The organism is Streptomyces cacaoi (assembly GCF_006539165.1).
GTDB classification, from domain to species: domain Bacteria; phylum Actinomycetota; class Actinomycetes; order Streptomycetales; family Streptomycetaceae; genus Streptomyces; species Streptomyces cacaoi.
This window is the reverse complement of record NZ_BJMM01000020.1, coordinates 56,764-114,434: the sequence shown is the minus strand read 5'-3', so window position 1 is coordinate 114,434 and position 57,671 is coordinate 56,764. Positions and strand designations below refer to the sequence as shown.

The window sequence follows — 57,671 nt, the reverse complement described above, 5'->3', positions numbered from 1 at the left end:
ATCAGCCGCAGCGCCGCCCGGCGCGCCGGACCGCTCAACACCGGGCCACTCTTGGGCACCTGGAGCACGTCGAGGGCCTGGTCGGGCAGCCGGACCCGCTCCCCGCGGCGGACCGCGCGCGCCGTCGCGTCGAGGACGGTCGCGGCGGCCAGCAGCAGCTCACGCACCCGGTCGCGTTCCGGGCCGACGAGCGGGGCGCCGCCCACCACCGGATCGGCGAGCGAGGCGAGGACCGGCCGGAAACGCTCGGCCATCGCACGGTAGCCGTGCAACTGGCGCGGCCTACGACGGGCCTGACGCGGTGTGACGGCGGCGGCGCTGCGGGCCTGGATCAGCGGCTCCGGGTCGAACGGCGCCATCGGGTCGTGCCGCAGCCGGCGCGCGTAGTCGGCGACGCCGGCGAGCGCGTCGGCGAGGGTGTCGCGCCGCTCGCCCCACGGCCGCACCGGGAACAGCACGATCAGCCCGGCCTGTACGACGCCGCCGGCGGCGATGAGCACGGCGTGGCTCACCGCGCCCAGGATGCTCGTCGGCAGGGTGACGGTGATCAGCATCACGGCGATGTTGAAGGCCGCGACCACACCCGACGTCGGGCCCATGCCCCAGGCCATCCCGGCCAGGAACGCCCACAGCGCGAGCAGCAGCACGAACGCCGGGGGCCAGGCCACCAGGAGATAGCCGAGGAAGGTGGAGACCGCCAGGCCGCCCGCGGCGGACAGCGCCAGGACGGGGCGGGGCCGCCAGCTGCGCTGGAAGGTGGCGACGCCGGAGGCGAACGCGCCGAAGGCGCTGGAGACCGCCAGTTGCGGTGAGCCGACCGCGAGCGCCAGGAAGACGACGATGCCGACGCCGCAGGCGCCGCGGACGGCGATCAGCGGGGTGAGGGACGTGCGTTCCACGCTCAGGCCGGAGCGTGAGGTCTCCGCCAGGGCGTGGGCCCAGGAGCGGGTGGAGGCCGTCACGGTGCGGAGCGGGGAGCTGAGCATGGTTCGAGCTTACGGGGCCCGGAGGGTGGGGTTCCGGGCCCCGTTCTCGCGGCGTACGGCTGCCGCCGTCGCGGTTGCCCGGGGCCTTGTGCCGAGCCCCCCCGGCCCCTGGCCGCTTCCGGTGCGCTTCCCCGTCGTGTCCTCGGGCTGACGTCTCGCCATCCCGGTTCGGCCGTGCGGTGTTCCGGCCGTACGAGGTGGTTACCCGCCGTCAGCCGGCCCTCCCGCCGCCGTGGTTGCTCGCGCAGTTCCCCGCGCCCCCTGACGGGGCCGCCCCTCCCCGCCGTCAGCCGGCCCTCCCGCCATCGTGGTCGCTCGCGCAGTTCCCCGCGCCCCTCACCGGGGCTGGGGGGCTACAGGTGGTGGCGTTGGTGGGAGCGGTTGTGGTTGTAGTGGGTGCGGGCCTCGCGGGCTGCGGGGCGGGTGGCGGTTTCGGCGACGACGACGTCCCACCAGGCTTCGGGGCCGGGCGCGGGCACGGCGGGGTCCGGGTCGGTCTCCACGTACACGCAGCCGGGCCGGCCGCTCGCGCGGGCGGCGGCGAACGCGGCGCGGAGTTCGTCGACGGTGCCGGCGCGCCACACCTCCAGGCCGAGTGAGGCGGCGTTGGCGGCGAGGTCGACGGGCAGCGGGGCGCCGGTGTAGCCGCCGTCGGCGTCCCGGAACCGGTAGGCGGTGCCGAAGCGTTCGGCGCCGGTCTGTTCGGAGAGCGCGCCGATGGAGGCGTAGCCGTGGTTCTGCACGAGGACGACGGTGAGCCGGGAGCCCTCCTGGACGGCGGTGACGATCTCGCCGGGCATCATCAGGTACGTCCCGTCGCCGACCAGCGCCCACACATGGCGGTCCGGGTCCGCCAGCCCCACGCCGATGGCGGCCGGGATCTCGTACCCCATGCAGGAGTAGCCGTACTCCAGGTGGTACTGGCGCGGGCTGCGGGCCCGCCACAGCTTGTGCAGATCGCCGGGGAGCGAGCCGGCGGCGTTGACGACGACGTCCTCGTCGTCGACGACCGCGTCGAGCGCGCCGAGCACCTGCGTCTGGGAGGGCCGGGCCCCGGCGTCGAACGGGTCCGGCGCGAACGCCTCGGCGACAGTGCGCTCCCAGCGCTTCTTGCCCTCGGTGTACGCGGCCTCGTGCCCGGCGGGGACGCGGTGCCCGCGCAGTGCCCGGGTGAGGGCTTCGAGGCCGGCGCGGGCGTCGGCGACGAGGCAGGTGGCGCCCATCTTGTGGCCGTCGAAGGCCGCGATGTTGAGGTTGGCGAACCGTACGCCGTCCGCGGCGAAGAGGGTGCCGGAGGCGGTGGTGAAGTCGGTCCAGCGGGTGCCGACGCCCAGCACGAGATCGGCCTCGCGGGCGAGCGCGTCGGCGACGGCGGTACCGGTGTGGCCGATCCCGCCGACGTCGGCGGGGTGGTCGTGCCGCAGCGAGCCCTTGCCCGCCTGGGTGGAGGCGACGGGGATGCCGGTGGCGTCGGCGAGGGTGCGCAGCGCGTCCTCGGCCTCGCTGTGGTGGACGCCGCCGCCGGCCACCAGCAGGGGGCGCCGGGCGGCCCGGACGGCCGCCGCGACCTCGTCGAGCACGTCCGGGTCGGGTGCGGGCCGGGGCACGCGCCAGACGCGCTCGGCGAAGAACTCCCGCGGCCATGCGTACGCCTCGGCCTGCACGTCCTGCGGGAGGGCGAGGGTGACGGCGCCGGTGCCGGCGGGGTCGGCGAGCACCCGCATCGCCTGGAGCGCGGCGGGGATCAGCGCCTCGGGCCGGGTGACGCGGTCGAAGTACCGGGAGACGGGCCGCAGCGCGTCGTTGACGGACAGGTCACCGGCGTACGGGACCTCCAGCTGCTGGAGGACGGGGTCGGGGATGCGGGAGGCGAAGGTGTCGCCGGGCAGCAGCAGCACGGGCAGCCGGTTGACGGTGGCGAGGGCGGCGCCGGTGACCAGGTTGGTGGCGCCGGGACCGATGGAGGTGGTGACGGCCTGCGCCGACAGCCTGTTGTGCTGCCGGGCGAAGCCGACGGCGGCGTGCACCATGGCCTGCTCGTTGCGGCCCTGGTGGAACGGCAGCGGCGCGCCGGGGCCCTGCCCGCTCTCCACCAGCGCCTGGCCGACCCCGGCGACGTTGCCGTGGCCGAAGATGCCCCAGCAGGAGGCGATCAACCGGCGCCGTACGCCGTCGCGTTCGGTGTACTGGGCGGCGAGGAAGCGCACGAGCGCCTGCGCGGTGGTGAGTTCGACGGTGCTCACTGCCGGCCCTCCCCCGCTGCCGATGCGTGCGCTCGCGGGCCGCCCGTCCCGGCGTCCCCGGCCGGAGCGGTCCGCCGCGGCACCCCGGCGTCGTAGAACGGGAGCCGGGGGTCGACCGCCGTGCCGTCCCAGGTGCCGCGGATCCACGCGTGGTCCGGGTGGTCGCGGATGAGCCATGCCCGGTCGGCGCCCGGGCCGGCCATCACGTTCAGGTAGTACATGTCGTGCCCCGGCGCCGCCATCGAGGGCCCGTGCCAGCCGTCGGGGATGAGGACGGCGTCGCCGCCGCGCACCTCGGCGAGCACGTCGGTGCCGCGGCCGTTCCCGCTCGGCGTCACCCGCTGGTAGCCGAGCCCCGGCGTCTCGGCCCCGTCGGGGCCGCGGTGCGGGGCGATCTCGTAGTAGTAGATCTCCTCCAGCTCGCTCTCCTGCCCTTCCCTCGACTCGTCGTGCTTGTGCGGCGGGTACGAGGACCAGTTGCCGCCCGGGGTGAGCACCTCGACGGCGATGAGCCGGTCGGCCTCGAAGACGTGCGCGGCGGCGAAGTTGTTGACCTGCCGTGAGCACTGCCCGGCCCCGCGCAGTTCGACGGGCACGTCCCCGGCGGGCCCGTACCGCGCGGGCAGCCGCCGTGCGCACCGCGCCCCGGCGAGCGCGAACCGACCGCCGGATGCGCTGCGCACCTCGACGGCGGCGTCCCGCGGCGCGTACACGAAGTCGCTCACCGAGGCGAACACGCTCTCCCTGCCGTGCAACGCGAAGTGGGTGCCGTCCACGGTGACCGTGCAGGCCCCGGCGAGCGGCAGCACGATCCACTCGCTGTCGCCCGCGTCGAACCGGTGCGCGCCGCCCGGCTCCAGCGGCAGCACCCGCAGCGAGGAGTGGCCCCAGCCCGCCGACTCGGGACGGATGTCGAGCGTGTACGGGCCGGAGGGTGGTGCCGCGCTCCGGCCGGAAAGGTGGAAGCGGTGGTCACTGCCGGTCGTCATGGCGTCAGGCCCCTCTCCTCGTTTTCCCTGTTCTTCCTCGTTGCCCCTCGTTGTTCCTCGTTGTCCCTCGTTGTTCCTCGTCGGCCCTCGTTGTTCCTCGTCGGCCCTCGTTGTTCCTCGTCGGCCCTCGTTCACCTCGTGTCACGTCGCGTGCCCCGAGTCCTCTCGCGTCCTCCGCACCACGGCCGTCCGCCCCGGTGCCGCCCGTGCTGCGTCCCGCCGCCGCGCTGCGTCCCGTGAGCCCGCGCACGCGGAACGCGCGTCCGCACGGCGGCGTCACGGGTTCTTGAGCAGGGTGACGGCCGTGTCCACCGCCGCCGCCACGTCCCCGTCCGGCGGATACAGCAGCGACCGCCCGACGACGAGCCCCCGCACGGTGGGGAGCCGCAGTGCCGTACGCCATCTCCCGTACGTACCCTCCTGATCGCCGTCCACGTCTCCGCCCAGCAGGACGACCGGCAGCGTGGAGGTCTCGTACGCCCAGGCCGTGTCGTCCGGGTCGGCGGTGACCGGCAGCTTCAGCCAGGTGTAGGCCGAGGTGCCGCCGAGGCCGGAGGCGATGGCCACCGAGCGGGCGACGGCCGGGCCGCTCAGATCGTTGCGTACGGTGCCGCCGGCCCGCCGGGCGAGGAACGGCTCGACGAAGACCGGCAGCCGGCGCGCCGCCATGTCGTCGATCGTGCGGGCCGCGGCGTGCAGGGTGCGGACCGAGCCGGGGTCGTCGTAGTCGATGCGCAGCAGGAGCTTCCCGGCGTCGAAGCGGAGCCGGTCGAGGTCCTCGGCGCGGTGGCCGGTGAACCGGTCGTCCAGCTCGAAACAGGCCCCGGCGAGCCCGCCCCGGTTCATGGAGCCCAGCACGATCTTCTCCTCCAGCGCGCCGAGCAGCAGCAGATCCTCCAGCACATCGGCGCCGGCCAGCACTCCGTCGACGCCGGGCCGGGACAGGGCGAGCAGCAGGCGTTCGAGGAGCCGTGCCCGGTGGGCCATGGCCAGCGCGTCCCCGCCGGCGGAGAGCGCGCCGCGCGCCGGATGGTCGGCCGCGACGATCATCAGCCGGCCGCTGTCGTCCAGCAGCCGGCGCCGGGTGCGCCGCGCCGCCGCCTCGGCGACGGCCTCGGGGTGCCGGGCCCGCACCTGGGCGAGCTGGGAGATGCGGGTGACGGTGCTGTGGCTCAACGGGGGCTCTCCTTCGGGGGGTTCGCGCCGTCGGGCGCGGGTTCAGCCGGCCAGCAGGGCCTCGACCTCCCGAGCCCGGGGCATGGCGGACGAGCAGGCCAGCCGGGAGGCGACCAGTGCCCCGGCGGCGTTGGCGTAGCGCATCAGGTACTCCAGGTCCCAGCCGGCCAGCAGCCCGTGGCAGAGCGCCCCGCCGAACGCGTCGCCCGCCCCGAGCCCGTTGACGACCTCCACCGGGTGCGGTGGAACCTCGGCGGCCGTGCCGTCCCGGCGCACCGCGAGCACTCCGTCGGGCCCCTGTTTGACGACGGCCAGTTCGGGCCCGGCGGCGAGCAACGCCTCGGCGCACGCCCGGGGTTCGCGCTCACCGGTGGCGACCTCGCACTCGGCGAGGTTGCCGACGGCGACCGTGGCGTGGGCGAGCGCCTCGCGGTAGACGGGCCGGGCGGCGGCCATGGCCTCGGCCGCGGTACGGCCCCCGGCGGCGTCGGCGCCCCAGAACATGGGCCGCCAGTCGAGATCGAAGACGGTGGCGACCGCCCGGCCGGGGACCGCCGCCCCCGTATCGCCGTCGCTGTCACCGCCGTCACCGCCGTCGTCCCGACCGCCGTCGCCGTCACCGCCGTGTGCCGCGTCGCGGTGGGCGAGCGCCGCGAGTGTGGCGGCGCGGCTCGGCTCGGCGCACAGCCCGGTGCCGGTCACCCAGAAGATGCGCGCGGCGGCGATCCCCGCGGTGTCCAGCTCGCCGGGGTGGATCTCCAGATCGGGCGCCTTGGGCTGCCGGTAGAAGTACAGCGGGAAGTCGTCGGGCGGGAAGATCTCGCAGAAGGTGACGGGCGTCGGATACCGCGCGACGGGACGCACCCAGCGGTCGTCCACCGCGAATCCGCGCAGCGCCTCGTGGCAGTAGATGCCGAACGGGTCGTCACCGGTGCGGCTGATGACGGCCGTCGACCGGCCGAGCCGCGCACCCGCGACCGCCACATTGGTGGCGGAGCCGCCGAGGAACTTCCCGAAGCTCTCCACGTGCTGGAGCGGAACGCCGGTCTGGAGCGGATAGATGTCGACGCCGATGCGGCCCATGGTGACCACGTCGTGGCCGGCGCCCGGCCCTCCTCCGCCGTCGACGGCCGCGCCGCCGGACGTCCGTCGCGCCCCGGCAGGCCGTTCGCCGTTCCGTGCCGCGCGCCCGGGTGTCGCCTCCCGGTGCTGCTCGGTCATGCCGCGCCCCTTCCGGCTCGTCCCACACCGGACGGGCCCCCGCACCACCCCGGTCCGTACCGGCCCGCCCCGGCCGGCCCTCATCGTCGGACCGGCCGCACACCCCTGTCAATGATTTGTCCTTACATATTGACCTCCGACGCGGGAGCGGTGCACCGGCGGAGCGGACCCGACACCGGCGGAGCGGACCCCGACGGCGCACGGGCGCACACCCGGGGTGCCGCCAACACCCGTGCCCCGCACCGGACTTCGGTGCCGCCGGAACGGACAACAGGGCGACAGGTTGTCCTGACAAACCCTTGACCGCGGTACCGCCCACGGGTTTGGCTCACCCCATGACTCGCGGCAGCCCCTCATCCGCCCCCGCCCTCGACCGCATCCGCGTCGGCTCCGCGCCCGACTCCTGGGGCGTCTGGTTCCCCGACGACCCGGCCCAGGTGCCCTGGCAACGCTTCCTCGACGAGGTGTCCCGGGCCGGCTACTCGTGGATCGAGCTGGGCCCCTACGGCTACCTCCCGACCGACCCGGCCCGCCTCACCGACGAGGTCACGGCCCGCGGCCTGCGGGTCTCGGCCGGCACCGTCTTCACCTCGCTGCACCGCGGCCCCGCCGTCTGGGACGAGACCTGGGAACACGTCTCCCGCGTCGCCGAACTGACCCGCGCGGTGGGCGGGGAGCACCTGGTGGTCATCCCCTCCTTCTGGCGCGACGACCGGACGGCCGCCCTCATCGAACCGCCCGAACTCACCGCCGAGCAGTGGCGCCATCTCGCCTCGGGGACGGAACGGCTGGGCCGCGAGGTACGCGAACGCCACGGGCTGCGCATCGCCGTCCACCCGCACGCCGACACCCATATCGACACCGAGGAACACGTCACCCGCTTCCTGGACGCGACCGACCCCGACGTCGTCGACCTGTGCCTGGACACCGGCCACTACGCCTACTGCGGGGGCGACAGCGTCCGGCTCATCGAGACCTACGGCGAACGCCTCGGCTATCTGCACCTCAAACAGGTCGACCCGGAGATCCTCGACGGCGTCGTCCGCGACGGCACACCGTTCGGGCCCGCCGTACGCCAGGGCGTGATGTGCGAACCCCCGCACGGCGTACCGGAGTTGGGTCCGGTGCTCACCGCGGCGCAGGGCCTGGGCATCGACCTCTTCGCCATCGTCGAACAGGACATGTACCCCTGCCCGCCCGACCAGCCGTTCCCCATCGCCGAGCGCACCCGCCGCTTCCTGCGCTCCTGCGGCGCCTGACGCCCGGCCCGCCCCGGACGGCGAACTCCCCTCCGGGGCGGGAAAGTTCGCCAAAACGTCACAGTTGTCACCGTTGTGCCGATCTGTCGTCACAGCAGCCCGACAGGCCCTCCCACTTTCCCCCTCCGTGCCGTTCACACCACAGGCTGACCCGTTCCCCAGCCGAACCCTCGGAGGTACGAGAGATGGCCGACCGGCAACTCTGGTCGTACAAGGAGATCGCCGCGCACATCCGCGTCCAGCCGGACACGGTGCGCTCCTACCGCAAGCACGGTCTGCTCCCCGCACCCGACCTCGTCGAGGGACGCAGACCCTTCTGGTACGCGGACACCATCCGCGACTGGGTGACCCGCCGCCCCGGCTACCGCCCCACCCCCGACTGACCATCCGACCCCCTCCACCCCCTCCGCCCCGCCCACCGCCCCCACCGGCAGGCGGGGCGTTCCGCTCCCTTCACCCCACCCACGCCACCTCACGCACGTCATTCACCCCACCCACTCGGACCCCCAACCTGACCGCACCCCTGCCCTGCACCCGGCCGCAACCCTGCCCTGCATCCGGCCGCACCCTCCGACCTGCACTCCGGCCGCCCCTCCGGCCTGGCTGCGTTGCCCGACCACAGCCGCCCGCCTTGCCCAGGCCGCCTTTCCGGCCGTGCCCCACACCTGCACCCCGGGCCACCTTCCCGACCTGGCCACCGTGCCCGACCGCAGCCGCTCACCTGCACCCCGGGCCACCTCCCCCGGCCGAGCCACCTCCGCCGGACCGGCCACCAGCTCCGCCGGAGCCGCCCACCTCACCCGGGCCACCACCATCCCCGCCCAGGCCAGCACCCAGGCCACCGTCTCCGCCTGGGCCGCCCGGGCCACCAGCCCCACCCGAGCCCTCCGCCCCGCCGGGCCCGTCCCCCGGACCACCGCGCGCAGCGCCACGTACCACCCGCCCGGCGACGGAGGCGAGGACGGCCAGCACCACCGAGGCACCGACGCCCAGCAGCAGCCCCGGCCAGGTGCCGGCCAGCACGGTGCCGCCGCCGTAGCCGATACCGACGCCGTAACCGGCCCACAGCAGTTCGGCGATCCCCGCACCCAGCAGAAACCGGCGCACCGGATAGCCGACGGCTCCGGCCGCCGCTCCACCGGTGATCCGCCCGGCGGGGAGAAACCGGACAGCCACCACGAAAGGCACCCCGTGCCGCCGGATCCGCTCGGCCGTCCACCCCAGCGCCGCCCGTCTGCGCGCACCGGTCGCGGCCCAGGCCCGCAGTGGACGTCCGGCCCACCGCCCCAGCAGGTGGATGACGGCGTCCCCGGCGACGGCGCTGCCCGCGACGACCAGCAGCACCAGCGGCAGCGAGAGCCGCCCCGAGGCGGCGAGCGCCCCGGCAGCGGCGATGAGGGCCGAGTTGGGCACAGCGGGCGGCAGCGTGGTGACCGCGAGCAGCGTGTAGAGCCACACCGCACCCTCGGCACCACCGAACCCGCCGAAGCCGTCCATCCCGGCCTCCGTCCATCCCTGCCGACCTCCGCACGCACGGCGGACTCCGCACGCACGGCGGACCTCCCTGCACCCGGGGGGACCTCCGCAAGACCGCGAACGGACCGCGGACCAGCCCCCTCCGAGCAGGGTGACGCCATACCTCTGGGGGGTATACGCTGAACCCGCACGGGGCCGTCACCGGCACCTGGTCATCACCCGTGCGGCAACGACCGAGAGCGAGGAGTCGCCATGAGCACCGTCACGACGCAGTACAAGGTCTCCGGCATGAGCTGCGGACACTGCGAGAACGCGATCTCGGAGGAGATCTCGAAGATCGAGGGCGTCTCCGCCGTGAAGGCCGTGGCCGCCACCGGAGAGGTCACCATCACCTCCTCCGGCCCGCTGGACGACGCCGCCGTACGCGAGGCCGTGGACGAGGCCGGCTACGACGTGGTCGACGCCGCCTGACACCCGCCGCCCCGCACCCCTTCAGTATCGCGCCGGGCCCGCTCTACCGCATTCCGGGCATCCGCGCACAGCGAACGGTCCGCCCGGGCGACGCCCGCCGCACCAGGCGCGCGAAGCCCGGGGCCCGGCGCTCGGGAAGCCCCGAGGCTCAAGGTTCCCCGCCCGCGTCCGGCGGGTTCCGCCCCCCTCGTCCAACGGGCAGGAAAAAGCGCCCCGTCGGCCAGGTCCCCCCACGGGCCCGTCGACGGGGCGCTTTCCGTTTCCCGGTCATGGATTCCCCCCACGGGATCCTGGCCGGGCGCTTTCTGGCTGCACGTACAGCGGGAGGGCCGCTCAAAGCTCCCCGGGCACGTTCACCCCTTCTTCACCGTTCGCGTCCCCCAAGACGCCTCCGGTGACGGGCGTCGGAATCCGCCGGGAGGCCGACGCCACCCGGTTAGACACCCGACCCCCGCAGATGGTTACCCCCCAATTTCTGTGACCTACGTCTCCCTGGCAACTGCTCGCGCGTAAACATTTGGCACACATGCGGAAGGCTCCGATCCGCCTGGGATCGGAGCCTTCACCGTGCTCGCGCTCGGGCGCCCCGGCGCCCGCGTCGGCCCGTCTGCCGGGACCGGTGTCAGCGGGCCTCGACCGGGACGTAGTCCCGCTCGACGATGCCCGTGTAGACCTGCCGCGGACGGCCGATCCGGGAGTTGGGCTCCTTGATCATCTCGTGCCACTGGGCGATCCAGCCGGGCAGCCGGCCCAGCGCGAACAGCACGGTGAACATGCTGGTCGGGAAGCCCATGGCCCGGTAGATCAGGCCGGTGTAGAAGTCCACGTTCGGGTAGAGCTTGCGCTCGACGAAGTAGTCGTCGGAGAGCGCGTGCTCCTCCAGCCGCAGGGCGATGTCCAGCAGCTCGTCGCTCTTGCCCAGCGCGGAGAGGACATCGTGCGCCGCCGCCTTGATGATCTTCGCCCGGGGGTCGAAGTTCTTGTAGACGCGGTGTCCGAAGCCCATGAGCTTGACGCCGTCTTCCTTGTTCTTCACCTTGCGGATGAAGGTGTCGACGTCGCCACCGTCGGCCTGGATGGACTGGAGCATCTCCAACACGCTCTGGTTGGCCCCGCCGTGCAGCGGGCCCCACAGGGCGTTGATGCCGGCGGAGATCGAGGCGAACATGTTCGCCTGCGAGGAGCCGACCAGGCGCACCGTCGACGTCGAGCAGTTCTGCTCGTGGTCGGCGTGCAGGATCAGCAGCTTGTCCAGGGCGTTGACCACGGTCGGGTCGAGGTCGTACTCCTGCGCCGGCACCGAGAAGGTCATCCGCAGGAAGTTCTCGACGTAGCCGAGATCGTTGCTCGGGTAGACCACCGGGTGCCCGACGGCCTTCTTGTAGGCGTACGCGGCGATCGTCGGCAGCTTGGCCAGCAGCCTTATGGTCGACAGGTGCCGCTGCTCCTCGTCGAACGGGTTGTGGCTGTCCTGGTAGAAGGTGGACAGCGCGCTGACGACCGACGACAGCATGGCCATCGGGTGCGCGTCGCGCGGGAAGCCGTCGTAGAAGCGTTTGACGTCCTCGTGCAGCAGCGTGTGCTGCGTGATCTCGTTCTTGAACGAGGTCAGCTCGTCGACGGTGGGCAGCTCGCCGTTGATCAGCAGGTAGGCGGTCTCCAGGAAGGTCCCGCGCTCGGCCAGCTGCTCGATCGGGTAGCCGCGGTAGCGCAGGATGCCCTGCTCACCGTCGAGGTACGTGATGGCGGACTTGTACGCGGCGGTGTTGCCGTATCCCGAGTCCAGGGTCACCAGACCGGTCTGGGCACGCAGCTTGCTGATGTCGACACCACGGTCGCCCACCGTGCTGTCGACGACCGGGTAGCTGTATTCGCCGTCCCCGTACCGCAGTACTACGGAGTTCTCGCTGTCGCGGTGTTCGCTCACGTCATCCCTCACCGACGTAGTGCCTCTTCTTCGAGGTGCCCTGACTCTTTCCACTCTCCCCCATCAGGTGCTGTGCGGTGCACTGGGGGTCAGCCGAAGGGCTCCATGGTGGCACGGAGTGCCGCCCTGCTAGATATCCTGCACCCTCCAAGCCGTTATGGTCACCCCCCGGGAGCGTGCCCGCCTGTCGGGAGAGCCGCCGTCCGGGCCTGCGGGATCACCCGGCGGCCACAGCGGCCTCCGCGGGGACGGCGGTGCCGGAGCCGCTGCGCAGCGCCCCGCTCAGCCGGTGGTCCAGCGCCGTCCACCGGCGGCCGGCCGAGACGGTGCGCACCGCCTGGCCCAGCGCCCGCCGCGAACCCACCAGCACGACCAGCTTCTTGGCCCGGGTGACCGCGGTGTAGAGCAGATTGCGCTGGAGCATCATCCAGGCCCCGGTCGTCACCGGGATCACCACCGCCGGGTACTCGCTGCCCTGTGAGCGGTGGATGGTCACCGCATAGGCGTGCGCCAGCTCGTCCAGTTCGGTGAAGTCGTAGCCGATCTCCTCGTCCTCCTCGGTACGGACCGTGAGCCGCTGTTCGTCCTGATCGAGCGCCGTGACGATGCCGCCCGTGCCGTTGAAGACGCCGTTCTCCCCCTTTTCGTAGTTGTTCCTGATCTGCGTGACCTTGTCCCCGACGCGGAAGACCCGTCCGCCGAAGCGGCGCTCGGGCAGATCCGGCCGGGCCGGGGTGATCACCTGTTGGAGAAGGCCGTTGAGGGTGCCCGCGCCCGCCGGGCCGCGGTGCATCGGCGCCAGCACCTGGACGTCCCGCCGGGGATCCAGACCGAACTTGGCCGGGACCCGGCGCGCGGCGACGTCGACCGTCAGCCGCCCGGCCTCCTCCGTGTCCTCCTCGACGAAGAGGAAGAAGTCCCGCAGGCCCTGGGTCAGCGGGTACTCGCCGGCGTTGATGCGGTGCGCGTTGGTGACCACACCGGACTGCTGGGCCTGGCGGAAGACCCGGCGCAGCCGTACCGCCGGGACGGGGCCGCCCTCCGCCAGCAGATCGCGCAGCACCTCGCCCGCGCCCACCGAGGGCAGCTGGTCGACATCGCCCACCAGCAGCAGGTGCGCTCCCGGCGGCACGGCCTTGACCAGCTTGTTCGCGAGCAGCAGATCGAGCATGGACGCCTCGTCCACCACGATCAGATCGGCCTGGAGCGGGCGCTCCCGGTCGTAGGCCGCGTCCCCGCCGGGCTTCAGCTCCAGCAGCCGGTGCACCGTGGACGCCTCGGCGCCGGTCAGCTCCGAGAGCCGCTTGGCCGCCCGCCCGGTGGGTGCGGCCAGCAGCACCCGGGCGCGCTTGGCGCGGGCCAGCTCCACCACCGAGCGCACCGTGAAGGACTTGCCGCAGCCGGGGCCGCCCGTGAGCACCGCGACCTTGCGGGTGAGCGCGAGGCGCACCGCCTCCCGCTGTTCCGGGGCGAGTTCGGCGCCCGTGCGCGCGGCCAGCCAGCCCAGTGCGCGCTCCCAGTCGACGTCCTGGAAGGCGGCGAGGCGGTCCTCGCCGGTGCGCAGCAGCCGCAGCACCTGGGCCGAGAGGGACACCTCGGCGCGCTGGAACGGCACCAGATAGACGGCGTTGACAGTGCGTTCCGCGTCCTCCGGATCGGGCACCGGCTCCCGCTCGACGCCCTCCTCCTCGTCCGCCAGCTCTCCCAGGCAGTCGATGACCAGGCCGGTGTCCACCCCCAGCAGCTTGACCGCCTCGGAGATGAGGCGTTCCTCGGGCAGATAGCAGTTCCCCTGGTCGGCCGACTGCGAAAGCGTGTACTGGAGGCCGGACTTGACGCGCTCCGGGCTGTCGTGCGGGATGCCGACGGAGCGGGCGATGCGGTCGGCCGTGAGGAAGCCGATGCCCCAGACGTCGGCCGCGAGGCGGTAGGGGTTGTTGCGCACCATCGAGATGGAGGCGTCCCCGTACTGCTTGTAGATGCGGACCGCGATCGAGGTGGAGACGCCGACGCCCTGGAGGAAGACCATGACCTCCTTGATCGCCTTCTGTTCCTCCCAGGCGGCGGCGATCAGTTTGGTGCGCTTCGGGCCCAGCCCGGGCACCTCGGCCAGCCGCTGCGCATCGGCCTCGATGATCTCCAGGGTCTCGACGCCGAAGTGGGTCACGATGCGGTCCGCGATGCGCGGGCCGATGCCCTTGACCAGCCCGGAGCCCAGATAGCGGCGGATGCCCTGGATCGTGGCGGGCAGCACCGTGACGTAGTTGTCCACATGGAACTGGCGGCCGTACTGCGGGTGGGAGCCCCAGCGGCCCTCCATCCGCAGCGACTCGCCGGCCTGCGCACCGAGCAGGGCGCCGACGACGGTGAGCAGTTCGCCGCCCCTGCCGGTGTCGACCCGGGCCACGGTGTAGCCGTTCTCCTCGTTGGCGTAGGTGATGCGCTCCAGGACACCTTCGAGCACGGCGGGCTTGGACGTCATGGCACCGACGGTAGCCCCGTCCGGAAAATCTCGCCGAGCCTGTGGATAACTACCCTCCGTGTAAGTGGAGTTGTTTATTCCCCCCTGGGTCACGATCTGGCATCGGACCCTTGCGCCACCGCGGTCCCATCACATTCCATGTGCGATGTAATCGATTCCACGGGCACCCGGCAGACGTCTCGAACGGCCCTGCGCCCCGCGGCGGTTCACCCTCCGGCACCTCGGTTCCCTCCCGTACCGACGGCTCGCCGGCCGGCACGACCCACCCGATCACTCCGCTTTTCCGCACTTCTCTCCGCTCTTTCCCTCGTTTTGGACCCTCCGCCCTCTTTCGACCGCTCCACACCTCCCGCCCCTTCCCTCCCTCCCACCCCAGGACCCGGCACGGCAATGGCAGGCATCAAGGACGTCGCGGCGCACGCGGGCGTCTCCGTGGCCACGGTTTCCCGCGTGCTCAACGGGCACAGCGGGGTGCGGGAGGACACCAGGGCGCGGGTGCTGGCCGCGGTCTCGGCGCTGCGCTACCGGCCCAACGCACTGGCCCGGTCGCTGCGCACCGACCAGACACGCACCCTCGGGCTGGTGATCAGCGATGTGCTCAACCCGTTCTTCACCGAGCTGGCCCGCGCGGTGGAGGACGCCGCACGCAGCCGCGGCTACAGCGTGATCATCGGCAACGCGGACGAGCAGGTCGCCCTCCAGGACCACCATGTGCGCACACTGCTGGACCGGCGCATCGACGGGCTGCTCGTCTCGCCCGCCGAGGGGGACTCGGTGGCGCTGCGGGAGGCGGCCGTCTCCGGGATACCGATGGTCTTCGTCGACCGCTGGATCGAGGGGCTCGACGTGCCCCTGATCCGCGCCGACGGGCGAGGGGCCGTACGGGAACTCGTCGCTCATCTGTATGCGCTGGGGCACCGCCGGATCGCCATCATCACCGGTCCCGTCGCCAGCACCACCAGCAACGAACGGGTACGCGCCTTCCGTTCGGCCCTGTGCGAGTTCGGGCTGCCCCTGCCCGAGCACTACATCGGCCAGGGCGACTTCCAGACGGCCAGCGGACGGCAGGCGGCCGAGGCGTTCTTCACCCTGCCCGAGCCGCCCGAGGCGGTGTTCGCCACCGACAACCTCATGGCGCTCGGTGTGATGGACCAGCTGCGGACGCTCGGGCTGCGGGTGCCCGAGGACGTGGCCCTGGCGGCCTTCGACGACATCCCCTGGTTCCTGCACACCGACCCGCCGATCACCGCGATCGCCCAGCCCACCCAGGAGCTGGGGCACCGCGCGGTCGCCGCACTGACCGACCTGGTGGAGTGGGGCTCCCCCCGGACGCCCTCCGGTGAGGGGTGCGCCGGCTCCGTCACTCTCTCCGCCCACCTCATAGCGCGCCGCTCCTGCGGCGAAGACGAAAGGACGCGTCGTTGACCACACCGGACCCGCCCCCGGCACGGGAGCTGCTGCGCACGGAGGGCATACGCAAGACCTTCCCGGGCGTGGTCGCCCTGGACGGTGTCGACTTCGATCTGCGCGCGGGCGAAGTGCACGTACTGCTGGGCGAGAACGGCGCCGGCAAGAGCACGCTCATCAAGGTGCTCTCCGGCACCCACCGTCCCGACGCGGGACGGGTGCTGTGCGACGGCAAGGCCGTGCGGATCGGCGACGCGGAGGCCGCGGAGAAGCTCGGCATCGCCACGATCCACCAGGAATTCAATCTGGTGCCGCATTTGTCCATCGCCGAGAACCTCTTTCTGGGGCGCCAGCCGCGCCGCTTCGGCATCGTCGACCGCAAGCGCATGGAGGCCGACGCGCAGGCGCTGCTCAAGCGCGTCGGCGTCACCGCGCCCCCGCGCACACCCGTGCGTGAACTCGGCATCGCCGGACGTCAGATGGTGGAGATCGCCAAGGCGCTCAGCCTCCGCGCCCGGGTGCTCATCATGGACGAGCCGACAGCTGTGCTCACTTCCGAAGAGGTCAACCGGCTCTTCGGGATCGTGCGCGGGCTGCGCTCGGAAGGCGTCGGCATCGTGCTGATCACCCACCATCTGGAGGAGATTCCGGCCATCGGCGACCGGGTCACCGTGCTGCGCGACGGCCGCAGCGTGGGCCAGGTGCCGGCCAACACCCCCCAGGACGACCTCGTCACGCTGATGGTGGGCCGCAGCATCGAGCAGCAGTACCCGCGCAAGGCCGGCAGCGGCACCCCCGCGGCGGCGGACCAGCCGCTGCTGCGGGTGACGGGGCTGCGCCGGCAGGGCGTCTTCCAGGACATCAGCTTCGAGGTGCACGCCGGCGAAGTCGTCGGCGTCGCGGGCCTGGTGGGCGCCGGCCGTACCGAGGTCGTCCGTGCCGTCTTCGGCGCCGACCCGTACGACGCGGGCCGCGTCGAGGTCGCCGGCAAGAAGCTGCCGCGCGGCGACGTGTGGGCCTCGCACGCCGCCGGGCTCGGCCTCGTCCCGGAGGACCGCAAGGGGCAGGGCCTGCTCCCGGACGCCTCCGTCACCGACAACCTGGGCCTCGTCACCCTGCGCGAGTCCAGCACGGGCGGGCTGGTGGACCGCTCGGGACTGCGCAAGGAGGCGTCCCGGATCGCCGAACGGCTGGGGGTGCGCATGGCGGGCATGGAGCAGCACGTGCGCACGCTCTCCGGCGGCAACCAGCAGAAAGTCGTGATCGGCAAGTGGCTGCTCGCCAAGAGCCGCGTGCTGATCCTCGACGAACCCACCCGCGGCATCGACGTGGGCGCCAAGGTCGAGATCTACCAGCTCATCAACGAGCTGACGGCCTCGGGCCACGCGGTGCTGATGATCTCCAGCGACCTCCCCGAGGTGCTGGGCATGAGCGACCGGGTCCTGGTGATGTCCCAGGGCCGGATCGCGGGCGAACTGACCGCGCGGGACGCGACGCAGGACGCCGTCATGGCGCTGGCCGTCGGTACCTCCGCGCCAGGAACGAGCGAGATGGAGGACTCTCCCCGTGGCCATTGACACGCAGCCGGGTCACCGCCTGGACAAGCGCCCCGGCGGCAACCGGCCGCCACAGATGGCGAGCCGCTTCCTCAAGGAGAACGGCGCGCTGGGCGCGCTGATCGCCATGGTGGTGCTGCTCGCGTTCATGTCCGGTGACTTCCTCACCACGCAGAACCTGCTGAACGTCGGTGTCCAGGCCGCCGTCACCGCGATCCTCGCCTTCGGTGTCACGTTCGCCATCGTCTCCGGCGGTATCGACCTGTCCGTCGGTTCCGTCGCCGCGTTCTCCGGCATCATGCTGGGCTGGCTGGGCACCCAGGGCGTGCCCATCTGGCTCGCGTTCGTCCTGGCCATCGCCACCGGTACCGCCTGCGGTCTGGTCAACGGCCTGCTGATCTCCTACGGCAAACTCCCGCCGTTCATCGCGACGCTGGCGATGCTCTCGGCCGCCCGCGGCCTCGCGCTCGTCCTCTCCGACGGCACCCCGATCACCCTGCCCGAGTCCGTCTCCTGGATCGGCGAGACGATCGGCGACTGGCTGCCCGTGCCGGTGATCGTGATGATAGTGATGTGCGTGATCACCGCCCTGGTGCTGATCAAGACCTACAGCGGCCGTGCCATGTACGCGATCGGCGGCAACGAAGAGGCCGCACATCTGTCGGGCATCCGGGTGCGCCGACAGAAGCTGGTCATCTACGCGCTGGTGGGCGCGTTCGCCGCCGTCGCCGGCATCGTGCTGGCCTCCCGGCTCGCCTCGGCCCAGCCGCAGGCGGCCGATGGTTACGAACTGGATGCGATCGCGGCCGTCGTGATCGGCGGCGCCAGCCTCGCCGGAGGCGTCGGAAAGGCTTCCGGAACGCTCGTCGGCGCCCTCATCCTCGCTGTTCTGCGCAATGGCCTCAACCTTCTTGATGTTTCCGCTTTCTGGCAGCAGGTGGTCATTGGGGCAGTCATTGCGCTTGCGGTGCTTCTCGATACACTGCGTCGCCGCGCATGATCTTTGCGCGACGGGGGAGCACGCGTAGTTCATTCATCTGCCGACTGCAAGGAATGCAGCAATGAGCAAGAGAAAGAGCACGTCCGCGGTGGTTCTGGCCACAGCTGTGGTACTGACCGCGTCCGCCTGCGGGACCGGGTCGGGTTCCGGCGACGGGAAGAAGAAGATCAAGCTCGGCTTCGCGATATCCGCGCTGAACCAGCCCTTCATGGTTCAGATGAAGGACGGAGCCGAGGCCGAGGCCAAGCGGCAGGGCGCCGACCTGACGGTGCAGGACGCCCAGGAGGACGCCTCCACGCAGGCCAACCAGGTCCAGAACTTCACGTCGAAGAACGTGAAGGCGCTCATCATCAACCCGGTCGACTCGGATGCGGCGGGCCCGTCCGTCAAGGCCGCCAACAACGCCAACATCCCGGTGATCGCCGCCGACCGCGGCGTGAACAAGGCCGACATCGAGACCACGGTCGCCTCCGACAACGTCGAGGGCGGCAAGCTGGCCGCCAAGAGCCTCGCCGACCAGCTCGGCGGCAAGGGCGAGATCCTCGTCCTGCGCGGTCAGGTCGGCACGTCCTCGTCCCGTGAGCGCGCCAAGGGCTTCAACGAGGGCATCAAGAAGTACCCGGGCATCAAGATCGTCGCCAAGCAGCCGGCGGACTTCCTGCGCGCCAAGGGCCTGGACGTCACGACCAACGTCATGCAGTCCCACCCGAACATCGACGGGATCTTCGCCGAGAACGACGAGATGGCGCTGGGTGCCGCCAAGGCCCTGGGCTCCAAGGCCGGCGGCGACGTCAAGATCGTCGGCTTCGACGGCACCCCGGAGACGCTGAAGGCCGTCAAGAAGGGCTCCATCAGCTCCACCGTGGCCCAGCAGCCCGACGAGCTGGGCAAGATGGCCGTCCGCAACGCCATCCGCATCGTCGAGGACTCGACCGTGGACCCGAAGATCAAGGTTCCGGTCAAGGTCGTCACCAAGAAGAACGTCGACCGCTATTCCTGATCGCTCCCGGAGCCGAACACTTCGCACGGCCCGGGGCAGTTGAGGGCAAGGACACTCGACCGGCGTCGCCCTCGTCCCGGCCGGCCGCTGTGGAACCGGCGGCCCGGCTCGCACTTCCCTGGAGAACACGGCATGAAGAAATCCGGAATACTCAACCGCCATCTCTCCGGAGCGCTGGCCCGGTTGGGGCACACCGACCTCGTCATGGTGTGCGATGCCGGACTTCCCATCCCGGAAGGCCCGCTCGTCGTCGATCTCGCCTTCCGGGCAGGTGTGCCGTCCTTCGCCGAGGTCCTCGAAGGGATCCTCGACGAACTGGAAGTGGAAGGCGCTGTCGCGGCCACCGAGGTACGTGAGGCGAACCCCGCGGCGAGCGCGCTGCTCGACCGCCTCTTCCCGGCCTCCGCGCCACCGGCACCCGGCGGGCCCGGCCTTGAGCTCGTACCGCACGAGGAGCTGAAGACCAGGACCCGGCAGGCCCGGCTGGTGGTACGCACGGGAGAGGCCCGTCCGTTCGCCAATGTGCTGCTGCGCTGCGGCGTGCCGTTCTGACGGCGACACCCCCTCGTTCGCCGTCGGAACGGCCACAGCCCGCGCGCAGCACCGGCGGGCGGCCGCCTGCCGACTGCCGACAGCCGGCAGGCGGCCGACGAACAGCTGACGGACAACTGACGGGCAGCCGGCGAGACAACCGGCGGACAACCGCGAAGGGCCCGGTCGGCCGACCGGGCCCTTCGTCTCTCCCCCTCGGTCTCCCGCTTTCCCCCTCCCCTCGGGAGATCCCGTACCGGCCCTCGACGTACACCCGGGGCTGGGCTGCCCCGAAGGCACGGACCGGTACCGGTACGACCCGCAGCGCCCGAAAAGGGTTGCACCCGGCTGATTACCGGAAAGAGTGAATCCCGCCCGGTGGTCCCTTTCGCCCGTGCCGCCGCGCCGCCGCCGACCCGTCCACGGCCCGCAACCGACCGGCGCTGTCGGCGCGTTCGGCACGTCCGGCACACGTCAGCGCCCGGCCGCCTCCCGCAGGACGGCCACGAAGCGGTCGGCGGTCTCCGCCAGCACCTGCCTGCCGTCCCGCTCCCACAGCACCGGATTGAAGATCTCCACCTCCACGGGGCCCGAATGGCCCGCCCCCGCCGTCCAGGCGCAGAAGGCGGCCAGATCGACGGAGCCGTCACCGAGCTGCCCCCGCCCCAGCAGTACACCCACCGGCAGCGGTGTGACCCAGTCCGCCAGCTGGAACGCCGCGATGCGGCCCTGCGCGCCCGCGTGCGCGATCTGCTCCGGCACCCGCTCGTCCCACCACAGATGGTAGGTGTCGACGACCACCCCGACCCGGTCCGCCGGGAACCGCTCGGCCAGCTCCAGCGCCTGGCCCAGCGTGGAGACCACGCACCGGTCCGAGGCGAACATCGGATGCAGGGGCTCGATCGCCAGCCGCACCCCGCGCTCCCGTGCGTACGGGGCGAGTTCGGCGAGCGCGTCCGCCACCCGCTCCCGCGCCCCGGCCAGGTCACGCGAACCGGCCGGCAGCCCGCCCGACACCAGCACGAGCGTGTCCGTGCCCAGCGCCGCGGCCTCGTCCAGCGCCGCCCGGTTGTCGTCCAGCGCCCGCCGCCGCTCGGCCGGTTCGGCCGCGGTGAAGAAACCGCCCCGGCACAGCGAGGTGACCGCCAGCCCGTGCTCCCGCGCGAGCGCCCCCGCCGCCTCCGGCCCGAACTCCCGCACCGGCTCCCGCCACAGGCCCACACCGCCCACGCCGAGATGCGCACAGCCCTCGAAGAGTTCCGGCAACGACAGCTGGCGGACGGTTTCCTGGTTGACGGACAGCCGCGCCAGCGCCCGCGCCCGGTCGCCGGAACCGCCGTCGTGACCGGATACGGCCGCCGCCGCACCGCTGCCGCGTCCGCTCGCCGCGTCGCTCATGGGCTCGCTCACCGGGTCACTCCCTGTACGGCCAGGAGCTGCCGCATCCGTGCGGCGGCTCGTTCGGGGTCGGGGAACAGACCGATGCCGTCGGCCAGTTCGTAGGCGCGGGCGAGGTGCGGCAGCGAACGGGCCGACTGGAGGCCGCCCACCATCGTGAAGTGGTCCTGGTGCCCCGCCAGCCAGGCGAGCAGCACGACGCCCGTCTTGTAGTAGCGCGTCGGCGGCGCGAACAGATGCCGGGCCAGCGGGACGGTGGGATCGAGCGTCGCCCGGAACGCGGCCCTCCCCCGGGCGCCTCCCTCGTCCAGCTGCCGGACCGCCCGTGCCGCCACGGGCGCCAGCGGGTCGAAGACGCCCAACAGCGCGTCGCTGTGGCCCTGTTCGTCCCCCGCGACCAGCTCCGGGTAATGGAAGTCGTCGCCGGTGTAGCAGCGCACGCCCGGAGGCAGCCGGCGGCGCAGCGCGACCTCGCGGTCCGCGTCCAGCAGCGAGACCTTCACCCCGTCGACCTTCTCCGGCTGCGCCGCGATGATCGCGAGGAAGGTGTCCGTCGCCTCGTCGAGATCGGTGCTGCCCCAGTAGCCCTCCAGCGCCGGGTCGAACATCGGGCCGAGCCAGTGCAGGATGACGGGGCGTGCCGCCTGCCGCAGCAGTGCCCCGTAGATCTCCGCGTACTCCTCCGGGCCCCGGGCGGCAGCGGCCAGCGCGCGGGAGGCCATCAGGATCGCCTGCGCGCCGGTCTCCTCGGTGAGCGCGAGCTGCTCCTCGTACGCCGCCCGGATGCGGTCCCTCAGCTGTGCCGGGCTCCGCCCGTCGGCCACGCTCAGCTGATCCGTGCCCACACCGCACGCGATCCGGCCGCCCACCGCGCGGGCCTCGGCGGCGGAACGCCGGATCAGCTCCGCCGCGCGCTCCCACTCCAGGCCCATGCCGCGCTGCGCGGTGTCCATCGCCTCGGCGACGCCCAGCCCGTGCGCCCACAGATGACGGCGGAAAGCCAGCGTGGCGTCCCAGTCGACAGCTGAGGGCCCGTCCGGCGAGGTGTCGGCGAGCGGATCCGCGACGACGTGCGCGGCGGCGAAGACGGTACGCGAGACGAGCGGAGCCCCGACGCCCTCCCGCGTCGGCTCCTCCCCTCCCCCGGCGGCCGCGCCCGCCGACCCCGGCACATAGGTGTACAGCTGTCCGTCCGCCCCCGGGAGCCGGATCACAGCGACAGCTCCGGCACATCCATGCGGCGGCCCTCCGCACTGGAAACCAGCCCCAGCTGCGCGAGTTGCACACCGCGCGCCCCCGCGAGCAGGTCCCAGCTGTACGGCTCGTCCCGTACGACATGCCGCAGGAACAGCTCCCACTGCGCCTTGAACCCGTTCACCCGCTCGTCGCCGTCGTTGTCCGGCACCTCCTGCCACTGCTCCCGGAACCGCTCGGTCGCCGGCAGGTCCGGATTCCACACCGGGCGGGGCGTGCCCGCGCGATGCTGGTAGCGGCAGCCGCGCAGCCCCGCAACCGCCGACCCCTCCGTGCCGTCCACCTGGAACTCCACCAGCTCGTCCCGGTGCACCCGCACCGCCCACGAGGAGTTGATCTGCGCGACGACGCCGCCCTCCAGCGTGAAGATGCCGTACGCCGCGTCGTCAGCTGTGGCCGTGTAGGCGCGCCCCTGCTCGTCGCACCGCTGCGGAAGGTGCGTGGCCGCATACGCCTGCACGGAGGTGACCCGGCCGAACAGCTCGTGCAGCACGTACTCCCAGTGCGGGAACATGTCGCTGACGATGCCGCCGCCGTCCTCCGCACGGTAGTTCCACGAGGGACGCTGCGCGCTCTGCCAGTCGCCCTCGAACACCCAGTAGCCGAACTCCCCGCGCACGGACAGGATGCGGCCGAAGAAGCCCCCCTCGACCAGCCGCCGCAGCTTGCGCAGGCCCGGCAGGAACAGCTTGTCCTGCACGACACCGTGCTTGACGCCCGCCCGCTCCGCCGCCCTCGCCAGCTCCAGCGCCCCGTCCACGGAGGTGGCGGCCGGCTTCTCGGTGTAGACGTGCTTGCCGGCCGCGATCGCCTTCCGCAGCGCCTCCTCGCGGGCCGAGGTGACCTGCGCGTCGAAGTAGATGTCCACGGACGGGTCGGCGAGCACCGCGTCCAGGTCCGTGCTGACCGCCCGCCGGTCCAGGCCGTGTGCCTCGGCCAGTTCCTTGAGCGCCTGCTCCCTGCGGCCCACGAGCACGGGCTCGGGCCACAGGCGTTCCCCGTCGCCGAGGTCCAGCCCGCCCTCCTCGCGCAGCGCGAGGATCGAGCGCACCAGGTGCTGCCGGTGCCCCATCCGCCCCGTCACGCCGTTCATCGCGATACGGACCGTTCTGCGGGTCGCATCTGCTTCGTGTGTCACGTCTGCGTCGTCTCCCTGGTCGCTCGGCCTGTGCCCTGCCGCTCCACGCATCGGCGGACCACCCGTAGAAAGCGCTTTCTTCCGGGCACGCTAGCCCTCAAGCCGGGGCCCCAACAAGAGACTTGGCGAGCTCGCTCCGTACACAGCTGTGGCGTGCACAGCGCCGACGGTTTTTCCCCACAGCTGTGCGAGGGGGCCGTGCGCTCGGCTCCGGACGCGGTCGCATGCGCAGCTGTATGGCCTCTGCGGGCGCTGTCCAGGGCTCCGCTCGGAACGCGTGTCCGTCGCCATCCGGCCTCGGGGCGTTGCCCGCGACCGGCGCTGTGGCCACAGCTGTGGCTGTGCCCGTGGCCGGAGAAATCCCCGGGCGCGGTGCGCGGCGCGGACGCGGCGGCATACGGTGCTGGGGCAACGGCGTGCGGGGGCGCGGGGCGGCGTACGGCTCGCGGGACCGACGGGCTCCGGGTACACGGGCACACGGCTTCCCGGCCGGGCGACACCCGTGGACCGTGAGGCCCGGGGGCCCGGAAGCCCGGCAGACGGTCCCGTCCGCCCGTGCGGATCCGCACGGACGGGTACAGCACCCGGGCAGATCAGGCCCGGCACACGGGCAGGCCGTGGGACGGCACAGCAGAGCACGGAGGAAGCGATGGCAGTGACCCTGGCCGATGTGGCCGCCCGCGCGGGGGTCTCGGCGGCGACCGTCTCCCGCGTGCTGAGCGGCAACTACCCCGTCGCCGGCGCGACCCGCAGCCGGGTCCTGCGCGCCGTGGACGAACTGGAGTACGTCGTCAACGGCCCCGCCAGCGCCCTGGCCGCCGCCAGCTCCGATCTGGTAGGGATCCTCGTCAACGACATCGCCGACCCGTTCTTCGGCATCATCGCCGGGGCCGTGCAGAGCGAGATGGGCGGCGCCGAGGGCCCGGCGGGCGCGCGGAAACTCGCCGTCGTCTGCAACACCGGCGGCTCACCCGAACAGGAACTGACCTACCTCACGCTCCTCCAGCGCCAGCGCGCCGCGGCCCTCGTACTGACCGGTGGCGCCGTCGAGAACAGCGAGCACAGCGCCGCACTGGCGGCCCGGCTGCGCCGTCTCGCCGCCTCCGGCACCCGCGTCGTCCTGTGCGGCCGTCCCCCGCTGCCACCCGCTCCGGAGGACGAGGAGGCGTCCCTGATGCTCCCGGCAGGCCGGGACCCGGACGAGTCCCCCGCAGCCCCCGGCCCGTCGGCAACGGCCCGTCCCGGCACACGGATACGCCCCGCGCCCGGGACGCGGGAGACCCCCGTGCGGGGCCCGCGGCCCACCACAGCTGCCGAAGCGAGCGCCGCGGCCGGACAGACGGCAGATGACGCCCACGGAACAGCACTCCCCCGACAAGAGGCGGAAAACTGCGGACAGATGGCAGCCACGTCAGCCCCCGGCCACGCCGCGGAAACCTCCGCGCGGACAGCAGTGCACGCACCTGCGACAGCAGAGGGGCGACAACAGCCGCCGGCCGACGATCAGGCACCAGGCGACGATCAGGCATCAGCTGACGGCCCGGCCCACGTTGGCGGTCCGGCCTCTGCTGGCGATCCGGGCTCAGCTGAAAACTCGGTCACAGCCGATGCCGGGCGCGCGTCAGCGCCGGGGCCAGGCTCGCCAGGAGCCGCAACAGCGACCGCACGAGCAGCAGAGGCAGAACCTCCCACAGATGCGCCGGAAAACGCGGCGGAGCACGCATGGGCAGCCGAGGCCGCCGGAGACGTGGCAGCTGAGCCCGGGCGGACCACAGCAGGTCCCGACCGCGCGGCACCACGCGGACCGGCCACCTCCGCGCCCGGACGAGCCACAGCAGCACGACGGCCATCGGCAACGGCCGGACAGGCGGCGGGAGCTGACGGCGCACGGCGGCGGGGCCTCTGGCTGCCGCCGGACGGAGCCGACGCGGGCCCCGGTGTGCTCACCGTCGCCTTCGACAACCGCGGCGGCGCCCACCGGCTCACCGCGCATCTGCTGGACCTCGGCCACCGCGCCATCGGCTACGTCGCCGGCCCCGCGGACCGCACCACCACCCGGCACCGCCTGGAGGGCCACCGCACGGCCCTCGCCGCGTACGACCCGGCCCTGGCCGCGGACGCCGAACGGCTCACCGTGCACGGCGGCGCCTACGACCGCTCCTCCGGCTACGACGGCGCACTCGAACTCCTGCGCAGGGCCCCGGAGGTGACCGCCATGGTGGCCGCCAACGACACCGTGGCCCTCGGCATCTGCGCCGCCCTGCGCGACCGCGGCCTGCGCATCCCGCAGGACATCTCCGTCGCGGGCTTCGACGACCTTCCCTTCAGCGCAGACGCCGCTCCCCCGCTCACCACCGTCCGCCTCCCCCTGCACGAGGCGGGGGCCCGCGCCGGCCGCCTCGCCCTGGGCCGTGAGGTCCCGCCGCCGGGCGGAGTCGCCACCGTCCGCGCCGACCTCATGGTCCGGCCCTCCATCGCCCCACCGCGCACCGGCCGTTGAAAGCCCAGGCGTCGAGCCGACAGCCCCGCCGAGGCCGCCCGAGGCCACCGGCAGGTCGTCCCTGACAGTGCCCTGCGGTCCCGAGCGACGCCCCTGGGCGCCCTGCCGCCCCGGTCGTGCTCCGCACGCACGTCCGTACCCGAGGGCATGGGCAGGGAACGGGAGCGGCGGACGCACCGGCCGGTCCTTGTCGCCGGTGCCGACTTCTGGTCGGCTGAGCGCATGCGACTCGCCTTCTCCACGCTCGGCGTCCCCGCCATGCCGCTGCCCGAAGTGCTCAGCCTCGCCGCCGAAAGCGGCTTCCACGGCGTGGAACTGCGGGCCCACCCCGAGGAGCCGGTGCACCCGGAGCTGGACGGACCGGGCCGGGCACGCGTGGTCCGGCAGTTCCACGACGCCGGGCTGGACGTCCTCGCCGTGGCCGGATACCCGAAGGTGGCCGCACCGGGGGACGACGAGCCCGTCCGCACCGCCCTGCGGGACCTCGTCCACCTGGCGCACGACCTCCGGGCCCCCTACGTCCGGGTGTTCCCCGGAGGCCCGGACACGGCGGACGCCGGGCAGGCGGCCCGGGCCGAGAGCGACGCCACCGCCGTGCGCCGACTGGCCGAAGTCGCGCCCCTGGCAGCCGATTCGGGCGTCCGCATCCTGCTGGAGACACACGACTCGCACCGCACCGGCGCCGCCGTCGCCCGCATCCTGCGCGAGGTCGGCCACCCCGCGTGCGGCGCGCTCTGGGACGTGCTGCACACCTGGCGCGGCGGGGAAGAGCCCGAGGAGACACACCGGCAACTGGCCCCGCACCTCGGCTATGTCCAGGTCAAGGACGTGGCCTCGCGTGAGGACCTCACACCGCTGCCGCCCGGCGCGGGCGTCCTGCCGCTGGCCGAGGTCGTCGAGCTGCTCACCCGCGCCGAGGACGCCCCGCCGGAGCAGAGCGACCCGCCCGGGCCCGTGCCCGGCGAGGCCCCCGTGGGCGACCGCGTACCCGACTGGCTGTGCTGGGAGTACGAGAAGCGCTGGTATCCGGACATCCCGGAACTGCCCACCCTCCTGCCCCGGGTGAGCCACCATCTGCTGGACCTGCTCTCCCGGTCCGCATGACGCACGACCGGGCACGCAGCCGGGGGCACGGCCGGATGCACAGCCGGACGCGCAGCAGGGTGCACAGCCGGGACATGCCTCGGCCCGACCCGGTCTGGACTGACCGGATCGGGCCGGGGCGCTCGCACTCAGGCCCAACGGGCTCGGTCCTGACCGGAACGGGTCACGGACGGAGCGTCTGCGACCGGCTCTGCGGACGGTCGAGCTTCTTGTCGTAGGCCGGCACACGCGTGGCCTTCGCGCCCTTGTCGTCGCCCACACCGGCCCACTTCAGCAGCGCCTCGGTGGCCTGCGCACGCTCGTCGTCGCGCAGCTTGGAGATGTTGGCGCCGTGGTTCTGCTCCGGCGCGGTGTAGACCGCGGTCTCCTCGGTGCGCTTGCCCGGACGGAAGCGTTCCGCGCCCCACGGGTCGTTCTCGCCGTAGACGAAGAGCATCTGCGACGCGTGGTGCCGCACCCAGCGGTCGATGTCGCGCATGGCCTTGTCGTTCTTGTTGAACTTCATCGGGATGTCCCGCGGCACGTAGGTACGCGGCACATTGAGGCCCGGGTACTTGCGCACGTCGTCGAGCAGGGGCTCCTCGTAGTCCGGCGAACCCACCTGCGTCCCGGCCTGGTAGTAGTACGGGGTGTAGGAGGACATGCCCTGATCGGTGCCGGCGTCCCAACCGCCGATCTTGTCGGCCCACTTGTAGAGGGCGTCCGTGCCGGCGTCGGGGGAGGGCACCTGGCCGCACTCGTCCTCCAGGTGGTACTGCCAGAAGCCCCAGACGAGGTCCTGCGCCACCAGTTCGAACGCCTTGTCCGCATTGCCGGCCAGCTTGAACGTGTAGTCGTTCTCCTTGGCCCACTTCTTCAGCCGCGGGACCATCTCGCCACGCCGCTCGAAGATCTCGTGCTGCGCGGCGTTGAGCCTGTCGCGGCACTGCTTCGAACCGACGTTCTTGAAGAAGTCGTAGTACGCCGAATCCTCGTCGTTGCGCACATCGTTCGGCGCGACGTACGCGACGGTGCCGTCCATGTCGTTCGGGTAGAAACGGCGGAAGTAGGTGGCCGTCATACCACCCTTGCTGGCGCCGGTGGCGATCCAGTTCTTGCCGTAGATCTTCTTCAGCGCCTGGAAGATGCGGTGCTGGTCACTGGCGGCCTGCCAGATGGTGAGCTTCGACCAGTCGGCCGGATCGGGCCGCGACGGAGTGAAGTAGCGGTACTCCATGGAGACCTGGTTGCCGTCCGTCAGCCGTGTCGGCTCGCTGCGGCTCGGCTCCGTGGAGAGTCCGTACCCGGAGGTGTAGAAGACGGTGGGCCGGTTCTCCCCCTTGTGCAGAAGGGAGATGCGCTGCTTGAAGGTGCCCTTCTTCGGGTGCCGGTGGTCCACCGGCTGCTCGTAGTTGAGTACGAAGAAGCGGTATCCGTCGACCGGCTTCTCCTCGACCAGGCTCATCCCCGGTATCGCGAGGATGCGGTCCTTGATGTCGGTCGCGGGCGCTGTGGCCGCCCCTGCCGACGCGCTGCCGAAGCCGACGGCGCCTATGAGCACCACCAGCGACAGCAACCATCTGAGCGTTCTACGCATTCACCCTCCCCTGAAGGCCGAAAGTCGACGTGAACCTATCGGCGTACCCCCCGTTCCGCCAGACCTCGGTGTACGGATACGGGAACCTCCACACCGCTCAGCGGTACGGGCCCGCCCCCGTCAGCGCGGCATGCGACCCCACGCCCGCCGGCGCAGAAGACCCCACGTCGGGTGGCCCCTCCCTGCCACAGCCCGGGGAGACGACCGCCCTGCCGAAACCCACGGGCTCACCCCCTGCCCACCGGCCTACGCTGCGGACATGAGCGACGCCGCGACTCCCCCGCCTTCCGCGCCCCTGGCCACCGGCCCCCGGGGCATACAGCTGCTGTCCTTCCACCGGCTGCCCGAGGACACCCGGTTCGAGGACGCCCCCGTCGCCTTCGTCCTGCTGGCCGTCCGCCACGAGGGACGCGTGCTGATGGTGCACGTCCGCAGCCGCGCCTGCTGGGAGCTGCCCGGCGGCGGTATCGAGGAGGGCGAGACACCCCGCGAGGCCGCCGTCCGCGAGCTGCGCGAAGAGGCCGGCCAGGAGATGCCGCCCTCCTCCCTCCGCTTCATCGGCTTCGCCAAAACCGCCCTGGGCGGCCTCCCGCACGGCACCGGCCTCCCGGACGGCGGCACGACAGCCGGTGGGACGCTCCCGGACGAGCCCGCCCCCGTACGCGGCCGGAGCGTGCTCTACGGCGCCCTGTTCGCCGGCGGCCTGAGCGCACCCCTGCCCTTCACCCCCGGTGACGAGATCGCCGCCATCCACTGGCGACGCGGCGACGAACCGCTGCCTTTCGGACAGGTGCAGACCGTGGACGAATATCTCGTCCGCCTCTGCTCCGACTGAGCGAACCGCCACCGGGCCGGGAGCCCCGCGCCCGGCCCGGACCGAAGCCCACGCGCCACGGCGGGCCGGCGGCGCCACCGCCACCGGACGAGGCGCCCCGGCCCGCTCAGCCGCTCACGCCGAAGGCGACGGAACAACCGCGGGCTCGGACTCCCCGGGCTCCGGCCCCGAGGAACCGCCCTCCCCGGGACCGGACGCCCCGACGTCGGCGAACTCCCCGTTCCCGAGGGCCCCTTCGGGGTCGGCCCCGCCCGTGAAGGTGCGCCACAGCTCGGCATACCGGCCGTCCCGAGCCAGCAACTCCTCATGTGTACCGTCCTCGGCTATGCGCCCGTGGTCGAGGACGACGACACGGTCGGCCCGGGCCGCCGTCGTCAGCCGGTGGGCGACGACGAGCGTCGTACGGGAGCCGGAGAGCTGCTCGGTGGCCTGGTTCACCAGGGATTCGGTCGCCAGGTCCAGCGCGGCCGTGGCCTCGTCGAGCAACAGGATGTCCGGGTCCACCAGTTCGGCCCGGGCCAGCGCTATCAACTGCCGCTGCCCCGCCGAGAGGTTGCGGCCCCGCTCGTCGACCGGGTGGAGATAGCCCCCGGACAGCGAGGCGATCATGTCGTGCGCCCCCACGGCCCGCGCCGCGGCCTCGACCTGTGCGTCGGTGGCGTCCATACGGCCGTACGCGATGGCGTCCCGCACCGTGCCGGGGAAGAGGTACGGCTCCTGCGGGACCACGCCGAGCCGGTGCCGGTAGGCGGGGAGATCGACCTCCCGCAGATCCTGCCCGTCCACCAGGACGGCGCCCTCGCTCGGGTCGTAGAACCGGGCCACGAGCTTGACCAGCGTGGACTTCCCGGCGCCCGTCTCCCCGACGAACGCGACGGTCTGGCCCGCCGGAATCGTCAACCGGACGTCCTCCAGCGCCGCTTCCTTGTTTCCTCCCTCGGCGGCCGGGTCGGCCGTCGCATAACGGAACCGGACGCCCTCGAACGTGATCTCGCCCCGCAGCTTCCCGACCTCGCGCGGCGAGGCCGCCTCCGGTGTGCTGGTCTCCTCGCGCAGCAACTCCTGTATGCGGCGCAGGGAGACGGCCGCCTGCTGGTAGCCGTCGAACACCTGCGACAGCTGCTGGACCGGAGCGAAGAACAGCTCGATGTAGAGCAGATAGGCCACCAGGGCACCCGCCGTGAGCGTCCCCGCCTCGATACGCCCGGCGCCCACCACGAGCACGGCCGCGGTGGCCAGCGAGGCCAACAGCTGCACGAAGGGGAAGTAGACCGATATCAGCCACTGGCCCCGGACCCGTGCCCTGCGGTAGCCGTCGCTGCGCTGCACGAACTGGTCGACGCCGCGCTCCTCACCGCGGAACGCCTGGACCATGCGCAGCCCCGCCACCGACTCCTGAAGGCTCGCGTTCACACCGCTCACCCGCTCCCGCGCCAGCTCGTACGCCCTGACGCTGTGCCTGCGGAAGAAGACGGTGCCGATCACCAGCAGCGGCAGCGACGCGGTGACGACCAACGCCAGTTGCACATCGAGGAAGAACAGCGCCCCGAGTATGCCGAGGAAGGTGAAGACCGAGACGACGGCCGTGACCAGCCCCGTCTGGAGGAAGCTGGAGAGCGCGTCCACATCGGTGGTCATCCGCGTCATGACGGCGCCGGCGAGGTGGCGTTCGTAGTAGTCCAGGCCGAGCCGCTGGAGCTGGGCGAAGATCTTCACCCGCAGCGCATACAGCACCCGCTCCCCGGTACGCCCGGTCAGTCGCAACGAGCCCACCTGGGAGGCCCATTGGGCGACGACGACGGCCAGGGCGAGCGCCGAGGCCGCCCACACCGCGCCCAGCGCGCCCTTCTCCACCCCGTCGTCGATGCCGTGCCGGATCAGGATGGGCAGCAGCAGCCCGAACCCGGCGTCCAGCGCGGCGAAGACCAGCGCCACCAGCAGCGCGGCGCCGAAGCCGTGCAGCAGCCGACGCAGCCCGTAGGACCGTTCACGTGCCTGTGCCCGCTCCTCGTCGACGTCGGGGACGTCCGTCGCGGGCGGCAACGCGGCGACCCGGGCGAGCAGTTCCGGGCTGCCGGGCATGCCTGCCAGCTCCGAGGCGAAGCTGCCGGGCCGGCCGCTCTGCGCCGCCGTGGGGGACCCGCCGTCCGCCCTGGCCGCCGCCTCCTCTTCGTCCGTCTCGCGCTGCCACAGTTCGGGCGTGACCCCGTCGGCACCGGCGTCCGCCGTGTGGACCGCCATGCCCGCCGGGTCGCGGTCGACCTCCCCCAGTTCGTCGGGATCGGTCAGCAGCTTGCGGTAGAGGGCGCAGCGCTCCGTCAGCTCCTCGTGGGTGCCGATGTCCGCCAGCCGGCCGCCGTCGAGCACCGCGATCCGGTCGGCCAGCGCGAGGGTGGACTGCCGGTGCGCGATCAGCAGTGTCGTCCGCCCGGCCATGACGCCGCGGAGTGCCGCGTGGATCTCGTGCTCGACCCGGGCGTCCACCGCGGAGGTCGCGTCGTCCAGGAGGAGCAGCCGCGGGTCGGTGAGGATGGCGCGGGCCAGCGCGATGCGCTGCCGCTGGCCCCCGGAGAGGGTCAGCCCCTGCTCACCCACCGCTGTCTCGTACCCGTCGGGCAGTTCGGTGATGAAGCCGTCGGCCTGCGCCGCGCGCGCGGCGGTGCGCACCTGCTCGTCGGAGGCGTCCGGGGCCCCGTAGGCGATGTTCTCCCGTATCGAGGCGGAGAACAGGAAGCTGTTCTCCGGGACGAGGCCGATGACGGAGCGCAGCGAGTCCAGCGTCAGATCGCGGACGTCCTGGCCGCCGACGCGGACGGCGCCGCCGGTGACGTCGTAGTAGCGCGGCAGCAGCATGGAGACGGTCGACTTGCCGCTGCCGCTCGTACCGACGAGGGCGACCGTCTCGCCCGGCTCGATCCGCATGCTGAAGCCGTCGAGAACGCGGCTGTCCGCGGAGTAGCCGAAGGTGACGTCGTCGAACTCGACCGAGGCGTCGGCGTCCTCGGGCAGCGCCCGGGCGTCGGGCCGCTCGGCCATCTGCGGTTCGGTGTCGATGAGGTCGTAGACCCGCTCCACGCCGGCGCGCGCCTGCTGGCCGACGGTGAGCATCATGGCGAGCATCCGCACCGGGCCGACGAGCTGCGCCAGATAGGTGGAGAACGCCACGAAGGTGCCGAGGGTGATCTGCCCGCGCGTGGCCATCCAGCCGCCGAGCGCCAGCATGGCCACCTGGCCGAGCGACGGAACGGTCTGGAGGGCGGGTGTGTAGCGGGCGTTGAGCCGCACCGTACGCATGCGTCCCGCGAAGAGCTTGCGGCCGATGGCCCGCAGCTTGCCGGTCTCCTGTGCTTCCTGGCCGAAGCCCTTGACGACGCGGACGCCGGTGACCGCCCCGTCCACCACCGAGGCGACGGCGCCGGCCTGCTGCTGCGCGTACCACGTGGCGGGGAAGAGGCGCTTGCGGCTGCGGTCGGCCACCCACCACAGCAGCGGGAAGACGGCGAGCGAGACCAGCGTGAGCAGCGGCGAGAGCACGAGCATCACGACGAGCGCGACGAGGAAGAGCAGCACGTTGCCGATCATCATCGGCAGCATGAACAGCAGGCTCTGCACGAGCTGGAGATCGCTCGTTCCCCGGCCGACGACCTGCCCGGTGGACAGCTCGTCCTGACTGCGGCCGTCCAGCCGGATGATCGAGCGGTACATCTCCGTCCGCAGGTCGTGCTGGACGTCGAGCGCGAGCCTGCCCCCGTAGTAGCGCCGCGCGTAGGTGAGGACGTAGATGACGGCGGCGGCCGCGAGCAGCAGCCCGATCCACATCCACAGGCCGCCCTGCTGCCCGACCACCACGTCGTCGATGATCGTCTTCGTCAGCAGCGGCACCAGCGCCATGACGCCCATGCCGCCGAGGGACGCGATGAGCGCGAGCACGACCGCCCGTTTGTACCGCCAGCAGTAGCCGGCCAGCCGACGGGCCCATCCCGGCCCGCCGGCCTCTTCCCGCCTCGTCCTGAGCCCCACTCCGCGCCCCTTCGCCATCGTGTCGGAGAGTCGTCCGTCTGTCGCAATCCGAAGAGGTCAACATCGCCGCATCGGCTTTTCATCCCGGCCGGACAGGCGCGCGGGAGCCCGGCCAAGAGGCGTGCGAGCGCCCGTGCGCCCCCACGCCCCGACGGCCCTCCGACCCCGGCGGACACGACCGGATATTCACGGCATACGGGATACCTACGGCGCACGCATCCCGGCCCGGAGATCCGCAGCCCGACGGCCGAGCCCGGAACCGGAAGATCCGAAAAGGCGCTGGGCGGGGAGAGAGCTGGCGGCCCGGAAAGCGCGCAGCGCGCGGAAGGGCACAGAAGCGGAGGGCACAGGGGACGCAGAGAGCGGCGAGGCGGGGAGACCGGAGGCCGGGGCGGGGTCCGGGTGGGGAACCGAAGGCGGCTCCGGCGAATCGGTCGCTTCGCCGGGGCCGCCCCGGCCCTGGCGGCGAGTCCCTGGGCCGGACGGGCAGGCACCCCCCACGAGGCCCGCTCCATTCCGACCACCACGCCGCCGTCCCGCGCGGGATTGCGTGAGGCAGTCTCTCGGGAACTTCCACGAGATGCACATCGACCGATCAAATTCAGTAACGTCCCGTATTAAACCAGTGGCACATTGTGACCGGGGCAGACAATTCCCGCTGATCCGTCAAGCCCCCGTCGACCAGCGTCCTTCGGCGCGCAGCAGGCGCTCCCGGCACCGGCCGCCGAGCGGAGAACGTACTGGCAGGCAACGCAATACGGCCGGAAACCGCACTCCGGGCACCTTCGGGACGGAACGGCGGACCCGGTGAGCACGCCGAACGCACCCGGCCGGCGAGCGTGCGGGCGCGCCGGCCCCTTCCGAGCGCACCGCGGGCTCCGCGAGCGCCCCGGACGCCCGCGTGCACCGGCTTTCTCCTCCGGGTTCCGGACACATCGTCCGTCGATCGCCAGTACGAGACACAATGGCCTCATGTCGCAGACTCTCCTGCCCGTGTCCCTCCCGCTGCCGCTACCGGCCGCGCCCGCCCGCGACGAGCTGGCGGCGCATCTGGTGCGCACCCGCATCGCGGGGGACGTCGCCACACCGCGCGAGAACAATCTCGACCACTACCGGAAGCTGGCCAACGGCGACCGCCACTACTGGCTCGGCCTGGAACTGGGCGAGCGCTGGGCGGACGAGCAGGACGTGCTCGCGGTGATGGCCGAGCGCTGCGGCGTCAACGACGACCCGGACTACCGCGCGGGGCAGGACACCATCGATCCGGAGCTGACCCTCGGAGCCCTGGACCGGGCCGCCGCACAGCTGCGCAAGGCGGCCGAGGGGCAGCTCCGCGTGCTGTTCGCGACGGGACACCCCGGCGCCCTGCTGGACATGCACGGCACTGTGGCGACGGCCCTGCGCGCCGTCGGCTGCGACATCGTCCGCGTCCCCGAGGGCGTCTACGCGGACGAGGGCGTGGTCGTCCAGTTCTCCGGTGTCGCGGCCCACGAGCGCGGGGCCTCGCTCTGGCACACCCACTCGCCCGAACCGATGGCGGGCATCCTGGGCGCGCTGGAGCACACCGGGGAGCGCCTGCCCGATCTCGTGGTGGCCGACCACGGCTGGGCGGGGCGCGCGGCACAGCACGGCCTGGCCACGGTGGGCTTCGCCGACTGCAACGACCCGGCGCTCTTCCTGGGCGAGGCCGAGGGCACGCTGGAGGTCACCGTCCCGCTGGACGACCACGTGGCCGACCCGCGCCACTACGAGCCGATGACGGCGTATCTGCTGGCCACGGCCGGGCTGACGGCCTGACCGCCCCGCACACGGCCCCTGCGGGCGCCCGCACGCGAGGGCGCCCGGCGGCGCGCGGGCGCGTGCCCACGCCCCGCGTGTGCTCCGGTTACGCCTCCGTACGCGGAGCGCGGACGACGCCCTCCTGGATGACCGAGACGACCAGCCGGCCGTCCCGCGTGAAGATCCGGCCCTTGCCCAACCCCCTGCCGCCCTGCGCCGTGGGGGACTCCTGGTCGTACAGCAGCCACTCGTCGGCACGGAAGGGCCGGTGGAACCACATGGCGTGGTCCAGGCTGGCGCCGACCACGTCGCCGACCGCCCATCCGCCCCTGCCGTGTGCGAGCAGAACGGAGTCCAGCAGCGTCATGTCCGACACATAAGTGGCCAGACAGATGTGGAGCATGGGGTCGTCGGACTCCCCGTCGAGCTTCCCGTTGGTGCGGAACCACACCTGGGAGCGCGGCTCACCGGGCCGGCCGACCCGGCCGAACGGCGGCTCCTCCACGTACCGCAGATCGACGGCGGCGCGTGCCTTGAGCAGCCGCTCGGGCACCCGCTCGTCGGTGAACAGCCCCCGGTAGCGCGGAAGGATCTCCTCCGCCGTCGGCAGCGTCTCCGGGTCGGGCGCCGCGGGCATCGCCTCCTGGTGCTCCATGCCCTCCTCGTGCACCTGGAAGGAGGCGGACAGATGGAAGATCGGCTGCCCGTGCTGGACGGCGACGACGCGGCGCGTGGTGAAGGACCGGCCGTCCCGTATCCGGTCGACGGTGTAGACGATGTGCGCGCCCGGGTCCCCGGGACGCAGGAAGTACGCGTGCAGCGAGTGCGGCAGCCGCCCCTCGGGGACGGTGCGGCAGGCCGCGACCAGTGCCTGCGCCGCGACCTGGCCGCCGAAGACACGCGGTACCAGCGCGGCCCGGCTGCTGCCGCGGAAGATGTCCTGTTCGACCCGCTCCAGGTCCAGCAGTTCGAGCAGGGACGTCAGTTCTTGGCTCATGCGGCTGATTCTGTCCGTGACATGCGAAGAAGCGTTACGGCGCGGATCACAGCCGCGCGGGATGCGTGGATCACAGCCCCATGGACTTCGCCACGATCGTCCGCATGACCTCGCTGGTACCGCCGTAGATGCGCGAGACACGGGTGTCCGCGTACAGATTCGCGATGGGGTATTCGAGCATGTAGCCGTAACCGCCGTGCAGCTGGAGGCACTTGTCGATCACGCGCGCCGCCAGCTCGGTGGTGAACAGCTTGGCGGAGGCGGCGTCCGCGGGGGTCAGCTCACCGGCGTCCAGTGCCTCCAGGGCGCGGTCGACCACCGCCTGCATGGCGTCCACATCGGCCTTGCAGTCCGCGAGCACGAACTTGGTGTTCTGGAAGGAGGCGACCTCCTTGCCGAAGACCGTCCGCTCCTTGACGTACTCGTGCGCGAACCGCACCGCGGCGGCGGACTGCGCGTACGCGCCGATGGCGATGCCGAGCCGCTCCTGGGGGAGGTTGTGCGTGAGGTACTCGAACGCCTTCCCCTCCTCGCCGAGCAGATCCTCGACGGGCACCTTGACGTCCGTGAAGGACAGTTCGGCCGTGTCCGAGGCGCGCAGCCCGAGCTTGTCCAGCTTGCGGCCGACCGCGTAGCCCTCGCTCTTCGCGTCCACGACGAGGATCGATATGCCGCCGCGGCGGTCCTCGCGGGAGCCCGCCTGTGCGGAACGCTGTCCGTCCGCGGCGGCCGGCCGGGCGGGAGCGGACGTCCGGGCGCACACCAGGACGCGGTCGGCCTGGACGCCGCCGGTGATGAACGTCTTGGCGCCGTTGAGGACGTAGTGCGTGCCGTCCTCGGACAGCTTCGCCGTCGTCTTCATGCCGGCCAGGTCGGAGCCGGTGCCGGGCTCGGTCATGGCGATGGCGGTCATCATCTCGCCCGAGACGAAGGACGGCAGCCAGCGCTTCTTCTGCTCCTCGTTGCCGTACTTGAGGATGTAGGGCAGGCAGAGCGCGGTGTGCACGCTGGAGCCGCCGAAGCTCACGCCGGCCCGGGCGCACTCCTCGGTGATCACGGCGTTGAACTTGAAGCTCGTCTCGCCCGCGCCGCCGTACTCCTCGGGCACCTCGATACCGAAGACGCCCAGCTCGCCGAGCTTGCGGTACAACTCACGCGGCACATAACCCTGCTCGGCCCACTCCGGGTAGTGGGGCACGACCTCGGCGGCGATGAAGTCGCGGATCGTCTGCCGGAACGCTTCGTGGTCCTCGTTGAACACCGTGCGGCGCACAGCATGCCTCCTCGTCGACCCGGGCCGTTGGCTAAGCGCTTGCTCAGCCGCTTTCAAGCTACCGAGGGGTCACCTGGCCTGTCCAGACCTCTTGACCCCGGTGACCACCCGCGGCTCGGCGGCGGACAGGGCCCCGCGGGCCAGCCGGTGCAGCAGCGCCGCCGTGGTCTCACGGTCGGGCAGCGCGGACGGACTCCGCAGGTGCGGCGTGGAGTTGAGCAGCCCGAAGACCGTGTGCACGGCGACGCGCGCCTCCAGTTCGGTCACGTCGCGGTACAGCTCGCGGACCGCCGTGACCCACAGCTCGACGTACTGCCGCTGGAGCTTGCGCACCCGCTTGCGGTCGGCCTCCCGCAGCCTGTCCAGCTCGCGGTCGTGGAGCGTGATCAACTCCCGGTCGTCCAGCGCGAAGTCGATGTGGCCCTCGATGAGCGCGTCCAGCACCGCGTCCGGGCCGCTGTCCGCCACGCGCGCCTCCTCCATCCGGCGCACCCCGCCCTCGTACAGGCGCTCACTGATCCCCACGAGGAGCTCGGCGAGCATCGCGTCCTTGCCCGCGAAGTGCCGGTACAGGCCCGGGCCGCTGATGCCCACGGCGGCCCCTATCTCGTCGACCCCCACGCCGTGGAAACCGCGCTCGGCGAAGAGGCGGGCCGCCTCCCGGAGGATCTGCTCACGCCGGCTGACGGGTGGGCCCGTCTCGGCAGCCGCGCCAGCGGCCGTCCTGGTGCTCATGCAGTCCATTCTAGACAGCCGCGTTAATGGGCGTTAACCTGGCGGCAGTGAGTTAACGCTGACTAACGCGACAGGCGTGATGTCCGGCGTGCCGACAGGCGCGCGGCGACCGGTACGGCGACCGGCGCCCGGCCGGCTCACTGCCCGGTCGTGGTTGCGTGCGAGCGAGGGGGCTCAGCGGAATGGACGAGCAGACGACAGGAGCTTCACCGAGGAGCGGCCCCGCCGCGCCCCGGATCGGGACACCGGCCGGCGCCGCACTGGCCGCCGACGGCAACCGCGCGGCCCACCGTGAACTCGCCGCCCGGTTGCGCGAGAAGCTCGCCCAGGCGCGGCTGGGCGGGGGCGAGCGCGCGCGGGCCCGGCACACCGCGCGCGGCAAGCTCCTGCCCCGGGACAGGGTGGACGCCCTCCTCGATCCCGGCTCCCCCTTCCTGGAGCTGTCTCCCCTGGCCGCGGACGGGATGTACGAGGACGCCGCACCGGCGGCGGGGCTCATCACGGGCATCGGCCGGGTCTCCGGGCGCGAGGTGGTCGTCGTCGCCAACGACGCCACGGTCAAGGGCGGCACCTACTACCCGATGACGGTCAAGAAGCATCTGCGCGCCCAGGAGGTCGCCAGCGAGAACAGACTGCCGTGCGTCTACCTCGTCGACTCGGGGGGCGCGTTCCTGCCGATGCAGGACGACGTCTTCCCCGACCGCGAGCACTTCGGCCGCATCTTCTACAACCAGGCCCGGATGTCGGCAGCGGGCATTCCGCAGATCGCCGCGGTGCTCGGCTCCTGCACGGCCGGCGGCGCCTACGTACCGGCGATGAGCGACGAGGCGGTGATCGTCCGCGAGCAGGGCACGATCTTCCTGGGCGGCCCCCCGCTGGTGAAGGCCGCGACGGGCGAGGTCGTCAGCGCCGAGGAACTCGGCGGCGGGGAGACGCACTCCAGGATCTCCGGCGTCACCGACCACCTCGCGGAGGACGACGCCCACGCGCTGCGGATCGTCCGGCACATCGTCGCCACGCTTCCTCCCGCGCCCGACGCCTCCGCCCTGCCCTGGGCGGTGACGCCGCCCGAGGAGCCCGCGGCGGATCCGGCGGAGCTGTACGACGTCGTACCGGTCGACTCCCGCACGTCGTACGACGTCCGCGAGGTGATCGCCCGCGTGGTGGACGGCTCCCGCTTCCAGGAGTTCAAGCCCGAGTACGGCACGACGCTGGTCACCGGCTTCGCCCGGATCCACGGCCACCCGGTGGGGGTCGTCGCCAACAACGGGATCCTGTTCTCCGAATCGGCCCAGAAGGGCGCCCACTTCATCGAGCTGTGCGACCAGCGCGGTATCCCGCTGCTCTTCCTCCAGAACATCTCGGGCTTCATGGTCGGCAAGGACTACGAGGCGGGAGGCATCGCCAAGCACGGCGCCAAGATGGTCACCGCTGTGGCCTGCGCCCGGGTGCCCAAGCTGACCGTGGTCATCGGCGGCTCCTACGGCGCGGGCAACTACTCGATGTGCGGCCGTGCCTACAGCCCCCGGTTCCTGTGGATGTGGCCCAACGCCAAGATCTCCGTGATGGGCGGCGAGCAGGCCGCCTCCGTACTGGCGACGGTCAAGCGCGATCAGCTGGAGGCACGCGGCGAGGAGTGGACCGCCGAGGAGGAAGAAGAGTTCCGCGCCCCGGTCCGCGCCCAGTACGAGCGACAGGGGAACGCGTACTACGCCACGGCGCGGCTGTGGGACGACGGCGTCATCGACCCCCTGGAGACCCGGCAGGTACTGGGTCTCGCACTCACCGCCTGCGCCAACTCCCCGCTGCCGGTGCGCGATCCGGAAGCGCCGAGGTTCGGGGTCTTCCGGATGTGAACGGCCCGGCCGGCGAGGGCCGGACAGAAGGCGGAACGGACCGGTGAGGGTGAGGGCGAGGAGAAGACCGATGTTCGAGACGGTGCTGGTGGCCAATCGCGGGGAGATCGCGGTCCGCGTGATCCGCACGCTACGGGCCATGGGGGTGCGCTCCGTCGCGGTGTACAGCGACGCGGACGCCGACGCGCTGCATGTCCGGGAGGCCGACACCTCCGTGCGGATCGGGCCGGCCGCCGCGGCCGAGAGCTACCTCGACGCGGAACGGCTGGTGCAGGCCGCGCTGCGCACGGGCGCGCAGGCCGTCCATCCCGGCTACGGGTTCCTCGCGGAGAACGGCGGCTTCGCCCGGCGGTGCGCGGAGGCGGGGCTGACGTTCATCGGCCCCCCGGCCGAGGCGATCGAGCTCATGGGCGACAAGATCCACGCGAAGGAGACGGTCCGCTCCGCCGGCGTCCCGGTCGTGCCCGGCTCGTCGGGCAGCGGGCTGTCGGACGAGGAACTGGCCGACGCCGCACGGGAGACGGGGCTGCCGGTACTGCTGAAGCCCTCGGCCGGCGGTGGCGGCAAGGGCATGCGGCTGGTGCGCGAGGAGTCGGCGCTGGCCGAGGAGATCGCCGCGGCCCGCCGTGAGGCACGCGGGGCCTTCGGGGACGACGGGCTGCTGGTCGAGCGCTGGATCGACCGGCCGCGGCACATCGAGATCCAGGTACTGGCCGACGGGCACGGCCGCGTGCTGCACCTGGGCGAGCGCGAGTGCTCCCTCCAGCGCCGCCACCAGAAGATCGTCGAGGAGGCGCCCAGCCCCCTGCTGGACGAGGCGACCCGCGAGGCCATGGGGCAGGCCGCCGCCGACGCCGCACGCAGCTGCGGCTACCGGGGCGCCGGAACGGTGGAGTTCATCGTGCCGGGCGACGGCTCCGGCAACTACTGGTTCATGGAAATGAACACGCGGCTCCAGGTGGAGCACCCGGTGACGGAACTGATCACCGGACTGGATCTGGTGGAGTGGCAGCTGCGGATCGCCGCCGGGGAGCCGCTGCCCTTCGCCCAGGACGACATCACGCTGAACGGCCACGCCGTCGAGGCCCGGGTCTGCGCCGAGACCGCGCGCCGGGCGCCGGGCCCGGAGCCGCGGGTCGACTTCCTCCCCTCGGCCGGCCGGGTCCTGCTCCTGGAGGAGCCCCGGGGCGCCGGTGCCCGCACGGACTCCGGACTGGTCGAAGGCGTTTCCGTGGGGACGATGTACGACCCGATGCTCTCCAAGGTCGTCGCCTGGGGCCCGGACCGGGCGGCGGCGCTGCGCGGACTGCGGTCGGCGCTGGCGGGCACACACATCCTCGGGGTCGACACCAACATCGCTTTCCTCCGCGAGCTGCTGGCCCGTCCCGAGGTGGTCTCGGGTGAGCTGGACACCGGACTGGTCGACCGTGCGGCGCCGGAACTCCTGCCGGAGACGGTCCCGGACGAGGTGTACGGCGCCGCGGCCCTGGTGCGCCAGGCGGCCCTCGCCCCGGCGCCGCCGGCGCCCGGCCGGGGAACGGCCGAACGGCCCGGCTGGGTCAGCCCGTTCGCCGTCCCGTCGGGCTGGCGGCTGGGCGGCCCGGCCGCGTGGACGGTCCACCATCTGCGGGTTCCGGGCCAGGAGCCGGTGGAGGTCCGCGTCCGGCCCTGCCCGGATCCCTCGGACGACCCGGGCGCCGAGGGCCGCCGGGGCCTGATGGAGGTCTCCGTCGACGGCGCGCCTCCCGTGCCGGCCCGGCTCGGCTCGGACGGACAGGGGGCGCCCGGCGCACCGGACGCGGACGGCACCCGGGTGAGGCTGGAGTGGGACGGTGTGGGCCACACCTTCCGGCGCGCGCTGTCGGCCGAGGAGGGCTCCCCCGGCATCTGGCTGGGCCGGGACGGCGCGGCCTGGCTGGTCCGCGGGCACGACCCGGTGGACGCGGCGCTGCGCAGTGCCGCCGGCGCGCACGGCGCGGACGCGCTGACGGCCCCCATGCCGGGGACGGTCACCGTCGTCAAGGCGGCGGTGGGGGACGAGGTCGCCGAGGGCCAGAGTCTGCTGGTCGTCGAGGCCATGAAGATGGAGCACGTCATCACGGCACCGCACGCCGGAACGGTCCGCGAACTGGAGGTGACGGCCGGCAGCACGGTCTCGATGGACCAGGTGCTGGCCGTCGTGGAGCCGCACGGCTCGCCCGAGGGCGGGCCCGCGGCAGACGGCAGGCAGGAGGCCGAGGCATGAGCGAGCCCCAGCACACGCCCGCGGCAGCGGGCCCCGAGTCCCTTCCGATGACGGTGCCCGCCCCGGCGCTGCCGAAGCGGGTCCGGATCCACGAGGTGGGCCCCCGGGACGGCTTGCAGAACGAGAAGACCGTCGTCCCGGTCGAGGTGAAGACGGAGTTCATCCAGCGGCTGGCCGCAGCCGGTCTGGACACCGTGGAGGCCACCAGCTTCGTCCACCCGAAGTGGGTACCGCAGCTCGCGGACGCCGAGGAGTTGTTCCCCCGCCTTGGCGGCCTGGGCGTCCGGCTGCCCGTGCTGGTGCCCAACCTGCGCGGCCTGGAGCGGGCGTTGGCGCTCGGGGCCCGTCAGGTCGCCGTCTTCGCCAGTGCGACGGAGGCGTTCGCCGAGGCCAACCTCAACCGCTCGGTGGACGCGGCGCTGGAGATGTTCGCCCCGGTGGTACGCCGGGCGAAGGGCGAAGGGGTCGAGGTGCGCGGCTATCTGTCGATGTGCTTCGGCGACCCGTGGGAGGGCCCGGTCGCACCGGAGCACGTGGTGCGGGTGAGCCGCGCCCTGGTGGACATGGGCTGCGACGAGCTGAGCCTGGGCGACACGATCGGCGTGGCCACTCCCGGGCAGGTGACGGCCCTGCTGGAGGCGCTGACCGCGGCAGGGATCCCCGTCGGCCGGCTGGGCGTCCACTTCCACGACACCTACGGCCAGGCCCTGGCCAACACGCTGGCTGCGCTCCAGCAGGGCGTGTCGACGGTCGACGCCTCGGCGGGCGGGCTCGGCGGCTGCCCGTACGCCAAGAGCGCCACGGGCAATCTGGCCACCGAGGACCTCGTCTGGATGTTGCGCGGGCTCGGCATCGAGACAGGCGTCGACCTGCGGAAACTCTGCTCCACCAGTGTCTGGATGGCCGAACGGCTCGGCCGCCCCAGCCCCTCCCGGACGGTCCACGCCCTCACCGGCCCACCCGACTCCACCGCTTCCTGACCTGCCCTCTTCCTGACGACCTGCCCTCTTCCTCACCCGCCCCTCCCCTCTTACCCCGTCCCCTTCACGACCAGCTCCCCCCTCCGACCCGCCCCCGGCCGCGCACCGCCGCTCGGCTGCCGCTCGCCCACGGCTCGGCCGGACCGGTCGCCGGACACCACGACGGCTCCCCCCGGAGCACGGACCTCACAAGGAGCACACACCATGGCTCTCGACCACCGCCTCTCCCCCGAGCACGAGGAACTGCGCCGTACCGTCGAGGAGTTCGCGCAGGACGTGATCGCTCCCAAGATCGGGGAGTACTACGAGCGGCACGAGTTCCCGTACGAGATCGTCCGCCAGATGGGCAGCATGGGCCTGTTCGGCCTGCCGTTCCCCGAGGAGTACGGCGGCATGGGCGGGGACTATCTGGCGCTGTGCATCGCCCTGGAGGAGCTGGCCCGGGTCGATTCCTCGGTGGCGATCACGCTGGAGGCAGGCGTCTCGCTGGGCGCCATGCCCGTCCATCTGTTCGGCACGGAGGAGCAGAAGCGCACCTGGCTGCCCCGGCTGTGCACGGGCGAAATCCTCGGCGCCTTCGGGCTGACCGAGCCGGAGTGCGGCTCGGACGCCGGCGGTACCCGGACGACGGCCGTGCGGGACGAGAAGACGGGCGAGTGGGTCATCAACGGCACGAAGTCGTTCATCACCAACTCGGGGACGGACATCACGGGGCTGGTGACGGTCACCGCGGTCACGGACCGCAAGGAGGACGGCTCGCCGCGTATCTCGACGATCATCGTCCCGTCCGGAACGCCCGGGTTCACCGTCGCGCCGGCGTACTCGAAGGTGGGCTGGAATGCCTCGGACACGCATGAGCTGTCCTTCTCCGATGTCCGGGTGCCCGGCGAGAACCTGCTGGGCGAGGAGGGCCGCGGCTTCGCACAGTTCCTGCGGATCCTGGACGAGGGCCGGGTCGCCATCGCCGCGCTGGCGACCGGGCTGGCGCAGGGCTGTGTGGACGAGTCGGTGCGCTATGCCAACGAGCGGACGGCGTTCGGCAAGCCGATCGGTGCCAACCAGGCCATCCAGTTCAAGCTCGCCGACATGGAGATGCGCGCCCACACCTCCCGGCTGGCCTGGCGCGATGCGGCCTCCCGGCTGGTGGCGGGTGAACCGTTCAAGAAAGCCGCGGCGTTGGCCAAGCTGTACTCGTCGGAGAGCGCCGTCACCAACGCGCGGGAGGCCACCCAGATCCACGGCGGCTACGGCTTCATGAACGAGTACCCGGTGGCCCGGATGTGGCGGGACGCGAAGATCCTGGAGATCGGCGAGGGGACGAGCGAGGTGCAGCGCATGCTGATTGCACGGGAGTTGGGGCTGAGCGCATGAGGTAGCGCGCCCTGCCCGGAGCAGCGTCCGTGTCTCCGGCCGGGCGGTAGGGCGCGGGCGCCGCCGGGCGCCATGGAGGACAACGCCGGCAGGGGGTGACCCCCGCGCCCGCGCTCGAAATAATCCGGGCATGGCGGAAATCCTCCAGCGTGGCGGCGCATGGACGTTCGACGGTGAAACGGTCCGGATCGTGCCGGGCAACGACCGGCATGTGCCCGCGCTGCGCAAGTCCCTGGGAGAGGTCGCCGTGCCCCTGCACGCGTTGGCGGGCATCGCCTACGAGCCGGGCGGCCGCAAGGGCGGCAGACTGCGGCTACGTCTGCGGGAGGGCGCCGACCCGTTGTGGCACGTGGCCAACGGCAGGCTGCCGGACGCCTCGGATCCGTACCAACTGGCCGTGGAGCGGGACCGTACGGGCGTGGCCGAGTACTTCGCGGAGGAGGTGCGCAACGCGCTGCTGCTGGAGGGAGTACCGGATACGCCGTGCGACCGCTATCTGCTGCCGGGGCCGTCGGTTCCCCAGACGGCGCTCGGGACGGACGGAACGGCGACCTTCGACGGGGAGCGCATCCAGATCGACTGGAACTGGATGGCGGAGAAGGGCAAGTCGTCGGGCGGACCGCGCCACATACCTCTGCACGAGGTGGCGGGCGTGGACTGGACGCCCGCGGTGGTCTGGGACAACGGCAATCTGCGCTTCCGGCTCAAGGGAACCCACCCCACGCTCAAGCCGGAGCACGATCCCAACTGCCTGATGCTGTGGGGAGTGCGGCCGTCGAAGGAGACGGGCGGCTCGGTGCTCCTCGCGGCGGCGGTCGTGGCCCGGCTGCCGCATCCCCTCGCGGCCTCGGCGGGAGCGGGAGCTGCCGGGCGGACGGAGGCAGAAGGCGAGGCCGGGCCGGCCGCCCCGCCCGCATCGACCGCGCTTCCGGCACCGTCCGCGGCCGGATCCGCCCGCCCGGCGGCGGGGATGCGGCCGTCGGCGGCAGGTGGGGCGGATGCGGCGGACCACGATGTTCTGCTGCGTCGGCTACGGGAGTTGGGCGAGTTGCGGGAGAGCGGTGTCCTCACCGAGGACGAGTTCAGCGTGGCGAAGAAGGCGATCCTGGACCGCTTCTGAGCAACGTCGCCCGACAGCGTTCCCCGGGCATCCAGCCTTGCTCCGCCCAGAACCGGACCACACGGCTACCGCACGGGTACCGCACTCACTCCCGTGCCCGGCCTCACCCCACTCCCCCACCGCGCCAGCCCAGACGCCCCGCTCCCAGCTCCCCGCCCCCCCCAGCGCGCACCCGACCCCGACCCCGACCCCGGCCCCCGCCCGCCACGGCGCAACCACGTACGCCCCAACTCGCCTCCACCCCGGGCGAACCCGCACTGAGCCCGACCCGTGCTGCCGGGCCAGAAAAACCACGCCCAGCAAAACGACACCAAGCGGACCGCACCAGGCGGACCAGGCCAGGCAGACCACATCGAGCCGAACCGGCGCCGGGCTGAGGAACGTCGGCGCGAAGCGCGGTCGGCCGGAGGACGTTGAAGCCAAGGGCAGTCGGCCGGGGAACGTTGGCGCGGAGCTCCGTCCGGCCGGGGAAGGTTGGAGGAAAGAGTCGTCGAGTGGGGAAGTGGCGGGCCGGGTCCCTTTGGCGGGGCCCGGCCCGGTGGTGCTTACCCCTGGGGCCAGGGGATCTGGGGTGCCTTGTAGTAGTCGATGCCCAAGTGGTCCCAGCGGGGCGCCTGTTGGGCGAGGCGATTGCGGTAGCTGTCCCAGTCGCGGGTGGACTGCGCCGACCAGCCGGCCTCGGCCAGTCCCGGCAGCCGGGGGAAGGCCATGTATTCGACCTGTGGTGAGGTGGACAGCGTCTCGGACCACATCGGCGCCTCCACCCCGAGCACGGCGTCCTCGGACACCCCGTCGAGATAGGTGGCCGGGTCCCAGTCGTAGGAGCGTTCGACGCTGACGTAGCCGGCCCAGGAGAGGCCCAGCGGGGTGTCCTCGTCGTACTTCATGTCGAGGTAGGCACGGTCGGCGGGAGAGAGCACGAGTTTGGTGCCCTTGCGGGTCGCCGCGGCGACCTGGGCCCGCTCGTCCGCACCGGTCTCGTCGTAGCCCCAGTACTGGGCGATGTTGCCCTCGACGGGCTCGGCCGCGGTGATCTGGTGCCAGCCGATGGCCGTCTTCCCGTACTTGGCGACGACGGGCTGGACGCGGTTCATGAAGGCGACGTAGTCCTCGTGGCTGGTGGAGTGCGCCTCGTCGCCGCCGATGTGCAGGTAGGGGCCGGGCGTCATGGCGGCCAGTTCCCGGATGACGTCGTCGACGAAGTCGTAGGTGCGGTCCAGCGGTACGCACAGGGAGCTGAAGCCCACCTCGGTCCCGGTGTAGAGGGGCGGGGCCTTGCCGTCGCAGTTCAGTTCGGCGTAGGAGGCGAGGGCGGCGTTGGTGTGGCCCGGCATGTCGATCTCGGGGACGACGGTGAGGTGCCGGTCGGCGGCGTAGCGGATGATCTCGCGGTAGTCGTCCTTGGTGTAGTAGCCGCCGGGTCCGCCTCCGGCCTGGGTGCTGCCGCCGTAGGTGGCCAGCCGGGGCCAGGAGTCGATGGCGATGCGCCAGCCCTGGTCGTCGGACAGGTGCAGATGCAGCTTGTTGATCTTGTACAGGGCGAGTTGGTCGATGTAGCGCTTGACCTTGTCGACGGAGAAGAAGTGCCGGGAGACATCGAGCATGGCGCCGCGGTAGCCGTAGCGCGGCGTGTCGGTGATGGTCCCGCCGGCGAGGCGCCAGGGGCCGGGCTGCTCGCTGCGGGCCTCGACGGCGTCGGGCAGCAGTTGGCGCAGGGTCTGGACGCCGTGGAAGAGTCCGGCGCTCTTCCGTGCGGTGAGGACGGCTCCGTGCCGGGTGATCTGGAGCCGGTAGCCCTCGGCACCGAGTTCCCGGCCGCCGCCGAGCCGCAGCAGGATGCCGTCCCGGCCCGGGCGACCGGTGATCGGCAGCCGGTACCCGGTGGAGGGGCGCAGCAGCGTGGCGAGCTGTTCGGCGGTGCGGCGTACCTCCCGTGCGGCGGAGCGCCCGTGACCTGCGTCGACGCGGATGGCGGTGCGCGGCGTGATCGTGTAGCCGGCTCCGCCGGGCTGTACGGAGGTGGGTGCGGGGACGATCTGGTCGAGGGGACGGGGCGGCGGGTCGGCGCTCCCGGTGCCGCCGGCGGCACCGGCCTGTGCGGTGGGCAGCGCGGTGACGGCGAGAAGCGCCGCGCAGAGGGTCAGCAGCGGTCTGAGGCGTCGTCTCATCAGCGGTCCTTTCTTCGAGCCGGTGGCTCGGGGCCGTGCGAGGGCCTGGACGGTGGTCCGCCCGCACCGGTCCGGGGCGTCCGGGGCGCCCGGGACGCCTGGGAAATCCAGTACGACCGATGCGCCCCGTACGCCCGGTACATCCGGTACGTCCGGTGGATCCGGTACGGCCGGTACGCACGGTCATCGGAGCGGTGCCGTTGCGGGCCGTGCGAGGTGATCCGTGCGTGTGCGACGAAAGCCGTGGTGACAGCTCCCTGCATGGTGCCCGCCGTACCGCCGTACCGAAAGGGGTCGGAGGGGTCCGGGCCCGAGTCCGGGTCGGGTGCAACTTGCGGCGAGGCGGGCCGGAGGGCCGGAGCAGCCTCCCGGCTCGATCGCCGCAGGGCCATACCGGGTCGATCCTGCCCGCTTTCGGGCAGATTTCTTGCACTTGTGGACGGGAAGCAGCACCATCAACGGGTGCTCGAAGCCCGAACGCCGGTCCATGAGGACCTGATCGACCACCTGGTCCGCACGACTCCGCTCCAGCGCGGCGAGGCGGCCCGCGTGGTGCTCGACGTGCTGGCGTACTTCGACGAGACGGCCCAGGAGTTCGTCCGTCGCCGCCACCGCGAGTTGCAGAGCAGAGGGCTGACGAACCCGGAGATCTTCGACCGCATCGAGGCGGAACTGCCGCACCGCGCCGTGGCCCCACCACCGTTGTCGGTCAGACAGCTACGAAGAATCGTCTACGGCTGACGGCGGCTCCGGGAGCGGGGAGCCGGGAGCCCGCCGGTGCGGCCCGCGCCCTCCGGGGCCGGCACGCGCGACGGCCCCGGTCCCGCACCGGCCCCCACCCCGCGGCCCAGAATCGTCCCCGATGTCGTGCGGAGCACGGGAAGAGCCGGAGCATCCGAGGGCCGCGAGGACGGCACAGCTCCGCACGGCGCACGACAGGCACATCACCGGCAGGGCCCGACAGCTCGCCGACAACACCGGAACCACCGGAATCACTGGAATCACCGGAAGCCCTGGTGACACCGGAAACACCGGAAACCCCGGAACAACTCACCACACCGACAACCCCGTATCAGTACGACGGAGAGGCAGGCATCGGCATGTGCGGAATCGTGGGATATATCGGCAGGCGTGACACCGCCCCGCTGCTGCTGGAGGGCCTCCAGCGCCTGGAGTACCGCGGGTACGACTCGGCCGGTATCGCCATCCAGTCCCCGGGCACCGGCAAGGCCGCGGGCGGCCTCAAGACCGCCAAGACCAAGGGCCGGGTGCGGGATCTGGAGGACCGGCTGCCCAAGCGGTTCGCCGGCACCGCCGGTATCGCCCACACCCGCTGGGCGACCCACGGCGCACCGAACGACACCAACGCGCATCCGCACCTCGACAGCGCCGAGCGGGTCGCCGTCGTCCACAACGGGATCATCGACAACGCGGCCGATCTGCGCGCCAAGCTGGCCGCCGACGGCGTCACGCTGGTCTCCGAGACCGACACCGAGGTGCTGGCGCATCTCATCGCCGCCGCCCAGGCGGAGAGCCTGGAGGCCCGCGTCCAGGAGGCGCTGCGGCACGTCGAGGGCACCTACGGCATCGCCGTTCTACACGCGGACTTCCCCGACCGCATCGTGGTGGCGCGCAACGGCTCCCCGGTCGTGCTCGGCATCGGGGAGAACGAGATGTTCGTGGCCTCGGACGTCGCCGCGCTCGTCTCGCACACGCGCCAGGTCGTCACCCTGGACGACGGCGAGATGGCCACCATCAAGGCGGGTGACTACCGCACTTACACGACGGAGGGCTCGCGCACCTCCTCCTCGCCGGAGACGGTGGAGTACGCCGCCGAGTCCTACGACCTCGGTGGCCACGACACCTATATGCACAAGGAGATCACCGAACAGGCCGACGCCGTCGACCGGGTGCTGCGCGGCCGGATCGACGACCGCTTCGCCACCGTGCACCTCGGCGGCCTCAACCTCGACCCGCGCGAGGCCCGCGCGGTGCGCCGGGTGAAGATCCTCGGCTGCGGCACCTCGTACCACGCCGGCCTGATCGGCGCCCAGATGATCGAGGAGTTGGCCCGTATCCCGGCGGACGCCGAACCCGCCAGCGAGTTCCGCTACCGCGACCCGGTGGTGGACCCGGACACCCTCTACATCGCCGTCTCCCAGTCCGGCGAGACCTACGACGCGCTCGCCGCCGTGCAGGAGCTCAAGCGCAAGGGCGCACGGGTGCTGGGCGTCATCAACGTCGTCGGCTCCGCCATCGCGCGGGAGGCGGACGGCGGCGTGTATGTGCACGCCGGGCCCGAGGTGTGCGTGGTGTCCACCAAGTGCTTCACCAACACCGTGGTGTCGTTCGGCCTGCTCGCGCTCCATCTCGGCCGTACCCGCGATCTGTCGGTGAAGGACGGCAAGCGCATCATCGAGGGCCTGCGCCGGCTGCCCGGCCAGATCGCGGAGATCCTGGAGCAGGAGCCGCAGATCGAGAAGCTGGCCAAGGAGTTCGCCGACGCCCGCTCGATGCTGTTCATCGGCCGGGTGCGCGGCTACCCGGTGGCGCTGGAGGCTTCGCTCAAGCTCAAGGAGGTCTCCTACATCCACGCCGAGGCGTACCCGGCCTCGGAGTTGAAGCACGGTCCGCTGGCGCTGATCGAGCCGGCGATGCCGACCGTGGCGATCGTCCCGGACGACGATCTGCTGGAGAAGAACCGTGCGGCGCTGGAGGAGATCAAGGCCCGCAGCGGCCGGATCCTCGCCGTGGCGCACCAGGAGCAGGAGAAGGCGGACCGCACCATCGTCGTGCCCAAGAACGAGGACGAGCTGGACCCGATCCTGATGGGCATCCCGCTCCAGCTGCTCGCCTACCACACGGCGCTCGCCCTCGGCCGCGACATCGACAAGCCGCGCAACCTCGCCAAGTCCGTCACCGTGGAGTGAGACTCCTCGTCGTCCCGGACCGGGCGGAGATCCGGGAGCGGACGGCGAACCGACGGAACCGGAGCATCGGGGACTCCGGAATCACGGGGCTCCGGGACGCCAGGCACCCGGGGAATGGGCGGAATCCCGCGCGGGCCACCAACCGCGCGGGATTCCGCCTCCCCTGTTGCCGGCGTCGCCCATTACGCCGGCAGTGGGCCACCGGAGGGGACCGTCACCTCCCGTCCGGCAGCGCGCCGTGGGGAACCGGGCCCGCGTGTCTTCTGTATGCCCCTCACAAGCGCACAATGCACCCCTACGCCCGGGTAGATTCCACGGGTTCCGCCGCCGGGCCCGCCGCGGGCCGCCCGCACCGGCGCACCGGAGCGCCGTCCGGGCCCGCACACTCGGCGCCCGGACGGCAGGAGACGGCCGCTACGGGACGACCACGACGGGGCGCTGCGCCCGGCGTGCCAACCGCCCCGCGACGGAGCCGAAGAGACGGCCCACGAGGCCGTGCGTGGAGCCGACGACGATCGCGTCGGCGGCGTACTCCCGGCCGACCTCCTCCAGTTCGTGGCAGATGTCGCCGCCACGCTCCACGAGGATCCACGGGACCTCCGACAGGTGGTCCGCGCAGGCGAGTTCGAGGCCCAGCACCTCGGTGCGGTGGTCGGGCACGTCGACGAAGACGGGGGGCTCGCAGCCCGCCCACACCGTGGTGGGCAGCCTGTTGGCCACATGGACGATGATCAGTCCTGAGCCCGACCTGTAGGCCATGCCGATCGCGTAGGCGAGCGCACGCTCGCTCGACAGGGAGCCGTCGAACCCCACGACGACGCCGTGCTGGAAAGCCGGGTCGCACGCGTGGCGCGCCTCGTCCGCCGCTTCGGGAGTCGCCGTCGGGTCGGCGATCTGCTTGCGGTCCGCTGGGTCGGGGATCTCGTGTCCAGCCATGAGTTGTCTCGGCGAAGGAAGTCCTCTGTGCGGAGGAACGACGGACGGCTTGCGCTCTCTCGTGTGATAACTGCACGCATGACGACCGGGAATCGTCTTCCCAAGTCCCTTACCCCAAGGGTACGGCGGCACTCCCCCCACTTACCGGCGGAGGAGCAGCGGTCACGGGGACGCGCGTTGTGACCCGGGAGCATGCCTGAGCATGCGGCGCAACGCAATAACGCCCGTCCGCCCCCGCGGCCACGGCGCCGGGACCGCGCCACCGCGGCCCGGGTGACGCCGCGCCCGCACTGCTCAACCGGCTTGCTGCGGCGGCCTGTTGAGCACCAGTGTGGCAGCGGCGGCGCCGTCCGGCGACACCCGGGGCAGTGACCGGCACCCGGCCACGGCGTTGAGCACACCGTGCCTGTCACCCCGCGCGCCTCCCGTGCCCCGTCCGTCGCCTCGCGCACCACCCGCAGGACGGACCCCGACTCCTCGACGGGCCTCACCCGCCCGCGCGACGCCGTGACCGATGTGGTGCGCTGGGGCGCGTTCAGCAGCGCACTGGTGCCCGTCGTCCTGCTGGTGTGCGGTTCGTCCCCGGCGGGTGCGCTGGGGACGGCGGCCGGGCTGGCCACCGTGACGGTCGTGTGCCGCGCTCTGCTGCGCCGGGCGGAACGCACCCGGCCGGCCCGGAACGGCGGCGGGGCCGGTAAGGCGCGGGCGGCCGGAGAGGGCGGAAGCACCGGGGCGAGCCGCACCGCGAGGAGGAAGGCAGGGGGCCCGCGGAGCGCGGGGAGCGCCGGGTCGGCCGACGGCGCCGGGGACGTCACCGGCGGCGCTGGCGCCCAGGGTTCCCCGGGGGCGGTGCCGCACCGGGGGCGGCATGCCCGTACGGGTTCGGGGGCGCACCGCGGGGATCACGACAGCAGGGCGGCACGGCGCGGCAGGGGCGGGTCCGACCGGCAGCGCGGGCGGCGTCGGCGGTGTCCGCGCCCGGGTGCGCCGGGGGCACCGGAGGCGGGCCGGGGGCCGGGCCCGGGCGCGGGCGACGGCCGGGACGGCGGTACGAGGCGGAACTCGGCGGAACGGGGCGGGGAGTGGCGAAAGACGACCCCTCGGAACGCCCATGACTACCCATGGCTTCACTGACGGTCACTCACGTACCGGCAGTCCTGCACACCTCTGAACGGCCGGGCGCAGCATGCGCACCTCACACCCCTCCACAGCACCGGCGTGCGCCTGGCGAGTGACCGGATCGCACGTCTGCTCCCCCACGTTTTTCGGCCAAGTTGCACCCGGCCCGCACCCCCTGCCCCACCCGCTCCCCCACCCCGCGCCACCAGCACGGAAAGGAGCGCCGCGCGGGTGTGCACCCTACGGCGACGGGGCAGAGAGGGCATGCGTACTTCCCAGCAGCGCCTTTGAGTGAAACGCTTCGTGATCGAATGCTTCACGCCAAGTTGCCTTGTCGACAAGGCGTCGGGTGCCGAACTTGCATCGCCCACCACACCCGACGCAGTAGATTCGATCTTGGCTTCGTTGCGGGGGAGAGCGGGGGAGATGTGCATGGACCGAGAGGAACCAGACGATTGAGGGGGGCTTAGTTCCAATGAGCCAGGACTCCACGAACGGCCCAGTTGAGACGCGTAAGCTGGCCGCGCGCCGCCGGCGCGAGATCGTGGCGGTGTTGCTCTTCAGCGGTGGTCCCATCTTCGAGAGTTCCATCCCGCTCTCCGTCTTCGGAATCGACCGCCAGGACGCGGGAGTTCCGCGCTACCGGCTCCTGGTCTGCGCGGGCGAGGACGGACCGCTGCGCACCACCGGCGGGCTCCAGTTGAGCGCGCCGTTCGGACTGGACGCGGTGTCGCGCGCCGGCACCGTCGTCGTCCCCGCCTGGCGCTCCATCACCCAGCCGCCACCCGCCGCCGCGCTGGACGCGCTGCGCTGTGCACACGAGGAGGGGGCCCGGGTCATCGGGCTGTGCACGGGCGCCTTCGTCCTCGCCGCCGCCGGCCTGCTCGACGGCCGTCCCGCGACGACACACTGGATGTACGCGCCGACACTCGCCAAGCGGTACCCGGCAGTTCACGTCGACCCCCGCGAACTCTTCGTGGACGACGGCGACATCCTCACCTCCGCCGGCACGGCGGCGGGCATAGACCTGTGCCTGCACGTCGTCCGGACCGACCACGGGGCTGAGGCCGCGAGCGCGCTCGCCCGGCGGCTCGTCGTCCCGCCCCGCCGAGGCACCAACCAGGAGTCCGGGGGCCACCCGCGCCACCTGGACCGCTCCTTACCGGAGGAGATCGGCGCCGACCCGCTCGCGGAGGTCGTCGCCTGGGCCCTGGAACATCTCCACGAACAGTTCGACGTGGAGACGCTGGCCGCGCGCGCCTACATGAGCCGCCGCACCTTCGACCGGCGCTTCCGTTCTCTTACTGGGAGCGCTCCATTGCAGTGGCTCATCACCCAGCGGGTGCTCCAGGCGCAGCGTCTGCTGGAGACCTCCGACTACTCCGTGGACGAGGTCGCCGGCCGCTGCGGCTTCCGCTCCCCGGTGGCGCTGCGCGGCCACTTCCGCCGCCAGCTCGGCGCCTCCCCGGCGGCCTACCGCGCCGCGTACCGCGCCCGCCGCCCGGAGGGCGAGGAGAGCGCGGACGGTACGGCCCGCTCGGCGCACCACCCGGGCCCCGGTCACTCCGGCCACTCCGGTCAGGTGCCCGGGCAGTCGGCGCCTGCCGCGGCCGAGGCGGGAGCGGGCGGTGCGGTGGCGGCCGGCGGGCGGGACGGTGCTCCGGCCCGGGTCTCCGAGCAGCGCCGCTCCCCCGACCAGCGGGAGCTGCGGGAGGTCAGGGACGTCCCCGAGTACCGCGACCGCAGGGAGGCCCGGGAACAGCGCGAGCGGCTGGCCCGCCGGGACAGCCGGGAGCCCTGGGACCCGAGGAACAGCCGGCGCGAAGCGGGGAAACCGGATTCGGACGTGTTTTCCCCGCGGCTGCCGGGGCAGCGAGGCCGGGGCCAGGGCTGAGCGGCATGCGTCACGTAGTGTGAAGCGCATGAACGATCGCATGGTGTGGATCGACTGCGAGATGACCGGCCTCTCGCTGTCCGATGACGCGCTCATCGAGGTGGCCGCCCTGGTGACCGACTCCGAGCTGAACGTACTCGGCGACGGCGTGGACATCGTGATCCGCCCGCCCGCCCCGGCCCTCGACGCCATGCCGGAGGTGGTGCGCGAGATGCACACCGCCTCCGGCCTGCTCGCGGAGCTGGACGGCGGGACGACGCTCGCCGACGCCGAGGCCCGGGTGCTGGAGTACCTCCGCGCCTGGGTGCCCGAGCCGGGCCGCGCACCGCTGTGCGGCAACTCCGTCGGCACCGACCGCGGCTTCCTCGCCCGGGACATGCCCGCGCTCGAAGGGCATCTGCACTACCGCATCGTGGACGTCTCCTCCGTCAAGGAGCTGGCCCGGCGCTGGTATCCGCGCGCCTACTACAACAGCCCCGAGAAGAACGGGAACCACCGCGCGCTCGCCGACATCCGCGAGTCCATCGCCGAGCTGCGCTACTACCGCGAGGCCGTGTTCGTGCCGCAGCCGGGCCCGGACTCCGACACCGCCAAGCGGATCGCCGCCCGGCACGTGCTGCCGCCCGAGCCCCGTACCTGAAACGTGTGCGCGAGCACCCTCGCGGACCCTGTACACTCGTAACGGCCGGTGCGGGAAACCGCCTGTCAGAGACGGTGACAGCCCGGTCGTGGTGGTCGTAGCTCAGTTGGTAGAGCACCTGGTTGTGGTCCAGGATGTCGCGGGTTCAAGTCCCGTCGATCACCCTCAGAGCGTGAGGCCCCTCCCCGGGGAACGGGGAGGGGCCTCACGCGTGTGTGCCCGCTCACACGGCCCGGCCGGTCACAGCAGCCGGACCCCGTGGGAGGCCATGTAGCGCACGGGGTCGATGTCGGTGCCGTAGCCGCGCTTGGCCCGCACCTCGAAGTGGAGGTGGGGGCCCGTGGAGCGGCCCGAGTTGCCGGATCTGCCGATCCAGGTGCCGGCGTGCACCCGCTGGCCCTTGCGCACGGAGATGGCGGACAGATGCGCGAAGAGGGTGTACTTCCCGTCCGTCATCCGGATCGTGACGGCCTTGCCGTAGGCGCCGGAGCGGCCGGCGAAGACGACGGTGCCGGTTCCGACGGAGCGCACCGGGGTGCCGACGGGGACGGCGAAGTCGATACCGGTGTGGTGCCCGGCCGCCCAGTTGCCCTTGATCCCGTACTTCTGCGAGACCCGGACCTTCCGCGCCGTCAGCGGGCGGACCCAGGGCGCGCGGGCGGCGGAGCCGGCGGCGGGCGGGCGGTGTGCCGTGCCGTCCCGGGAGGAGACGGCGGCGGGGGATGCCGGGGCCGTCGGGGCTGTCGGAGCCGCCGAGGCGGCCGGGGCTGTCGGGGAGGCGCCGGAGGCCGAGGGGCCGGTGGCGCCAAGCCCGGCTATGAGAGCGGCGGTTGCGAGTGCTGAGCCTGCTATACGGCGGTGCCGCACGGGGCCGGTTTCGGGTGCGGTCGCTGTTCGAGCCATACCACCGAACGTAAAAGCAGAGAGTGACCGAGCGCACGCGGATGGTGTCCGAGAGGGTGACCCGTCGTCCGTGGGACGGGTCGTACGGAAGCACGGGGGCCGGACGGGGAGCGGGACCGGCCGGCCGTGTTCCGTCCCGGCCCGTGCCGTTCCACCGGGCCGCCCGCCGGGCCGCCGGTGCACGCCGGAGGGACGGGCCCGGGGACACGGTGCGACGGCGTGCGGCGGCGTACGCAGGCGCGGGGCGGCGGGCGGGGCCGTGGGACGGGTCAGGAGGAGCCGCGGTGGATCAGTTCGGTGGGCAGTACCCGGTGGTGGGCGCCGTCGGCCGGGGGCGTTCCGGGGGCGCTCCTGCCCAGCAGTTCGAGGAGCAGGCGGGCCATCTCCCGGCCCATCTCGGCCGTGGGCTGCCGCACAGTGGTCAGCGGCGGATCCATGTGCCGGGCGACGGCGGAGTCGTCGAAGCCGACGAGCGCGACCTCGTCCGGGACCGTGCGTCCGGACTCGCGCAGGGCGAGCCGGGCGCCGGCGGCCATGACGTCCGAGGCGCAGAAGACGGCGTCCAGCTCCGGGGCGCGCTCCAGCAGGGCACGCATGGCCGCGTGGCCGCCGTCCTCGGTGAAGTCGCCCTCCTCGACGAGATGTTCGCCGGCGGCCAGACCGGCCTCCCGGAGCGCCTGCCGGTAGCCCTCGGTGCGGCAGCGCGCCGCGTACATGTCGGAGGGGCCGGTGATGGTGGCGACGGCGCGGCGGCCGCGGGCGACGAGGTGGGCGACGGCGGCGCGTGCTCCGCCGGTGTTGTCGCAGTCCACGTACGGCAGCGGCTCGTCGGCGTACCGGCGGCCGTTGAGGACGGCGGGGATGCCGGCGGCGGCCAGGACGTCCGGGAGGCTGTCGCCGGCGTGCACGGAGACCAGCAGTACGCCGTCGATCCGCTGCGAGGCCGCGTACTGCGCGAACCGGTCCTGTTCCTTGCGGCCGTGCAGCAGCGTGAGCAGCATCTGCATGTCGGCGCGGGAGAGTTCGGCGCCGGCGCCCTGGACGACGGCGGAGAAGTACGGCTCGGCGAAGAACCGGGACTCCGGCTCGGGGACGACCAGCGCCACGGCGTCGGCGCTGCCCGCCGCGAGGGCGCGGGCCGCCCGGTTGGGCACGTACCCCAGTTCGGCTATGGCC

At 72.5% G+C, this 57,671-nt stretch carries 38 protein-coding genes, 1 tRNA gene and 3 pseudogenes (2 of these 42 only partly in view); 22 read left to right on the top strand and 20 right to left on the bottom strand.

The genetic code is table 11. The annotated features are described in order from the left end of the window. The 5 genes from SCA03_RS19635 to SCA03_RS19615 all read right to left on the bottom strand — a co-directional run. Window positions 1-986, bottom strand: partial view of an FUSC family protein gene (locus SCA03_RS19635; protein ID WP_230988817.1) — the 5' portion only. Its footprint begins 1,564 nt before the window's first position; the window shows 986 of its 2,550 coding nt (coding positions 1-986); it begins with the start codon at window positions 984-986; its stop codon lies off the left edge, out of view. Between the two features lie 353 nt (window positions 987-1,339). Continuing rightward, on the bottom strand, window positions 1,340-3,229 hold the full coding sequence (gene iolD, locus SCA03_RS19630; protein ID WP_141275534.1) for a 3D-(3,5/4)-trihydroxycyclohexane-1,2-dione acylhydrolase (decyclizing): 1,890 nt from the start codon (window positions 3,227-3,229) through the stop codon (window positions 1,340-1,342). Continuing rightward, entirely contained in the window at window positions 3,226-4,218 is a 993-nt protein-coding gene (iolB, locus tag SCA03_RS19625; protein WP_086818294.1) for a 5-deoxy-glucuronate isomerase, read from the bottom strand. The genes iolD and iolB overlap by 4 nt, the downstream gene beginning before the upstream one ends. A gap of 276 nt (window positions 4,219-4,494) precedes the next feature. Then, the gene (locus SCA03_RS19620; RefSeq protein WP_037850434.1) at window positions 4,495-5,394 is read right to left on the bottom strand and encodes a Cgl0159 family (beta/alpha)8-fold protein; all 900 of its coding nucleotides are present in this window, start codon (window positions 5,392-5,394) and stop codon (window positions 4,495-4,497) included. A 42-nt stretch (window positions 5,395-5,436) separates the two neighbouring features. Next, window positions 5,437-6,477: a 5-dehydro-2-deoxygluconokinase gene (locus SCA03_RS19615; RefSeq protein WP_086818295.1), complete on the bottom strand. Its 1,041-nt coding sequence runs from the start codon at window positions 6,475-6,477 to the stop codon at window positions 5,437-5,439. A gap of 473 nt (window positions 6,478-6,950) precedes the next feature. On the opposite strand from SCA03_RS19615, the gene SCA03_RS19610 reads away from it, so the two are divergent. Together SCA03_RS19610 and SCA03_RS19605 are read left to right on the top strand one after the other, a co-directional pair. After that, the gene (locus tag SCA03_RS19610; protein ID WP_030889694.1) at window positions 6,951-7,874 is read left to right on the top strand and encodes a sugar phosphate isomerase/epimerase family protein; all 924 of its coding nucleotides are present in this window, start codon (window positions 6,951-6,953) and stop codon (window positions 7,872-7,874) included. A gap of 185 nt (window positions 7,875-8,059) precedes the next feature. Then, entirely contained in the window at window positions 8,060-8,257 is a 198-nt protein-coding gene (locus SCA03_RS19605; RefSeq protein ID WP_030889691.1) for a helix-turn-helix transcriptional regulator, read from the top strand. 334 nt (window positions 8,258-8,591) lie between these two features. Here the strand turns inward: SCA03_RS19605 and SCA03_RS36840 are convergent, their stop codons facing one another. Next, window positions 8,592-9,371: a VTT domain-containing protein gene (locus SCA03_RS36840; RefSeq protein WP_141275533.1), complete on the bottom strand. Its 780-nt coding sequence runs from the start codon at window positions 9,369-9,371 to the stop codon at window positions 8,592-8,594. A 231-nt stretch (window positions 9,372-9,602) separates the two neighbouring features. On the opposite strand from SCA03_RS36840, the gene SCA03_RS19595 reads away from it, so the two are divergent. After that, the gene (locus SCA03_RS19595) at window positions 9,603-9,821 is read left to right on the top strand and encodes a heavy-metal-associated domain-containing protein (RefSeq protein ID WP_030877976.1); all 219 of its coding nucleotides are present in this window, start codon (window positions 9,603-9,605) and stop codon (window positions 9,819-9,821) included. Between the two features lie 622 nt (window positions 9,822-10,443). Here the strand turns inward: SCA03_RS19595 and SCA03_RS19590 are convergent. Both SCA03_RS19590 and recD2 read right to left on the bottom strand, forming a co-directional pair. After that, window positions 10,444-11,760 (bottom strand): citrate synthase, encoded by a 1,317-nt coding sequence (locus SCA03_RS19590; RefSeq protein WP_078872897.1) that lies wholly within the window; start codon window positions 11,758-11,760, stop codon window positions 10,444-10,446. 205 nt (window positions 11,761-11,965) lie between these two features. Then, a complete protein-coding gene (recD2, locus tag SCA03_RS19585) occupies window positions 11,966-14,230 on the bottom strand; it encodes an SF1B family DNA helicase RecD2 (RefSeq protein ID WP_051846289.1) in 2,265 nt (754 codons plus the stop codon). 390 nt (window positions 14,231-14,620) lie between these two features. Between recD2 and SCA03_RS19580 the strand changes: the two genes are divergently transcribed. From SCA03_RS19580 to rbsD, 4 genes and pseudogenes are all read left to right on the top strand, one after another. Beyond that, on the top strand, window positions 14,621-15,655 hold the full coding sequence (locus tag SCA03_RS19580; protein WP_030889683.1) for a LacI family DNA-binding transcriptional regulator: 1,035 nt from the start codon (window positions 14,621-14,623) through the stop codon (window positions 15,653-15,655). Then, entirely contained in the window at window positions 15,652-17,214 is a 1,563-nt protein-coding gene (locus tag SCA03_RS19575; protein WP_030877964.1) for a sugar ABC transporter ATP-binding protein, read from the top strand. The genes SCA03_RS19580 and SCA03_RS19575 overlap by 4 nt, the downstream gene beginning before the upstream one ends. Window positions 17,215-17,269: 55 nt before the next feature. After that, a pseudogene (locus SCA03_RS36350) lies at window positions 17,270-19,193 on the top strand (ABC transporter permease/substrate-binding protein). A gap of 132 nt (window positions 19,194-19,325) precedes the next feature. After that, complete coding sequence (rbsD, locus tag SCA03_RS19560) at window positions 19,326-19,745, top strand: D-ribose pyranase (protein WP_030877956.1); 420 nt, start codon at window positions 19,326-19,328, stop codon at window positions 19,743-19,745. Window positions 19,746-20,198: 453 nt separating this feature from the next. Here the strand turns inward: rbsD and SCA03_RS19555 are convergent, their stop codons facing one another. From SCA03_RS19555 to SCA03_RS19545, 3 genes are read right to left on the bottom strand one after another with little or no spacing between them, the layout of a single operon-like run. After that, the gene (locus tag SCA03_RS19555) at window positions 20,199-21,134 is read right to left on the bottom strand and encodes a sugar phosphate isomerase/epimerase family protein (RefSeq protein WP_230988816.1); all 936 of its coding nucleotides are present in this window, start codon (window positions 21,132-21,134) and stop codon (window positions 20,199-20,201) included. Further along, on the bottom strand, window positions 21,131-22,336 hold the full coding sequence (locus tag SCA03_RS19550; RefSeq protein ID WP_030877951.1) for a dihydrodipicolinate synthase family protein: 1,206 nt from the start codon (window positions 22,334-22,336) through the stop codon (window positions 21,131-21,133). Before SCA03_RS19550 ends, SCA03_RS19555 begins: the two co-directional genes overlap by 4 nt. Beyond that, a complete protein-coding gene (locus SCA03_RS19545) occupies window positions 22,333-23,469 on the bottom strand; it encodes a Gfo/Idh/MocA family protein (RefSeq protein ID WP_030889671.1) in 1,137 nt (378 codons plus the stop codon). Before SCA03_RS19545 ends, SCA03_RS19550 begins: the two co-directional genes overlap by 4 nt. Window positions 23,470-24,163: 694 nt before the next feature. On the opposite strand from SCA03_RS19545, the pseudogene SCA03_RS19540 reads away from it, so the two are divergent. The 3 genes and pseudogenes from SCA03_RS19540 to SCA03_RS19530 all read left to right on the top strand — a co-directional run. Next, window positions 24,164-24,658 (top strand): annotated as a pseudogene (locus SCA03_RS19540) (LacI family DNA-binding transcriptional regulator); the annotation flags it as partial. A gap of 804 nt (window positions 24,659-25,462) precedes the next feature. Continuing rightward, window positions 25,463-26,014, top strand: a pseudogene (locus SCA03_RS36345) (substrate-binding domain-containing protein); the annotation flags it as partial. A 222-nt stretch (window positions 26,015-26,236) separates the two neighbouring features. Next, window positions 26,237-27,118 (top strand): sugar phosphate isomerase/epimerase family protein, encoded by an 882-nt coding sequence (locus SCA03_RS19530; RefSeq protein ID WP_086817323.1) that lies wholly within the window; start codon window positions 26,237-26,239, stop codon window positions 27,116-27,118. Between the two features lie 163 nt (window positions 27,119-27,281). Here SCA03_RS19530 and SCA03_RS19525 read toward each other — a convergent pair whose 3' ends face one another. Next, window positions 27,282-28,694, bottom strand: a complete 1,413-nt coding sequence (locus SCA03_RS19525; protein WP_086817307.1) for a S28 family serine protease — start codon at window positions 28,692-28,694, stop codon at window positions 27,282-27,284. A gap of 259 nt (window positions 28,695-28,953) precedes the next feature. Here SCA03_RS19525 and SCA03_RS19520 point away from each other — a divergent pair, with 259 nt between their 5' ends. Further along, entirely contained in the window at window positions 28,954-29,529 is a 576-nt protein-coding gene (locus tag SCA03_RS19520) for an NUDIX hydrolase (RefSeq protein WP_086817309.1), read from the top strand. A 114-nt stretch (window positions 29,530-29,643) separates the two neighbouring features. On the opposite strand, the gene SCA03_RS19515 is transcribed toward SCA03_RS19520, so the two are convergent. Beyond that, complete coding sequence (locus tag SCA03_RS19515) at window positions 29,644-33,549, bottom strand: ABC transporter ATP-binding protein (protein WP_230988815.1); 3,906 nt, start codon at window positions 33,547-33,549, stop codon at window positions 29,644-29,646. Between the two features lie 972 nt (window positions 33,550-34,521). Here SCA03_RS19515 and SCA03_RS19510 point away from each other — a divergent pair. After that, the gene (locus SCA03_RS19510; protein WP_030877933.1) at window positions 34,522-35,346 is read left to right on the top strand and encodes a phosphatase; all 825 of its coding nucleotides are present in this window, start codon (window positions 34,522-34,524) and stop codon (window positions 35,344-35,346) included. Between the two features lie 88 nt (window positions 35,347-35,434). Here the strand turns inward: SCA03_RS19510 and tesB are convergent, their stop codons facing one another. The 3 genes from tesB to SCA03_RS19495 form a co-directional block, all read right to left on the bottom strand. Further along, on the bottom strand, window positions 35,435-36,325 hold the full coding sequence (tesB, locus tag SCA03_RS19505; protein WP_030877930.1) for an acyl-CoA thioesterase II: 891 nt from the start codon (window positions 36,323-36,325) through the stop codon (window positions 35,435-35,437). 70 nt (window positions 36,326-36,395) lie between these two features. Then, window positions 36,396-37,598 carry an acyl-CoA dehydrogenase family protein gene (locus SCA03_RS19500; protein ID WP_030877927.1) on the bottom strand — a complete coding sequence of 401 codons (1,203 nt, stop codon included), beginning with the start codon at window positions 37,596-37,598 and terminating at the stop codon, window positions 36,396-36,398. A gap of 69 nt (window positions 37,599-37,667) precedes the next feature. After that, window positions 37,668-38,333: an SACE_7040 family transcriptional regulator gene (locus tag SCA03_RS19495; protein ID WP_086817325.1), complete on the bottom strand. Its 666-nt coding sequence runs from the start codon at window positions 38,331-38,333 to the stop codon at window positions 37,668-37,670. 182 nt (window positions 38,334-38,515) lie between these two features. Between SCA03_RS19495 and SCA03_RS19490 the strand changes: the two genes are divergently transcribed. The 5 genes from SCA03_RS19490 to SCA03_RS19470 all read left to right on the top strand — a co-directional run bounded on the left by SCA03_RS19490 (window position 38,516) and on the right by SCA03_RS19470 (window position 45,905). Then, window positions 38,516-40,189, top strand: a complete 1,674-nt coding sequence (locus SCA03_RS19490; RefSeq protein ID WP_086817313.1) for a carboxyl transferase domain-containing protein — start codon at window positions 38,516-38,518, stop codon at window positions 40,187-40,189. A 70-nt stretch (window positions 40,190-40,259) separates the two neighbouring features. Next, complete coding sequence (locus SCA03_RS19485; protein WP_086817315.1) at window positions 40,260-42,434, top strand: ATP-binding protein; 2,175 nt, start codon at window positions 40,260-40,262, stop codon at window positions 42,432-42,434. After that, complete coding sequence (locus SCA03_RS19480) at window positions 42,431-43,414, top strand: hydroxymethylglutaryl-CoA lyase (protein ID WP_086817317.1); 984 nt, start codon at window positions 42,431-42,433, stop codon at window positions 43,412-43,414. Before SCA03_RS19485 ends, SCA03_RS19480 begins: the two co-directional genes overlap by 4 nt. Before the next feature lie 204 nt (window positions 43,415-43,618). Then, the gene (locus tag SCA03_RS19475) at window positions 43,619-44,785 is read left to right on the top strand and encodes an acyl-CoA dehydrogenase family protein (RefSeq protein WP_141275532.1); all 1,167 of its coding nucleotides are present in this window, start codon (window positions 43,619-43,621) and stop codon (window positions 44,783-44,785) included. Between the two features lie 130 nt (window positions 44,786-44,915). After that, window positions 44,916-45,905, top strand: a complete 990-nt coding sequence (locus SCA03_RS19470; RefSeq protein ID WP_086818148.1) for a DUF4429 domain-containing protein — start codon at window positions 44,916-44,918, stop codon at window positions 45,903-45,905. A gap of 545 nt (window positions 45,906-46,450) precedes the next feature. On the opposite strand, the gene SCA03_RS19465 is transcribed toward SCA03_RS19470, so the two are convergent. Further along, window positions 46,451-48,073 (bottom strand): beta-N-acetylhexosaminidase, encoded by a 1,623-nt coding sequence (locus SCA03_RS19465; RefSeq protein ID WP_141275531.1) that lies wholly within the window; start codon window positions 48,071-48,073, stop codon window positions 46,451-46,453. 462 nt (window positions 48,074-48,535) lie between these two features. On the opposite strand from SCA03_RS19465, the gene SCA03_RS19455 reads away from it, so the two are divergent. Further along, window positions 48,536-48,814: a hypothetical protein gene (locus tag SCA03_RS19455; protein ID WP_030877902.1), complete on the top strand. Its 279-nt coding sequence runs from the start codon at window positions 48,536-48,538 to the stop codon at window positions 48,812-48,814. Window positions 48,815-49,173: 359 nt separating this feature from the next. Continuing rightward, window positions 49,174-51,003: a glutamine--fructose-6-phosphate transaminase (isomerizing) gene (glmS, locus tag SCA03_RS19450; RefSeq protein WP_030877899.1), complete on the top strand. Its 1,830-nt coding sequence runs from the start codon at window positions 49,174-49,176 to the stop codon at window positions 51,001-51,003. A gap of 414 nt (window positions 51,004-51,417) precedes the next feature. Here glmS and SCA03_RS19445 read toward each other — a convergent pair whose 3' ends face one another. Beyond that, window positions 51,418-51,939: a universal stress protein gene (locus tag SCA03_RS19445; protein ID WP_030877895.1), complete on the bottom strand. Its 522-nt coding sequence runs from the start codon at window positions 51,937-51,939 to the stop codon at window positions 51,418-51,420. Between the two features lie 1,594 nt (window positions 51,940-53,533). On the opposite strand from SCA03_RS19445, the gene SCA03_RS19435 reads away from it, so the two are divergent. The 3 genes from SCA03_RS19435 to SCA03_RS19425 all read left to right on the top strand — a co-directional run bounded on the left by SCA03_RS19435 (window position 53,534) and on the right by SCA03_RS19425 (window position 55,756). Further along, a complete protein-coding gene (locus tag SCA03_RS19435) occupies window positions 53,534-54,952 on the top strand; it encodes a helix-turn-helix domain-containing protein (RefSeq protein ID WP_141275528.1) in 1,419 nt (472 codons plus the stop codon). A 28-nt stretch (window positions 54,953-54,980) separates the two neighbouring features. Further along, entirely contained in the window at window positions 54,981-55,592 is a 612-nt protein-coding gene (gene orn / locus SCA03_RS19430) for an oligoribonuclease (RefSeq protein WP_030877886.1), read from the top strand. 91 nt (window positions 55,593-55,683) lie between these two features. After that, window positions 55,684-55,756 (top strand) — tRNA-His (locus tag SCA03_RS19425). Between the two features lie 76 nt (window positions 55,757-55,832). Here the strand turns inward: SCA03_RS19425 and SCA03_RS19420 are convergent. Next, the gene (locus SCA03_RS19420) at window positions 55,833-56,495 is read right to left on the bottom strand and encodes a M23 family metallopeptidase (RefSeq protein WP_086817423.1); all 663 of its coding nucleotides are present in this window, start codon (window positions 56,493-56,495) and stop codon (window positions 55,833-55,835) included. Between the two features lie 269 nt (window positions 56,496-56,764). Continuing rightward, window positions 56,765-57,671 carry the 3' portion of a LacI family DNA-binding transcriptional regulator gene (locus SCA03_RS19415; RefSeq protein WP_078874900.1) on the bottom strand. The gene runs 203 nt beyond the window's last position, so only the last 907 of its 1,110 coding nucleotides appear in the window; the start codon falls outside the window, past its right edge; it ends in the stop codon at window positions 56,765-56,767.

Excerpts from the sequence above, each read along its gene's own strand:
- SCA03_RS19420 (WP_086817423.1), bottom strand. The coding sequence starts at position 56,495 with ATGGCTCGAACAGCGACCGCACCCGAAACCGGCCCCGTGCGGCACCGC.
- SCA03_RS19525 (WP_086817307.1), bottom strand. The coding sequence starts at position 28,694 with ATGCGTAGAACGCTCAGATGGTTGCTGTCGCTGGTGGTGCTCATAGGC.
- SCA03_RS19510 (WP_030877933.1), top strand. The coding sequence starts at position 34,522 with ATGTCGCAGACTCTCCTGCCCGTGTCCCTCCCGCTGCCGCTACCGGCC.
- SCA03_RS19445 (WP_030877895.1), bottom strand. The coding sequence starts at position 51,939 with ATGGCTGGACACGAGATCCCCGACCCAGCGGACCGCAAGCAGATCGCC.
- SCA03_RS19435 (WP_141275528.1), top strand. The coding sequence starts at position 53,534 with ATGAGCCAGGACTCCACGAACGGCCCAGTTGAGACGCGTAAGCTGGCC.
- SCA03_RS19480 (WP_086817317.1), top strand. The coding sequence starts at position 42,431 with ATGAGCGAGCCCCAGCACACGCCCGCGGCAGCGGGCCCCGAGTCCCTT.
- SCA03_RS19530 (WP_086817323.1), top strand. The coding sequence starts at position 26,237 with ATGCGACTCGCCTTCTCCACGCTCGGCGTCCCCGCCATGCCGCTGCCC.
- orn (WP_030877886.1), top strand. The coding sequence starts at position 54,981 with ATGAACGATCGCATGGTGTGGATCGACTGCGAGATGACCGGCCTCTCG.
- glmS (WP_030877899.1), top strand. The coding sequence starts at position 49,174 with ATGTGCGGAATCGTGGGATATATCGGCAGGCGTGACACCGCCCCGCTG.
- SCA03_RS36840 (WP_141275533.1), bottom strand. The coding sequence starts at position 9,371 with ATGGACGGCTTCGGCGGGTTCGGTGGTGCCGAGGGTGCGGTGTGGCTC.
- SCA03_RS19595 (WP_030877976.1), top strand. The coding sequence starts at position 9,603 with ATGAGCACCGTCACGACGCAGTACAAGGTCTCCGGCATGAGCTGCGGA.
- rbsD (WP_030877956.1), top strand. The coding sequence starts at position 19,326 with ATGAAGAAATCCGGAATACTCAACCGCCATCTCTCCGGAGCGCTGGCC.
- SCA03_RS19475 (WP_141275532.1), top strand. The coding sequence starts at position 43,619 with ATGGCTCTCGACCACCGCCTCTCCCCCGAGCACGAGGAACTGCGCCGT.
- SCA03_RS19485 (WP_086817315.1), top strand. The coding sequence starts at position 40,260 with ATGTTCGAGACGGTGCTGGTGGCCAATCGCGGGGAGATCGCGGTCCGC.
- SCA03_RS19610 (WP_030889694.1), top strand. The coding sequence starts at position 6,951 with ATGACTCGCGGCAGCCCCTCATCCGCCCCCGCCCTCGACCGCATCCGC.
- SCA03_RS19605 (WP_030889691.1), top strand. The coding sequence starts at position 8,060 with ATGGCCGACCGGCAACTCTGGTCGTACAAGGAGATCGCCGCGCACATC.
- SCA03_RS19545 (WP_030889671.1), bottom strand. The coding sequence starts at position 23,469 with ATGAACGGCGTGACGGGGCGGATGGGGCACCGGCAGCACCTGGTGCGC.
- SCA03_RS19495 (WP_086817325.1), bottom strand. The coding sequence starts at position 38,333 with ATGAGCACCAGGACGGCCGCTGGCGCGGCTGCCGAGACGGGCCCACCC.
- recD2 (WP_051846289.1), bottom strand. The coding sequence starts at position 14,230 with ATGACGTCCAAGCCCGCCGTGCTCGAAGGTGTCCTGGAGCGCATCACC.
- SCA03_RS19470 (WP_086818148.1), top strand. The coding sequence starts at position 44,916 with ATGGCGGAAATCCTCCAGCGTGGCGGCGCATGGACGTTCGACGGTGAA.
- SCA03_RS19465 (WP_141275531.1), bottom strand. The coding sequence starts at position 48,073 with ATGAGACGACGCCTCAGACCGCTGCTGACCCTCTGCGCGGCGCTTCTC.
- SCA03_RS19520 (WP_086817309.1), top strand. The coding sequence starts at position 28,954 with ATGAGCGACGCCGCGACTCCCCCGCCTTCCGCGCCCCTGGCCACCGGC.
- iolB (WP_086818294.1), bottom strand. The coding sequence starts at position 4,218 with ATGACGACCGGCAGTGACCACCGCTTCCACCTTTCCGGCCGGAGCGCG.
- SCA03_RS19580 (WP_030889683.1), top strand. The coding sequence starts at position 14,621 with ATGGCAGGCATCAAGGACGTCGCGGCGCACGCGGGCGTCTCCGTGGCC.
- SCA03_RS19615 (WP_086818295.1), bottom strand. The coding sequence starts at position 6,477 with ATGGGCCGCATCGGCGTCGACATCTATCCGCTCCAGACCGGCGTTCCG.
- SCA03_RS19490 (WP_086817313.1), top strand. The coding sequence starts at position 38,516 with ATGGACGAGCAGACGACAGGAGCTTCACCGAGGAGCGGCCCCGCCGCG.
- tesB (WP_030877930.1), bottom strand. The coding sequence starts at position 36,325 with ATGAGCCAAGAACTGACGTCCCTGCTCGAACTGCTGGACCTGGAGCGG.